Below are 53,084 nucleotides of genomic sequence, written 5' to 3'. Positions count from 1 at the left end.
GCGAGATGGTGCCCTCGGTGACCGATTCGCCCAGCGCAGGAAGGGTTACTTCGGTGCCAGCTGCGGCAGATCCACCGCTCGCAGGCTTCTCAGCCTTGGGCTCAGGCTCGGGCGCGGCTTCCGGCTCAGGCTGCGACTCCTGGGCGTCGTCTTGCGCAGGGGAGTCGTCAGCGGGGGCCGAGCTGCTCTCCGACTCATCTCCGACGATGGCGAGCACAGCGCCTACTTCGGCGACGTCGTCTTCTTCGAAACGGATCTCGAGCAGGGTACCGGAGACGGGGCTGGGGATTTCGGTGTCGACCTTGTCGGTGGAGACTTCCAGCAAGGGCTCGTCTGCCTCGACGGTTTCGCCGACGGACTTCAGCCAACGCGAGATGGTGCCCTCGGTGACCGATTCGCCCAGCGCAGGAAGGGTTACTTCGGTAGACATTGTGTGCTTGCTCCTTTGGTTTGCCGCTTCTTGGTACTCAGCCTATATCCGTTTGATCGCGCATGTGCAAGGAAGTGCCGTCGCACAATACGACAGTCAACCCCAGAGTATCGCCCACCTCAACCTCGTCCGACGAGGGGCGCACCGTCGTCGCACCCTGGGTATGGAGGTACGCCATAATGGCCCTTGTGGGTTGGTTCCGTAGACGCAAACAGCAGGCCCAGGAGCAACGGGTTGCCGAGGAGCTGCAAGTCGCTTCGTACGACCACCTCGTCGAGTTTTGTCGTACCCGACGGGGCGTCGAGGCGTGGGTAGAACGCCCAACCTCGTTCAACAAGGCCTCCCTGCTGCTCGTCGCCTACGACGGTGAATCCACCAGGCGGGCCGTGCCCAGCGAAGAATACGGATACGCATTCGCCGACGAACAAGACATCCCCTGCTACGACGCGGGAGTGGTGCCCTACCCTCAGCGAATGCGCGAATACGGACTACGAAAGAAACGGAGCTGACATGGGCAAGTACACGTGGGGGACGCCAGAGCACTTGGAGTGGTTGGACGATCACCGCAAGCGCCTCGTCGACTTCTACCAGCCCAATGTGGTCGACCCTGCAGGTGGCTACTTCTGGCTCGGCGACGACGCCTCCCCGAAGCCCGAGCAGGGCAAGGGCCTCTGGATTGCCGCGCGCATGGTGCACTGCTTCTCTCTGCTGCACCTGCTAGGCCGCGACGGCGCCCTCGACGTGGCCCGTCACGGCGTCGAATACTTGCTGGGCCAAGGCCGCGACGCGGAGTTCGGTGGCTGGTTCTCCCAAGTCAACTCCGATGGGTGCAACGACGCGAAGGAGCTCTACGGCATCGCGCACGTCATCCTCGCCTCCTCCAGCGCCATCACCGCCGGCATCGAGCCCGCTCAGGCGCTGCTCGACGAAGCTCTTCGCCTCATCGACGAGCATTACTGGATAGAGGCTGACGGCGCTGGCATCGACGAATTCGACCGCGCGTTCACCACCGCCGACCCGTACCGAGGGCTGAACGCCAACATGCACCTCACCGAAGCGTTCCTCGCTGCGTACGAGGCCACCGGCGACGAGCGCCTCTTCGATCGCGTGCTGCGCCTCGCGGAGCGTTTCGCCAAGGGGCAGCTCGAATCCGGGCGCCCCGCGGCACACCGCCTCGTCGAGCACTTCGACGAGCAGTGGCAGCCCGTGCCCGAGTACAACCGCGACGAGCCCGCCCACCCATTCCGTCCGTACGGCTCCACGCCTGGGCACTGGCTGGAATGGGCGAAACTCTGCGTACAGATCGCAGGCATCCGTCCCGACATCGAATGGCTCATTCCTGCGGCGGAGGAGCTATTCCAGGGCGCCGTCGCGGATGCATGGCTGCCCGGAGGTGGCTTCGCGTACACCGTCGACTGGGACGGCAAATCGGTGATCTCCAACCGCTTCTTCTGGGGCGTCGCGGAGGCCATCGGCGCAGCGCACGTGCTGCACCTGGCCACCTCCAAGCCCGAATACGCGACGTGGTACGAGCGGCTGTGGACCTTCGCCGACGAACACCTCGTCGACCACGAGCGCGGCTCCTGGTTCTCCGAACTCGACGACGATCTGCAGCCCACCAAACGCACCTGGGACGGCAAACCAGACCTCTACCACGTGCTGCAAGCCACCCTCTACGCACAGATGCCGCTCAACGAAGGGCTTGCCAAGCATCTTGCCCGTCGCTGAGCGGCATCTAGCCGCGTCGCCCCTGCCGGGTTACTCCGCGGCTTGCTGCGCGAGCGCCACGAGGGTGCGCACGGCCACGCCCGTGCCACCCTTCGGGGTGTAGCCAAAGGCCTCGTCAGTATCCGCGGGGCCCGCCACGTCGAGGTGCGCCCATGCGATGCCCTCGGGCACAAAGCGCTCCAGGAACGCACCTGCGACGAGTGCGCCCCCGTAGCGACTCTTGCCGCCCGAGCGGAAGTCTGCGATGTCGGAGGTGATCTGCTCTCGGATGTGGTCGGTGATGGGCAGCTCCCAGAACTCCTCACCGGCAGCCTCGGCGGCATCCAGCACGCGGTCCGTCGCGTCCTCGGAGTTCGACATCACACCGGCGATGCGCGAGCCGAGAGCCACCATGCAGGCGCCGGTGAGGGTGGCCACGTCGACGATCATGTCGGGCTTGTCGGTGCCCGCGCGGGCAATGGCGTCGGCCATGACGAGACGGCCCTCGGCGTCGGTGTTGTAGTTCTCAACCGTCTGGCCGTCGAACATGGTGAGCACGTCGTTCGGGCGGTAGGCGCTGCCCGACGGCATGTTCTCGGCCATCGCCGCGTAGGCGGTGACCTGCACTTTGACGCCCAGTTCCGCGATTGCGCGAATGGCGGCAATCACGATGGCGGCGCCCGACATGTCCATCTGCATGCCGAGCATGCTGGCGGGCGGCTTAATGTCGAGGCCGCCGGAGTCGAACGTGATGCCCTTGCCCACCAGCGCCAGGTGGAACTTCGCGCCGCGCGGTGCGTAGCTCAACCGCACCAGGCGAGGCGTGTGCTCCGAGCCGCCGCCGACGGCGAGGATGCCGCCATATCCGCCCTTGGCCAGGGCCTTCTCGTCGAGCACCTCGACGGTGATCCGCTCATCCTTGACGTACGCCTTCGCGGCCTCGGCGAAGGACTCGGGGTAGAGGAGATTGGGCGGGGTGTTCGACCAGTCGCGCGCCTGGTAGACGCCACGGATGTTCGCCTTGGCATCGACGAGCGCGTCACCGAGGCGTGAGGGGCCGACGACGGCGATCTTGGCGATCGGCTCAGGGGTTCCTTGCCCTGTGACCTTCTGCACACGGTAGGCGCCGAGCGCCGCGCCCTCCGCGGCGGCCTGCAGCAGCTCGGGGTCGGTGAGTTCCAGCGACACCGCGACGGTGAGCCCTTCCATGTCGGGCAGCCCGATGACCGCGCGTGCCGCCGCGCCGACGGCACGACGCAGCGTGGCGGGTGCCACGTCGGGTTCACCCAGCCCGACGACGACCGCGCGGACGCCGTCGGCCTCCGGCAACACCGTCACCTTTTCCAGTGCGCTCGACGCGTGCATGGCAGCGGCCAGCGTCGAGACATTGGCGTTGAACGCCTTCGTGTAGGCCTTGTCGAGTTCGGAAGTGCCGCCCACGAGTGAGGTTGCGTCGCCGGCGGTGGCGAGGCCGACGATGACCACGTCGGCGTCCTTGGGTACAGATTTCGAGAGTTCCAACGAGAGATCGTGCATTCTCCCACCCTATCTAGGACGGGGTAACTTTGCCTTCATGGGAAAACGAATCGCCTACTGGTTGTTCATCGCAGCGGCCTTGGCCATCACCTGCTGGGGTGTGGTGGCCTACGTGCATCCGACGACGCACTGCGGTGAAGTGGAAATGGGGCCAGGCGACGTATGCCATGGATCGACCTACACGGAGGTCAACACTGACGAGAAGCTGCAAACCTACGAGCAGCGCATCCGCACCGTGCGCGAGCAGACCCCGTTCGTCATTGGGATCGGTGCGATAGCGACGGTGTTCGGCGTCGTATTGCTGGTGCGATCAGGGAAGCAGCGACATGGGGCCGTAGACGACCCTGTCCTCCTCCATGAGGGTGGCCTCAGCGACCCCGAGGTTCACTAAGTCGTCGTAGAACAGCGACATCCACTCCTCGGCGGCTTCCTTGGAGTCGAAGCGTTTCAGGAGGTCGTTGCGCTCGAGCTCCTCGCGGTCGAACGAACCGGTGGCGGGTTCCCAGTGATAGCTCATCAGATCGGATCTCCTCGCTTGATTCGGGGCAGAGGGCGACGGAAGCGTCGGATCATGATCGCGCGGTTCATCATGTACATGAGCAGGCCCTTGGTGTGCGCGTTGGGCACACGCTCAGCGAGGAGCTTCTTGAAACTTCGCCACATGATCCAGATATTGATGAGGGTGGCGAAGAAGAATCCCCACAGCAGGAACGCGATGATCGTGGTGATCTCAACATTCGCCATGAACACGAACATGGCCGCCAGGATGATGAGCATGAACGGCATCATGAACTCGGCAAGCGTCCAGCGGGTGTCGACGAAGTCGCGCAGCAACGTGCGTTCGGGGCCCTTCTCGACGCGCTCCCAAGCCTCAGTTTGAGCCTTATACCGAGCCTCACGCTCTGCCTTCTTACGCTCTTTCTTGCTGAGGTTCGGATGCAGGCGCTCCATGCGCGCCGCTTCCGCTTCCTTGCGGGTGGGGGTGGGCCCGGTTTTCGCGCCCCGACGAACCACCTTCTTGCCGGCGGGGGCCGACGTCGGCTCCTGCGCATCCGTGGACGTTGCCGCGTTCGTGTCGGGGGCCTTCTTCACCTTTTCGGGCACGGTTGACGTGCGTGCCCGGGTGGACTTGTCAGAGCGTTCATAGGGGCGGAAGAGTCCCACGCGTACTACCTCACAGTGGTGAACGATATTGGCGAAGCTGCATTCTACCGGTTGCGCTCTGGTGCTCGAAGTCTGCGTCGGGTGCCCGGCAGAAAAAGATTTACTGGGTTCGCTCGAGCTTGTTGCTTGGCACCATGTACCTTTGATGTGGCAGACCCCTTCGGAAGGATAGTTTTCGTGGCCGGCATCTTTGAACGCATTGCGATGGTGTTTCGCTCCAAGGCCAACAAAGCCTTGGATCAGTATGAGGACCCCCGTGAAACGCTCGATTACTCGTACCAGAAACAGCTGGAGCTTTTGCAGAACGTGCGCCGCGGTGTCGCGGATGTGGCCACCAGCCGCAAGCGGGTGGAGCTCCAAGCCAGCAAGTTGAACCAGGAGATTGACCGCCTCACGTCGGCGGCGCAGCGTGCACTGGAATCGAACCGGGAAGATCTCGCCCGCGAGGCGCTTACCCGTAAGTCGGGCCTGCAGCAGCAGCTCGCAGAGCTGCAGGCGCAGCATGCTCAGTTGCAGCAGGAAGAGGAGAAGCTCGTTCGCGCGAGTTCTCGCCTGCAGGCGAAGGTCGACGCCTTCCGCACTCGCAAGGAGACCATTAAGGCTACCTACTCCGCCGCCGAGGCGCAGACCCGCATCAATGAGGCGTTCACCGGCATTGGCGAGGAGATGAACGATATCGGTCTCGCCATTCAGCGTGCAGAAGACAAGACGCTGGAGCTGCAGGCCCGCGCATCTGCCGTCGATGAGCTGGTTGCCTCGGGCGCGCTGGAGGATGGATTCGGCCAAGACGACATCACTCGGGAGCTTGACCAGCTGGCGTCGAGTTCGTCGGTGGAGGACGAGCTCGCCTCGATGAAGGCACAGCTCACGGGTGGTGCGCCTGCGCAGCCTGCCGCAATCGATGCGCCGAATGCAACGCCGAGCCAGGTCCAGGGGGCTACGCCGCAGCAGGCCCCCGCTCAGGAAGGCTCCGTCGCAGATCCGTACGGGGAGCCTCAGCAGTGATCATCCGAGTCATGGGCGAGGGGCAGTGGACCATCGACGTCGACTCCCTCACGAGTTTGAATGAAATCGATGAGCGTCTGGAGCGCACGGTCGAGGCCGGTGACGAAGCGGCGATGCGCGAGGTGCTGCAGGAGCTGTTCACCCGCATCCAAGAACTGGGCTCTCCGGTGCCCGACGATGTGCTGGCTGAGTCTGACGTCGTCTTGCCCGACCCGACGGCCAGCCTCGACGACGTCAAGCTCGTGCTCGACGCCACCCGCGACTACTACGGCGGTTTGCTGCCGGACGAAGTCCAGGAGTAGCAGGCAGGGTGCGGGTACTCGTCGCATCCGGCGCGGTCGGCGCGCTGGAGTCTCACGCGGCATCCGTCGTCGTCGCCCGGGCGTTTCAAGCTGAAGGTGCCGAGGTTGCCGTGGTAGACCTCGAGGCATCTTGGCCTGCGCCTTCCACACTCGATGAGCTTGCTGACGTGCTGGCACGAGGGGCCGACGTCGTCGACCTGAGGCAGCTGGAGTTTCGCTTGGCCGACGCGGAGCGCGCCACGCAAGCGATCGCGGGGCGTCGTTTCGTGGCCGTGGTGACCGATTCGGACGTCGAGGTGCCGTTGACGGGACTCGCAGGCACGGCCGTGCAACGATCCCGTGAGCGCGGCGACGATCTTGCCGCCGGCCTCGCCGCGGACGCCCAAACGCGCGCATGGCTCGCAGCGCTGGGCGTGGACGACGGTGCGGGCGTGGGAGCCGTCGACGGGTTCGGCGCACTGTTGCTGCGTGAGGGCGTGCGGTTGACCAGCGCGCTCGAACTCACCGTGGAACGCACCGGCTTCGCGGAGACGGCCACCCAGGCTGACCTCATCGTCACGGGATGCACTGACCTCGACTTCCACACCCGCGGCGGGCCGCTCGTCGAACGTGTTGTGCGGATCGCGGAGGAAGCGCTGCGCCCCGTGATCGTGGTCTGCGGTCGCAACTATGTGTCGTCGCGCGAACTGCGTCTGTCCGGTATCGAAGCCGCCCACGCGGTGCACACCGGCGACGATCCACGCACCGTCGAAGAGAGTGACCTCGCAGCACTGGCGGAGCGTGTGGCGCGCACCTGGCGGTTCGAATAAGGGAAGTGCTTGGAGTCGCGTCGACAGCCACGTACACTGGGGCGCGTTCAACACCCCTACTGATGGAGTCAGCGTGACTGAAACCCAGACTGATGCACCAACCGGCGTTACCCTCACGGAAGCGGCCGTCGATAAGGTGCGTGCTCTGCTCGAAGCAGAGGGTCGCGACGATCTGTCGTTGCGCATTGCTGTGCAGCCCGGCGGTTGCTCCGGCCTTCGTTACCAGCTGTATTTCGACGATCGTGAACTCGATGGCGACCAGGCCACCGATTATGAAGGCGTGAAGGTAGTCACCGACCGAATGAGCGCGCCCTACCTGGGAGGTGCATCGATCGACTTCGTCGACACCATCTCGCAGCAGGGATTCACCATCGACAACCCGAACGCGACGGGCTCCTGCGCATGTGGCGATTCGTTCCACTAATCGCCACGAAAGCGACGTCGCACGCAACGAAATTGTGAACAACTAGCACCCCCGGGCTGAATCACTTCACCCGGGGGTGCCTTTATGCGTTAAGGTGACCTTGCAGTGCTATACACATCTGAGCGATGTGTGACGAAAAGAACGTGGAAGGCAAACAGTGGTGAGAAGCAATCCTCCCCGGCCCCGAACCGGCCGCAGGATCATGGCGATCGCAGGGGTGCTCATGCTCCTCGGCCTGGCGGGTTGTAGCGGCCAGGGTGCGCGGTTCGGCCTGCCCGAACCGGCATCCGAGCAGGCCCCCGCGATGGGTAACCTTTGGGTGGGGTTCTGGGTCACCGCCTTGATGATTGGCGCCTTGGTGTGGGGCTTGATCCTCTGGTCTGTCATTCGCTACCGGCGCAAGGACGACGACGCCCCCGCGCCGCGGCAGACGAAGTACCACCTGCCTCTTGAGCTGCTGTACACGCTCGTCCCGTTCCTCATCATCGGCGTGCTCTTCCTCTACACCGTGCGGGTGTTCGACGAAGTGCTCGACCAAAGCGAAGACCCGGACCTCGTCGTCGATGTCATTGGGCAGAAGTGGTCGTGGACGTTCAACTACCACGGTGCTGATGATCCTCAGGTGGGTGTCGATGCTCATGAGGTCGGCACCGTCGAGAAGATCCCCGAGCTCTACCTTCCGGTGAACAAGCGGGTGCGCTTCAACCTTGACTCCGCTGACGTGATCCACTCGTTCTGGGTGCCAGCGTTCTACTTCAAGATGGACGTGATCCCCGGCCATCCCAACTCGTTCGATGTGACGCCCAACAAGGAGGGTGTCTACGACGGTAAGTGCGCCGAGCTGTGCGGCGAATTGCACGCGGCCATGATCTTCAAGGTGCACGTGGTTTCCGAAGAGGAATACGCGAAGCACGTGCAGGAGCTTGCTGCCAACCCCCAGAATGAGGGCTTGCTCCCGATGCCGCAGACCACCAAACATGTGCTGCCGGAGACGACGGCGGCACCCAAGGAGGGCAACTGATGAGCAGCGATAACATTGCCGCACGGACGGAGCTCGCGTCCCCTGCGACGACGAAGTCCACGCACTCGTTGGGTGCCACGGTGATGAAGTACCTGTCCACCACCGACCACAAGGTGTTGGGCAACATGTACTTCGTCACGTCCATGTTCTTCTTCTGCTTCGGTGGTGTGCTCGCTCTGGGCATTCGTGCCGAGCTCGCGAACCCCGGCATGCAGTTCGTGAACCATGAGACGTTCAACCAGTTCTTCACCATGCACGGCACCATCATGCTGCTCATGTTCGCGACGCCCATCTTTGCCGGCTTCGCCAACGCGATGCTGCCACTGCAGCTCGGAGCCCCCGATGTTGCCTTCCCGCGCCTGAATGCGTTCGCCTACTGGCTCTACCTGTTCGGTTCGATTTTGACCTGCGCCGGGTTCTTCACGAAGGAAGGCGCCGCGAGCTTCGGTTGGTTCGGCTACACGCCACTGTCGACGTCGCTGCATTCGCCTGGGCTCGGCTCGAACTTCTGGGTGTTCGGCCTCTACGTCCTGGGTCTGTCGTCGATTCTCGGCGCGGTGAACTTCATCACCACCATCATCTGCATGCGTGCACCGGGCATGACCATGTTCCGCATGCCCATCTTTTCGTGGAACATCCTCGTCACCTCCATGATGGTGATCATCACGTTCCCCGTGCTGGGTGCAGCGTTGCTTGTGCTCGGCTCCGACCGCGTGCTGGGGTCGCATATCTTCGACGCCGCATCCGGCGGTGCGATGCTCTACCAGCACCTGTTCTGGTTCTTTGGACACCCTGAGGTGTATGTGCTGGCGCTGCCATTCTTCGGCATCATCACCGAGGTGCTGTCGGTGTTCAGCCGCAAGCCAGTGTTCGGCTACTACGGTCTGGTCTTCGCCACCTTGACCATCGGCGCGCTGTCTGTGTCGGTGTGGGCGCACCACATGTTCGCCACGGGCGCGGTGAGCCTGCCGTTCTTCGCGTTCATGACCTTCATGATCGCCATTCCGACGGGTGTGAAATTCTTCAACTGGATCGGCACCATGTGGCGAGGGTCATTGACGTTGAACTCAGCCATGTTGTTCGCGATCGGCTTCCTGGTCACCTTCCTGTTCGGTGGCCTCACGGGTATCATCCTCGCGTCGCCCGCGCTCGACTTCCAGGTGACCGACTCCTACTTCGTGGTGGCGCACTTCCACTACGTGCTGTTCGGTACCGTCGTGTTCTCAACCTTCGCGGGCTTCTACTACTGGTGGCCCAAGTTCACTGGGCGCATGTTGAACGAGAAGCTTGGCCAGGCACACTTCTGGATGATTTTCATCGGCTTTCACATCACGTTCCTCGTGCAGCACTGGCTCGGCGTCGCAGGTATGCAGCGGCGCATTGCCGACTACGGTGCGTGGGAAGGCTTCACCGTGCTCAACCAGGTGTCCACCTTCGGTGCGTTCTTCCTGGGCGTCTCGATGCTTCCGTTCTTCTGGAACGTGTGGATCACGCGCAAGGCGCCTAAGGTCGAAGTCAACGACCCGTGGGGCTGGGGCCGCACCCTGGAGTGGGCCACCTCGTGCCCGCCGCCTAGGCACAACTTTGATTCGCTGCCTCGCGTTCGCTCCGTGAACCCGGCCTTCGACCTGGCTCACCCCGAACTGGCTGAGGAGCCACACGACGTCGATCCGGGCGAGCTGCTCGACGCGGACGACACCCCGGAGCTTGAGGAGGCCTCGAAGTGAAGACCGAATCCAGGATCTTTTGGTTCATCGCGGTCTTCTTCGCGGTGATGACACCGATCTACTGGTTCGCGAGCCAGGAGATCATCGGCACCATTGCGCTGGGCTTCACCTTCGCGCTGGGCACCATGATCGCTGCGTTCCTCAGCTATGAGGCCAAGCACTTCGACGCTCGGCCCGAAGACAGGGAAGACGCAACCATCGAGGAAGCCGCCGGTAACTACGGATTCTTCGCGCCCAAGAGCACCTGGCCCTTCTGGTGCGCGGTGGTAGTCACCATCATTCTGCTCGGCCTGAGCGTCGAACAGTGGTGGATCACCGTGCTCGGCTTCGGCGTCGGAATTTGGGCTGTTACAGGCTGGGTGCTGGAGTTCTACCGCGGCGACTACCAGCACTGACGCCCGCTCGCCCTCTCATCACCAGCTCTGGGCGAGAGGGCGACCTTCGTCGTAGCCAGAACCTGATTGCACGCCGACGACGGCGCGGTCAGCGAACTCGTCCAGGTTGCTGGCACCAGCGTACGTGCACGACGAACGCACACCTGAGGTGATCCAGTCCAGGAGATCTTCGACGCCAGGCCGAGCCGGGTCGAGGTACATCCTCGAGCTGGAGATGCCTTCTTCGAAGAGTGACGCGCGCGCCCTACTGAACGCCGACTGATCTTTCGTACGGTTGCGCACGGCTCGAGCAGAGGCCATGCCGAACGATTCTTTGTAGACCCGACCGTCGTGGTCGTGCTTCAGATAGCCGGTGGATTCGTAGGTGCCGGCGAACCAGGACCCGATCATCACCGACCCTGCTCCCGCAGCCAGCGCGAGGGCGACGTCGCGCGGGTGGCGGATGCCGCCGTCGGCCCACACAGCCTTGCCGAGCTCTCGGGCGGCGAGGCTGCAGTCGAGCACTGCGGAGAACTGGGGGCGCCCCACGCCGGTCTGCATGCGGGTGGTGCACATCGCGCCGGGCCCGACACCCACCTTGCAGATATCTGCGCCTGCCTCGACGAGGTCGCGCACGCCCTCAGGCGTGACGACGTTGCCTGCGACGATCAGCACGTGCCGTCCGGTCTGGGCGGCGTACTCGTCGCGTACATCACGGGCGACGCTGAGCGCCTGGATCATCTTCTCCTGGTGCCCGTGCGCGGTGTCCATCACGAGTATGTCAGCGCCCGCGTCGAGGGCGGCGCGCACCTTGGCTGAGATGTCGCCGTTGATGCCGACGGCGACGCCCGCGCGCAAGCGCCCGTCGGCGTCAACGGCGGGGGAGTAGATCGTGGCCCGCAGGGCGCCCTTGGCGGTGATGACGCCCACGAGTGCACCGTCTTCGTCGATGGCTACGGCCAGGCCTTGGTGTGTGGAGGAGAGGAGGTTGAATACCTCTTCCGGGGCCATCGAGGGGCTCACGGTAGTGATGTCGGTGGTCATCACGTCCTTGGCCTGTGCGAATCGGTCGGCATTCTCCGCTGGGCCAGGATGCACCAGACCGACGACGCGCCCGTCGTCGACGACGACAGCAACGCCGTGGGAGCGCTTTTGGATCAGGCTGAGCGTTTCAGCATTCGTAGTGGTGGGGGAGACGGTAACAGCGGTGTCGAAGATCGGATGCGCCCGCTTCACCTTGCCGATGGACTTGGCGACGACGTCGATGGGGATGTCCTGCGGGAACACCGCGAGGCCGCCGCGCCTCGCCATGGTTTCCGCCATTCGACGTCCGGACACTGCGGTCATGTTCGCGGCGACGAGGGGCGTCGGGGTGGCGAGTCCGTCGGTGGAGGTGAGGTCTACATCGAGACGTGATGAGACGCTGGAACGGCTGGGCACCATGAACACATCGGAATAGGTGAGGTCATGGATGGGCTGAGTCAAGAAACGCACGCTGCCCATTATGGCAGCGCAGACAAAGATAGATCAGGTTCGTGGCGGGTCTACCCGCCACGAACCTGATCTATCGTGCAGACGGAATGCCTCAGCGCTCTAGCGCCGGCGCATCTGAATCGTCATCGTCGTGATGCGCGTCCTCGATCTCGTTGCGCGTGGGCTTCGGAATGTCGTGACCGAGATACCACCTCGAGATGGCCGCACGGAACTTCGAGACTTTCGGCGGGCCCTCAACACCGAGCGGTGAGGTGCCGTCGTCGGCTTCCACTGGCTGGTACTGCGCGTGCTGGGTGAGCGCGTAGGCCTCACCCTGCGAGATCTCGACATGGTCCTCGTAGTAACGGCCCTCCGGTGTGCGGACGATCTGGCCCGACTCGGAGCCATGCAGGACACGCTCGCGGTCGCTGCGCTGCAGCGACAGACACACGCGCTTGGTCACGATGAACGCCACGATGGGGCCGATGAACAGCAGCCACTGCAGGGCAATCGTGATCGCATTCAGGTTGAGGTTGAAGCGGATAGCAATGATGTCGTTCGATCCACCCAGCCACATCACTGCGTACGCCGTCATGCCGGCCACGCCGAGCGCGGTGCGTGTCGGGGCATTGCGCGGGCGGTCGAGGATGTGGTGCTCGCGGTCGTCGCCCGTGATCCAGCGTTCCACGAATGGCCACAACGCCAGCAGCGTGAACAATACGGTGAGCCCGCCCACGCCAGGGATGAACACGTTCCAGCTCCACGTGGTGTGGCCGATGTGCCACTCCCAGTTGGGCATGATGCGCACGAAGCCCTCCGCGAAGCCCATGTACCAGTCTGGCTGGGAACCGGCGGTCACCTTGGCTGGGTCGTACGGACCGTAGAGCCACACGGGGTTGATCTGGAAGAGGCCGCCGAACAGCACCATCGTGCCGAAGACGATGAAGAAGAAACCGCCAGCTTTCGCCGCGTAGACGGGGAACATGGGGTAGCCGACGACATTGTTCTGCGTGCGGCCGGGGCCGGGGTACTGGGTGTGCTTGTGGTACACCAGCAGCGTCATGTGCGCGCCGATGAGCGCGAGCAGGAGGCCAGGGATCAGCAGAATGTGCGCCATGTACAGGCGCGAGATGATCATGTCGCCGGGGAACTCGCCGTTGAAGAGGAAGAACTCCACCCAGGTGCCCACGAGGGGAATCGACCGGATGAGGCCGTCGGCGAAGCGTAGGCCGGTGCCAGACAGCAGGTCGTCGGGCAGCGAGTAGCCGGAGAAGCCTGCGAGCAGCGACAGGCCCAGCAGACCGACGCCAATGAGCCAGTTGATCTCACGCGGCTTGCGGAACGCGCCGGTGAAGAACACGCGCAGCGCGTGCACCGTCGCAGCGGCGACGAACAGCAGTGCCGACCAGTGATGCACCTGGCGCAGCAGGAGGCCGCCTCGCACGTCGAAGCTGATGTTCAGCGTCGACTCGAAGGCCTGGGAGATGGCCACACCCTTCATCGGCTGGTAGGAGCCGTCGTAGATGACCTCGGCCATCGACGGCTTGAACCAGATGGTGAGGAACACGCCGGTCAGTAGGCAGATGATAAAGGTGTAGAGCGCGATCTCGCCCAGGAGGAAGCTCCAGTGGTCGGGGAAGACCTTGCGCAGGCCGAACTTGGCGATCTTGCCGAGGCCCATGCGCTGGTCAGCCCAGTCCGCCAGCCCGCCAGCGGGGTGCTTGGTCGAGTGCTCGGCAGGACGCGGCTCGAGGTTCGTGCTGGCCTCGTCCTCAACCGTCATGGTGGTGGGCTTGGCCATCACTGGTCACCATCCTTGTAGTCGTGGCGGGAGTCGCGCTCGAAGTAGCTCGGGCCGACGGGAACGGTGAAGTCACCACGGGCGACGAGGTAGCCGTCGTCGTTCACCGTGATGGGGAGCTGGGGTAGCGCGCGGGCCGCTGGTCCGAACACGACGACGCCGGAGTTGCCGAGGTCGAAGGTGGACTGGTGGCACGGGCACAGCAGATGGTGCGTCTGGCGTTCCCACAGCGAGATGGGGCAGCCGACGTGGGTGCAGATCTTCGAGTACGCCAGGATGCCGGAGACGTGCCAGTCCTTGCGGGATTCGGGGATCTTGATGTCGTTCGGATCCATCCGCACGATCACGATGGCGGCCTTGGCCTTCTCCTGATGGCCTTCGGTGCCGTGCAGGGCGTCCTCGTCGTGGTGCTTGCCGTCCTCGTCAACCCAGCCGTGCAGGTTCGACGGTTCAGCGTTGACCAGCTGCCCGATCTCGAGGTCGGAGGCTTTGATGGGGCGCCAGGTCTCGTCGTTGACGAGCATGACTTCCTTCTCCGGCGCGGCGGCGAACAGGGTCTTCTCGATGGTTTCCTTGCGGTGCTTGCTCGTCGGCCAGGGGCCCATGTCGGCAAGGGTCACGACGGCGGGGAGGGCCGCGAAGCCGATGGCGCCGCCGAGCGCACCGAGGATAAGCGGGCGGCGCTTAATGTTCGATTCCTCAACGCCCTGGTTGAACACCTCGATGGCGGCCTGTCGGGTGTCCTCATCCGACGAGGCCGAGTGGCGTTCTTCCTGGATCTCGTGGTCGCCCATGAGCGCACGCGCCCACTGCACGACAGCGAGCCCGATGAGCAGGATGCCCAGGCCGAGGGTGAGCCCCAATCCGACGTTGTGGGCGTTCGCGTGCAGGAAGCTCACTCCCGCAAATTCGATGTTGAGCTGGGTGCCGCGGGGGACAGCAAAGTAGATCACGAGGTTGCAGATGGCCAGCACTGGGACCGCTGCGAGCATCATCAAGATGGCACCGTACGCGCGGTTGCCGGCGCCCTTGTCGACGTCGGTGTAACGCTCGACGTGCTCCTCAATGCCCGGGTTGTCGACGACGTGGTCGGTCGTCGGGTCTACTACGGGGTGATTGTTGCTCATCGGGCGCGAGCTCCCTTCTTCGCAATCCAGCCGGCGGCAATGGATAGCCCGCCGATGCCGAGAATGAAGATCCACAGACCTTCGCTAACCGGGCCATTGTCGCCCATGCCGAGGCCGCCATAGCGAGGCTGCTCGTGTACCTCGTCCAAGTAGCCGATGATGGCGCGCACATCGTCGTCGTTGAGCACTTCCTTGCTGAACGTGGGCATCTGCTGCGGGCCAGAGCGCACAGCCTCCCAGATGTGCACGGAGCTGGTCTTCGACAGGTTTGGTGCCTTCTTACCCTCGGGCATAGCGCCGCCGCCGCCAATGATGCCGTGGCAGGCGGAGCAGTTGGCGCGGAACAGCGAGCCGCCGTGCGCGATTTCCTCTTCGGTGAGCCCTTCGGGGTCGTACTGGCTCTTCTCAGGGATCGCGGGGCCGGGGCCGAGCGAGGCGACGTAGGCCGCGACGGCGTCGATCTGCTCCTGAGTGTAGACCACCTGTTTTGATGGGATCTGTGCCTCTTCCTTGACAGCCGGCATACGTCCGGTGCCCATCTGGAAGTCGACGGATGCGGCGCCGACGCCGATCAGCGACGGGCCGCGGGAGAGCCCTTCACCGTTCAAGCCGTGGCAGGACGCACACGAGGTTTCAAAGATGGCCTTGCCCTCGGCGATTTGCTGGGTCATCTGCGTATCCGCAGAGCTCGGCGCGGGTGCTACCGACGCGTATGCGACGCCGACGACGAGCAGAGCCACGATCAGCAGCCAGGGGCGGGCGGAGGCCTTGCGGTTGCGCTTGCGTTGAGTGCTCAAGACGATGCTCCTGATTCCGTCAGCGGAGGAAGTAGATCACGCCGAACAAGACGATCCAGATGACGTCCACGAAGTGCCAGTAGTAGGACACGACGTGGGCGCCGACCGTTTGCTCGTGGGTGTGCGTGCGGGTCATGTACGAACGGGCGAGCACGTACCAGAAGGCGATGATGCCGCCCAGGACGTGGAGTCCGTGAAAGCCGGTGGCGAGGAAGAATGCAGACCAGTACTGGTTGGTTTGAATGGTGAAACCCTCAGAGAACAGGTTGAAGTACTCCCACACCTGCCCGGAGATGAATACCGTGCCCAGGAACGCAGTGATGATGAAGCCCTGGCGCATGCCCATCTTCATGGGGTTCACCCACGAACCATTCACGCGGCCTGCACTGGCCGCGTTGGCTGCGAACTGGCAGAAGAACGAGCTCAACACCAAGATGGCCGTGTTGATGGACGCGAACGTCACATCGTGGTGTGACGACTCGGTGTACCACATGGCTGTCTCGGGGGAGGCCGCAAGTTCATTCGTCGTGTTGCGAAGCATGAAGTACGCGGCGAACAACGCCGCGAAGAACATCAGCTCGCTGGACAACCACACCCACACGCCAACCGACACCATGTCGGGGCGCCCCTTGGGCGAGTTCAGCCTGGACGGGGAGACTTCGTGCAAGGCGCCAGACGGGATTGCCGTCGGTTCCTTGGATGCTGCATTCGTGACCACGTGGTCATTATTGCCGTAAAAGTGCGTCACGTCACGTCGTTAGGTGACCCCGGCTGAAAATGAGCGATAACCTTTTGCCACAATGACACGCACCTCACCCACGCGAGGCCTATAACTTTGCTTCCTCTTCACGCAACCCCAGACGACGCCATCACGCCTCTGAGAGGCTGGGCATACCTCACCCAATGGGACTTCCCGTGGTGGGTGGTGCTCTCGCTGACGATCATGGTGGCGAGTTACCTGTGGGGAGTGCGGATACTGCACAAACGCGGCGACCGATGGTCCGGGTGGAGGACCGCGTCGTTCCTCTTCGGACAAGGGCTCATCGCCTTCTCTATTTTCAGCTTCCTCGGCGTCTACGACACCGTGTTGTTCTGGACACACATGATCCAGCACATGGTGCTCAACATGATCGCGCCGGTGTTCCTCGTCGCGAGCGCACCTATCACGCTCGCACTGCGAACCCTGCCGCACGGCGCGCGCGACGTGCTGTTGAAGGTGCTGCACAGCAAAGTTGCGAAGGTGCTGCTCTTTCCTGGGCTCACGCTGGGGCTCATGATCTCGCTGCAGTTCATGCTGTACCTCACGGATTGGTACGACCTCACGCTGCGCAACTCGTTCCATCACGATTTCCTGCACATCTACATGGTGGTCATCGGCTGTTTGTTCTTCATGCCGCTGCTGAGCCCTGACCCGCACCCGTACCGCATTCCCTACCCACTGCGCATCGTGATGTTTATTCTTCCCATGCCGTTCCACGCGTGGATTGGGGTGATCATCCTCGGCTCGAAGAAGCTCATCGCGGAGGAGTGGTACCTCGCCTTCGAGCGTGACTGGGGGCTCAGCCCGCTCGACGACCAGACGTGGGCTGGAGCGCTCATGTGGGCTACCGGCGACCTCACGATGTTCGCAGGCATGATCGTGATCTTCGTGAAGTGGATTCAGGACTCGCGCAAGGAGGCCCGACGCATTGACCGGGCGCTCGATCGGGAAGAAGCGCGGGCTCGTGCGGCCAAGGCGGCAGCACAGGGGCTAGACTCGGCCGAGACGATCGAACGATCCACCAAGGACGGAACTGATGACTGACAACATCGCCAAGGTGCTGGTGTACTCCGACAACCGACTCACCCGTGAGCAGGTGCGCGTCACGCTGGGCAAGAAGCTGGCCAGCGACTTGCCGGAGATCGAGATCCACGAGGTTGCTACGCATGCTGCGCTGCTGCGTGCCCTCGATTCGGACACCGAGTACTCGCTGGTGATCCTCGACGGGGAAGCGCAGCCTTCCGGTGGCTTCGGGCTGTCCTACCAGCTTAAGGATGAGTACATCGATTGCCCGCCAGTCATGTTGCTCATCGTCCGCAGCAGCGACACCTGGCTCGCCACCTGGTCGCGAGCCGACGCGGTCACCCCGTACCCGCTCGACCCGTTCACGATGCCGACGCAGGCCGCGAACCTGCTGCGCTCTAGGCTGGGGGCCAACGCTTGATGTACTCGTGGCCCGACATTCTCACTGGCCTGGTACGTTCCGAGGGTCTTGAAACAGAGGCTGCCACGTGGGCGCTCGACGAGATCTTGGGTGGGCGCGCCTCCGAAGTGCAGATCGCTGCACTGCTCGTCGCGCTCCGAGCCAAAGGTGAGACGGAAGATGAGATCCGTGGTCTCGTCCAGGCGATGCTCGACAACGCTCAGCCCGTGGCGCTCGACTGCAACGCGGTAGACATCGTCGGCACGGGGGGAGACCGCGCCAACACCGTCAACATCTCGACGATGGCCGCCATCGTCGCGGCAGCCGCCGGCGCCAAGGTGGTGAAGCACGGATCGCGTGCGGCCTCGTCGCAGTCCGGCACCGCCGATACCCTCGAAGCACTCGGGGTCAATATCTCGATGGACCCGGCGAAGCAGCAGGGCGTGCTGGATCACACCAACATTGCGTTCTTGTTCGCTGCCCTCTACCACAGCGCATTGAAGAACGTTGCGGGTGTGCGCAAGCAGCTTGCCATCAAGACGACGTTCAACTTCCTCGGACCGTTAGCGAACCCGGCGCAGCCGCAGGCAATCGCCCTCGGCGTGGCCGATGACGAGATGGCTCCGCTCATGGCCCGGGTCTTAGCGGGGCGCGGATGCCGTGGCTTGGTGTTCCGTGGGTACGACGGCCTCGACGAGCTCACCACCACGTCGCCCTCAGACGTGTGGGCGGTCGCAGACGGGCGAGTGTGGTACACGTCGCTGGATCCGCTCGCGTTGGGGCTTGCCCCGGCAGCTCCACACGACTTGGTGGGTGGCCCTCCGGAACACAACGCTGCGGTGGTGCGCGAACTCGTCGACGGCAAGCCCGGCCCGGTACGCGACATCGTCTTGCTGAACGCAGCCGCTGCGATGCTCGCGTATGAGGGCGTCGACCTCGCCACTGACATCGGCGAGCAGGTGCGTCGCCACCTGGACGCTGCCCGTGAGGCCGTCGACTCCGGTAAGGCGAAGACGAACCTCGAGCAGTGGATTGAGCTCACGAACCAGTAGGTAACCAGGCAGCTCCTACGGGCCCCAACCAGAGCCACGGCCCGTAGGGAAACACGATACGTCCGCTGGCACGGGCGATGATTGCCGCGACGGCGCCGATCGCCGTCGCAATCACCAATGACGTGAGCCAGCCCGTCATACCCGTCAACCCTGCGACGGCGCCTGCCGCAGCGGCGAGACGCACATCGCCGAATCCGAACGTGGAGGACATGCGCCACACGCACCAAAACCACGCGTAGCCCGCGAGCGCTCCCACGACACCAGCAATCGCGATGCGCACATCCGTCATCGCGCTGGCCGCCACGCCGACGCCGACCGCCACCCACAGCGGATACATGAGTTGATTGGGCAGGTAGGTGGTGCGAAGGTCGACGACCACTAACGGCGCCCCGAGCGCGATGTATCCCAGCCACGGCCACGCCGGTACTGAGGTGTGCCATGCTGCGAGAGCGCCCAGCGCGGCAAAGGTGAGCACCAACAAGAGATTCGATATGCTCCCGAGCCTGGTGAAGTCAGGCGCCTCCTCGCCGTCGCTCACGTGAGGTTGCCGCAGCTTCGGCACGACGAGGCGCTGCACCCAGGCTGCGACAGCGACGGCGGTGGCGATAACGGCAACGTCCCACATGCCTTGCACAGTAGAGCCCTCTGGGCGCATTGGCGAGGGGTCAGCATCCAGCTGTGGAAAACTCGCGCACACGCAGCCGCCAGGGAACGAGAGAGGGGCGCCGCTCGAACAGCGACGCCCCTCGTCGGGAGTGAGTACAGCGGGTCAGCGCTGGGCCTTGGTGAAGCCCGCCGCCTGCGCGGCCTCCTCAGTAGTGAACCAGATTTCAGCGATGGTGCGCTCGTAGCCACCGGTGCCGGGAACGTGGTACTTCATAGAACGCTCGTTGCCCTTGATGATGAACCCTTCGGGAGGGTTGTCACCCTTGTAGGAGTCCGAGCCGACGGCGTCCTTCGCCTCATCATCGACAACGGGGCCACCCTCGTCGACCATCTGACCCTCCGGCTGCTCAACCTTGTCTTCAGGAGACGGGTCGGTAGCGGCGGGCTTCGGGGTTTCGCTCACCTTGGCGGCGGTTGCGAACGTGTCGTTGTTGTTCACGTATGCGCGTGAAGGTTCGTGGGCGGTCCAGCCGTCGTCCTTCGGTGCGAGGAAGTGTCGAACTGCGGCCACAACGCCAGCGACGACGGCGCCGATGGCCAGGAACTTCGCGATACTCTTGCCGACGCTCTTCTTCTTTTTCGGCTTGATGGTCTCAGCCACCTTGAGGGGATGCTCAGCGGCGTTGTGCAGCGACTCCGACACTCGGGGCAGGAACTCGTCGGCCACCTTGCTGCGGGCCGCGTCAACGGCTGGAGACACCTTGTCGAGCGCATTACGAACGTGCGGCTCGATGGCGTCGAATTTGCGTGCGGCAAAGTCAGCGGAACGAACTTTCGCGTCCTTCAACGCTGGACCGGCCTGCTTTTGGGCCTTCTTTAGCCAGCCCTGGGCCTGCTCCATGCCGTCCTTCAGTGCCTGCTGTCCGTACTCGGCGGCGGCAGAAGCTTGATCTGCAGCGGCCTTCCGGAAATCTTGTGACTTGGACACAAGTACCTCCAATGTAGATATGGCTCGTAATCGAGCGGCTCGTGGTCGAGCACTCTCAACGCTACCTGCTCATGGGGCCGCACAACAGGGTTCAGCACGATTGGATCCTCGCTATGACTTTCTGTTGCAAATGCAGGTACGCTCGCTGAAGGTAAGACACCACGCCTCCGCGAGCCTGTGCGCGAGGGGGCGTACGCAAAGTCAATGAAAGGAAGCCAGTGAGCACCGCCACTTTGCACACCAACCGCGGCGACATCGTCATCGCGCTGTTCGACGACCACGCGCCCAAGACGGTCGAGAACTTCGTCGGTTTGGCCGGCGGCACCAAGGAATACGTCGACGTCAAGACCGGCGAGACCACCACGGGTAAGTTCTACGACGGACTCACCTTCCACCGCGTCATCGATGGATTCATGATCCAGGGCGGCTGCCCCCGCGGCGACGGCCGTGGCGACCCGGGCTACCGCTTCGACGACGAGTTCCACCCGGAGCTCAGTTTCGACCGCCCGTATCTCTTGGCCATGGCGAACGCCGGCCCGGGCACCAACGGCTCGCAGTTCTTCATCACTGTGGCGCCCACGCCGCACCTTAACCGTCGCCACACCATCTTCGGTGAGGTCACCGATGAGGCCTCCCAGCAGGTTGTGGACGCCATCGCCACCACGCCGACCGGCATGATGGACCGTCCGGTGGATCCGGTTGTGATCGAGAGCGTCGAGCTGGCCTGATACTCATTTCACACTGTGGGTTTCACACTGTGGGGCTGCACTGCAGATTCGTCTGCGTACAGCCCCACAGTGTTATCTGCGTTGGGCAGCGCATCCTCGCCCAGCACCCGCTGGGCGAGCTGACGGGACGTGAGACCCGCACGGAGTGGCCAAGCCCACTCGCCGTCGATCTCGATCAATCGGATTCCGGGCAGCTCCAGCCACGCGGCCACACGTTCTGCTTCCTCGACGGTGCATGGTGGCAGGCCCGTCGCAGTGGGCAGCACCGTCTCGGCAGTGGCTCTGACGTCGTCGGCTACCGCTCTCGCTCTCGCCGACGAGGCATGCGCGGCGGCAGCGAGCCGGCCGTAGCGCACCACATGGATGTCCCAGCCGCCCCTCACGGGTAGCCCCGCCACGATCTCAGGGCACGCGGCGAGCGCGCGAAGACGTGCGAACCGCATGGATGCGTGCACGTAGCGCTCGAGCCTGCGGGTGAGTTCACCTGCCTCTTCGTAGCGAAGCCGCCCGACGAGTTTGCGCATGCGTCCGCTCTCCGCGTCGATGAGTGGCTCGACATTGCCAGCCCATGCGCGCCGAACGTTGCTGACGACCTCGCTGTACTGCTCCGCGCCTTGCCCGAGCAGGCATGGTGCCGGACATCGCCCCATGTCCGCCAGCGCACATGACGGGCTGGGAACCTGCATCTTCAGCCGCGTCGTGCAGCGCCGCACCTGAAACGCCCCCTGCAGTGCGAGCGCCACATCGTTTGCCGCATCCCTGCTGGTGAACGGGCCGAAATGCTGTTCACCTGCCCGCACCTTCCGGGTGATAGCGATGCGGGGGAATGCTTCGTCGGTGAGCTTCAGCCAGCTGACCTGCTCCTGGCGCTTGGAACGACGGTTGTAGCGCGGGGCAAGGCCGAGAATCATGCGGAGTTCGCGCACCTCGGCCTCGAGGCTGGTAGCGCACTCGACGTGCTCCAGCCCGGTGGCTACTCGTACCATCTCGTGGATGCGGCTGCGCTGCTCAGCGGCAGAAAAGTACGACCTGGTGCGCCGTCGAAGATTATTCGACTTGCCGACGTAGAGCACCTCGTCGGCCTTGCCTGGATCGGATCGAACAAACCAATACACACCCGGGCGTTCGGGCAGCGATGAAGCCCAGCCGCGCTTGGCCCGCCTGTCGGGGGAGACCTGCGCCAGAAACTCGACGAGATCTTCCACAGTGTTGACTCCCAGGTTGCCGACGCGCTCCAGCAGCGCGTGGAAGACATCGACGGTGGCGCGCGCATCGGATAGAGCCCTGTGGTTGGGCACCGTCTCGGCGCCGAAGTAGGCAGCCAGCGTGGCGAGTTTGCAGTTGCGCACCTCGTCGCGCAGCAGGCTGCAACGCGCGAGTGCCACGGTGTCGATCACAGTTGGGCGTTTCCATGCCATGCCGAGCTGCTCGAACCCGCGTTGGAGGAAACCGATGTCGAAGCGGGCGTTATGGGCGACGAGCACCGTGCCGCGTGCGAACTCGTCGAACAGTGGCAGGGCTTCGTCAATGGGTGGGGCGCTGACAACCATCTGATCGGTGATACCCGTGAGCACCTGCACCATGGCGGGTATGGGCGCATTGGGCCGCACCAGCGTTTGGAAGGTGCCGAGCACCTCGCCGCCCTTGACTTTGACCGCTCCGATTTCAGTGATTGACGCATCTGTGCCCGTGCCTGTTGTTTCGAGATCGACAACGACGAAGGTGGCCTCGGGCAGGAAGGTGCCGAGGTCGTCAAACGATGGTTGCACCGCGTCGCGTTGGCTGGACATGTTGGGAACCCTAATACGCCCCTCTGACAATTCTGTGAGGCCCGCGTACCGCTCATTTCGTCCGATATGCAGCATTTGGTTTGAGAACAGTCTGAACAGCGCTTAAGATTCTCTCAGCATTGCATCGTCGTTCCCAAGGAGCATCCGTGAAGCTCACACGCCTCGCACTGACCGGCCTGGTCGTTGGTTCTCTGCTCATCGCAGATTCTGCGTTCGCTGACCCCGACGCGGTACGTGAAGCCAAAGCGAAACTCGATGCACTGAACGAGCAAGTGTCCTCGATCGAGCAGGAAGGCATCGACGCCGAAGCCAAGGCCAAGGCTGCGAAGGTCAAACTCGAGCGAGCGCAAGCTGACGTGAAGGCGCAAGAGCAGCGCGTCGCGAAGCTAGCAGACGATATCGGCGCCAACGCCGTGTTCCAGATGCAGCACGGTGGACTCGATGTCTCTGTGCAGCTCATCGCCAACGCCACCGACGACAACTTCCTCAGCTCGCTGGCCACCATCCAGGCCGAGAACGATCGCGCGAACCAGGCCATCCAGCGCCTGCAGAACGATCAGGCCAGGCTCGACGTACTCCGCTCAGAGGCGGCCTCGGCCAAGCAGGAGATGGACGAGAACGTCAAGATCCACGACGCCAAGCTTGCGGAGTACAAGAAGAAGCAGTCGGAAGCCGAAGCGGTCTACGACCGGCTCAATAAGGAAGAGCAGGAGCGCCTCGAACAGCTCAGGCGTGAACAGGAGGCCGCTGCTGCCGCCGCAGCCGCGCGCTCCGTCGACGCAGTGCAGACTCCGTCACGATCCGAGGCGCGCGAGGATGCGCCCGCGAATCAGCCCGCTCCGGAAGAAACCACCAAGTCGACTGACACCGCTGAGGCGCCCGCTGCGCCCGCCGCGCCCGCGCCGAACGGCAATCGCGCCCAGACTGTGATTAACGCTGCCATGGCGCAGGTCGGTAAGCGCTACGTGCTCGGCGGCACCGGCCCCAGCTCCTTCGACTGCTCCGGCCTCACGTCCTACGCGTTCCGCCAGGTGGGCGTCGGCCTTCCCCGCACCTCCCGCGGGCAGTACGCCGGCGCTGGCCGGGCGGTGCCCACGTCGCAGATTCAGCCCGGCGACCTCGTGTTCTACTACGGCGGCCCGAGCCACGTCGCTATCTACATCGGCGGCGGCAAGATCGTCCATGCCGCGAACCCACGTAGCGGCATTCGCGTCGCGGGCTTGCACTCCATGCCGCTCAAGGGTGTGCGCCGCGTACTCTGATCCGGGCGCACGCACCACGGCGCTACAATCGTCGCGGACGAAGGAGCGACGTGCTGACCTACCAGTTCTTTAAGTACACGATCTTTCTCCCACTCGTGAAGTGGGGCTTCAAAGCGAAGATCGTCGGAAGGCAGAACGTTCCCCGATCAGGTGGAGCGATTCTGGCGAGCAACCACCTGTACACCATGGACTCGGTGGTCATCCCGGCCATGATGCCGCGTGTGGTGACGTTCCCCGCGAAGGCGGAGCTCTTCCGCGGCAAGGACCTTCCTAGCAAGATCGTCGCCTGGTTCTTGAAGACCATCAAGATGGTGCCTATGGAGCGAGGCGGGGGTAGGGCGAGCACCGAGTCGCTACAAGCCATCTCCGACGTGCTTGGCGAGGGGAACCTCGTCGCGATCTATCCAGAGGGCACCAGGTCGCCGGATGGGCGCATGTACAAGGGCCACACCGGAGTCGCACGCATGGCGCTGCACAACGATGTCCCGATTCTGCCGGTCGGTGTGGTGGGAACCGAGACGGTCAAAGGCCTATTCGGCATCCCGTGGGTCCGACGGCCCCTCGTCGTTGTGGGAGAACCCCTCCGATTTCCCCAGTACGCGCACAGCACAGATTTGAAGGTGCATCGCTACGTCACCGACGAAACGATGGCGGCGATCCAGCGCCTCACTGGGCAGGAGTATCTCGACGTGTATGGCACGCGGGTGAAGCACGGCGACCTCAAGGGGAAGGACACCAGCGAGTTCGTGCTGCCTTACCCCGGTGGAGGGGAACCGCCCGAGGAGAGCGCACCGGCTGAACAGGTAGCCCAGCAGTGACCTCTCGTGACGAGTTCGGGGACGAGCTCGAACGAGACATCAAGCTCATCCTGCACGCTCAGGAGCATGGCGACGAGGATGAGCCTCGTCCCGAGCCGCCCCGCTTGAGCGCTCCGTTGGCGTCGCTGAACGCCAGGGGTGTGTGGTTTCAGGCGCGCACAGATGTGCTCGGACGGGTGTACCAGGTTGCGGTAGTCGCGCGTTCGCTGCTTGGACTGCACGCGATCGGTGTCAATATCGTCCTGGTGATGCCGCGTGCCGAACGACCTTGGCTCGTCACGCTGGCATGCCTAGTCATCATCTGCTGGACGGCTTTCGCGTCGCTGTGTCTCATGAAGCCATCGTGGCGGCGGCCCGTGTCGTTTGTTGTCGATTGCCTCGTCACGCTCGCGTTGGTGCTGATGACCCCGCTCGCGGTGCCACCAGGTGGCGCGCCACTGACGCTGGCGGGCTACTGGGTGTGCGGTGCCTCAATTTATGCGGCTATTTTCTGGTCGACGGCGGCCGGCGTCGTAAGCTCCGTGACGCTGGGCGGCGGGCTCATAGTGGTTCCTTCACACTTCACGCTCGAACGGGCCGGGATGGCCTTTATCACCATCTTGACAGCCTCCTGTGTGGGCGTGCTCATCACGCAGTTCAGGGAGATCATCGTCGAGCAGGAACGAGAGCGCATCAAAGCCGCATCGCTAGCGGAACGCGAGCGGCTCTCACGGATCGTCCACGACGGCGCATTGCAGGTGCTGGCGCTCGTCGAGCGGGAGGGTCCCGCGCTGGGCCCCGTCGGCATGCGGCTCGCCACACTGGCACGGGAGTCAGAATCGCAGCTGCGCGTGCATCTTCAAGACCGTGACGTGGTGAATGTCGCACGCCAGGCCCAGGTGGACTTGGCTTCGGCGCTCGACAAATACTCGTCGGCGAGGGTGACAGTCTCCACGATGGCGGGGGAGGTGCTCGTCGCGCGCTACCTTGTCGAAGAGATTGAGAGCACCGTGCAGGAGATCTTGAAGAATGTGCGGCGCCACGCCGGCGACGACGCGCAGGCGTGGATTCTGCTCGATCAGGAAGTCGACGATGAGGTGATTATCTTCGTGCGCGACAACGGGGCAGGGATGAGCGCGGAGGCGGCGCAGCGAGCCGCCGAAAAGGGGCGATTCGGCATTCGTGACTCCATCATCGGTAGAATCTCAGCCATCGGTGGCTCCGCGGTGTTGAAATCCGCGCCTGGCGCGGGAACGGAGTGGGAGCTGCGCGTCCCAATCGATGTGGAGTGATGACAGTGACGCAGCCTGAGCGTAATCGGGTCATGTTGGTGGACGACCACCCCATGTGGATCGATGCCTTGAGCGAAGACCTCACCGAAGTGGGTTTCGAGATCGTCGCGGTGGCGAAGAACGGCACCGAGTGTCTGCAACGCGCCCGCGCGGTGAAACCCGACGTGCTCGTCATGGACCTGCAGATTCCCGAGCCCGATGGTGCCACCTGCATCGACATCCTCATCAAAGAGCTCCCCGACCTGCAGGTGCTCGTCATGTCTGCATCCGGTGAGCGGGACGACGTGCTGCGAGCGATGAAGGCCGGTGCCAAGGGCTACCTCGTGAAGTCCGCATCCAAGCAGGAACTTGTGGAAGGCGTACAGCGCACTGCCGTTGGCGATGCCGTGTTCACTCCTGGCCTCGCCGGCCTGGTGCTTGGCGAGTTCCGACGCATGGTGAACACCGCTCGGGCGAACAACGACGAAGGTCCGACGCTCACGTCGCGAGAAATCGAGGTGCTGCGCCTGGTGGCGAAGGGGCTGGCGTATCGCGAGATCGCCGATGCGCTCTTCGTCTCGCACCGTACCGTGCAAAATCACGTGCAGAATGTGCTGCGCAAGCTGCAGCTGCACAACCGCGTCGAGCTCACGCTCTACGCCATCGACCAGGGCATCCATGACCCGAACGCGTAACAGCACTCGCCCTAACATGGGGTAGCCTCGTGCGCATGTCCAGCTTGATGTCACGGGAAGCTTTGCGGGCGCTACCACAGGCTCAGCAGCCCACTTATCCCGACCAAGACGCGGTTGACCGCGTCGTCGACGCGCTCGAAATGCAGCCTCCGCTGGTGTTTGCGGGCGAGTGCGACGAACTGCGCGAACAGATCGCGGCCGTGGCTGATGGCAGTGCCTTCCTGCTGCAAGGCGGCGACTGCGCCGAAACGTTCGACGCGCTTTCGGCGGATTCCATTAAGCGCAAGCTCATGGTGCAGCTGTCGATGTCCGTGGTGATGACCTACGCCGCGCAGGTGCCCGTCGTGAAATTGGGCAGAATCGCTGGCCAGTACGCCAAGCCCCGCTCTAAGGACACCGAGAAACGCGGCGATATCGAACTCCCCAGCTACAGGGGCGACGCCGTGAACGGGCTCGACTTCACACCCGAGTCGCGTGCGCACGACCCCGAGCGCCTCATGAAGGTGTACCACTCATCGGCTGCGACGCTGAACCTCGTTCGAGCCTTTACGAAGGGCGGTTTGGCCGATCTTCGCGCGGTGCACCTGTGGAACGGGGAGTTTGTGCGAGACTCCCGCGTCGAGTCCGAGTACGAGGAACTCGCTGAGGAAATCGAGCGCGCGCTGGCGTTCATGGTGGCCTGTGGGGTGCGCGACGAGTCGCTGAACACCGTCGACTTCTACGCCAGCCATGAAGCCCTGCTATTGGAGTACGAACGCGCCCTCACTCGCATCGACTCCCGAACCGGCCAGCCCTACGACGTCTCCGGGCACTTCCTGTGGATCGGAGAGCGCACCCGCCAGATCGACGGTGCGCACGTCGAATTGCTGCGCCAGGTGCGCAATCCGCTGGGCATCAAGCTCGGCCCGACGACCACCCCGGAACAAGCGATCGCGCTCGCAGACGCCCTCGACCCAGACCGCGAGCCCGGGCGCATCACCTTCATCACCCGCTTGGGAGCGAAGAAGGTGCGTGATGTGCTGCCCGGCCTCATCCGCGGAGTCGAGGCCACGGGTAGGAACGTGGCCTGGGTATGTGACCCGATGCACGGCAACACCTTCGAGACTGCCAACGGTTTCAAGACGCGTTCGTTCGCCGATGTGGCGGAGGAGGTCAACGGGTTCTTCGACGTGCACTCGCAGCTGGGCACCTGGCCAGGCGGCCTCCACGTTGAGCTCACCGGCGACGACGTCACCGAGTGCGTCGGAGGGGCGTTCAGCCTCACAGAGGAAGACCTCGCGACGCGCTACCAGACCGCCTGCGATCCGCGCCTGAACCGCAACCAGTCGCTGGAGATGGCGTTCACCGTCGCCAAGCGCCTGCGCGAGCTGCGTGGCAGTCGCCACAACCCGGTGCAGGAGTTTGCGGTCAAGGAGTTCTGAGCCTGCCGGCTACACCCATTCGTGGCGGGCTACGGGCCGCGGCCAGACGCCGAGGTTCTTCCACACGACGTCGGGCACGCGTGCGAAGAAATCGTGTAGGAGCGCGTTGGCGGCTTCGAGATCCTCCAGCCGCCAGTCGTCGAAGCCGCGCACGGTGATGCTGCCTCGCGGATGAATTTCAAATTTGGGTGCGCCGACGTCGAGGAGCCAACGCATCATGCGTTGGTGCAGCACGTCGTAGGCGAAACGCTTGTCGGCAGCTGTGACCTTGTAGGCCTTGTTGAATTCGATCAGCTCGAATTGGATGCCGGCCTTGTCATTGCGGAATCCGAAGATGCCACTGCCCAGGTTGATTGGCCCGAATCGGAAGCGCGTCCAGAACTCGCACAGCATTTCCTCGTGATGCTCAACGGTTGTGTCGCCGTCGGAATCGCGGCTCTGCGTCTTCCAGTTGTGGGTGAGCCGAAGGAACGAGATGCCGTCGCGTTCCCCGAACACGATGTTGCTGGCCTCATGGTCGTAGCCGCCGGTGGTGTGGTTGATCCGGGAGAGATAGCTGTCGTCACGGGGGATATAGCTCCAGTGGGGGCGACGGTTGAAGGACAGGTGGTCCGGAGCCGGCGGGGCCGAGTAGGGCTCGCACGCGCTCGCCACGGCGGCCGCGATCTGCGAGCCTGCGTTGACGGCCACTTTGAGGTCGTCAACCTTCTCGGCCACGTCGAACACGACCAGGTTGGCATGATCGATGCTCAGCTCGAATGCGGCGAGGGGCCCAAGATTGTTCACAATGAGCTGGCCGATGGCGCGGCCGTACTCGTCGCCGCCTGCGATGATCTCATGCTGCCCAGCGTTGATGACCACGCCGCGGGGCTTGCCAGGAATGCGCGATTCGCGGGCCAAGGGGCGAACGTAGAGGAACGGCAGCGACTTGGGCAGCGGGAAGAACAGCACGTAGTGGGTGGAACCCCACTGGTCGTAGTCGTACTCGATGGCTTTGAACGGCACACCGTTGGGCGCGGTGCCATAGATGAGATCGTCGACCTTCCGGTCGAACCCTGCGCCGAATGGGGCGTGGTTGAGCCCGATCATGTGGTGGATGGCGGGCGAGGTGTCGAACTCCCAACCCAAATCCCGTAGCTGTTTGACATAGCGCCAGCGCAGGAACCCCCAAATGCCGAAGCCGATTACCGCCAGCGCCACGATGACGATGATGACCACCGCGATGGGATTGTCCATAAGCGTTCGACCTTCCTCTCCGTACCAACAGGGTAGTGGGCCAGGCGGTCGTCGTGGGCTACATCGGTCAGGTGATCTGCAGAATCACCTTGCTGCCCTCGGGCACCTTCGTGCCCGCTCCGGGGTTGGTGCCTGCCGCAATATTGAGCGGCAGCGGGAACTCATTGGCGCGCTCGATCTCGTAGGTAAGCCCCGCATCGCTCAGCGCCTTCTCGGCGTCCTTCGTCGACTTGTAGCGCACGTCCGGCACCGTCACCATGACCGGGCCCAGCGAGCTCACGAGCTGCACCTCGTCACCGCGCTTGCCGTGGCCGGATTTCGGCGATTGGGAGATCACCTTGCCCTTCTCCACGGTCTTGTCATGTTCCTCCGAGACTTTGACGGTGAACCCGGCCTCTTCGAGCTCCTTCTTCGCCCTGGTCGCGGACTGCCCTGTGTAGTCCTGAATTTCGATGGGCTCGGGCCCCTTGGACACGACCAGATCGACGCTGGTGCCGCGCTTCAGCTGCGCGTCAGGCTCCTGCGAGGCTTTGAGCACTTGCCCCGCCGGCGCTTCCTCGTTCCACACCTCTTCAACGTTCCCCACCTGCAGCTTTTCCGACTGCAGCGCCGTGCGGGCCTCGTCGAGGGTGAGCCCCACCACCTTCGGCATCGAGTACCGTTCCGGGCCGAGCGAGATGACGACGAGCACCGTCGACTTACGCAGCACCTTGTCGCCTGCTCGAGGGTCGGTGCTCACCACCTGCCCGGCGGGCACGTCCTCCGAATAGGCCGACGATGTGTCGAGCCGAAGCTCCGCTGCCTCGGCCGCATCCTGCGCAGCGGCCTCCGTCTGACCCTCTAACGCGGGCACGGCCGTGTATCGTCCCGAGGCGAACCACCACGAGCCTGTACCCGCACCCACCGTGAGCACGATGAGGGCGATGAGCGCGACGATGCCTCGTCGCCGCCGGTGCACAGCTGCGCGAGACACCTGGAACACCGGCGTGCGCTGGCTTTGAGGGGCGCGGTGTTGGCTGCGTCGCGTCGGGGCGGCTGCGGGGGAGCGGCTGTCCCTGGCGAGTGCTGCGGAGCTTGTGTGCGGTTCCGGCTGCCATTGGGGTTCGGGCGACGAACTGCTGGCGGGGGCGACGTCGTCGGGCGACGCGGCGTATGCCGAGGGAATCTGGGAACTCGCCGACGGGCGGGGCCGCTCCAGCTTCGGGGTGATGGGCTGCGTGATGTCGCCATCCGACGGCTCAGGCATGAGGCTTGAGGCCAGCGCCGGGTTGTCGGCGTAGCCGCTGGATTCGAGCTCATGGAGACAGCGGCGCACCACTCGCAGCAGTTCTCGCCCGTCTTCGATGCGCCGCTCGGGATCGCGTGCCGTGGCGGCCATGACGAGTGCGTCGAGGTAATCCGGCAACGGCCATGAATTTCGTCGCCCGCGCTCTCGCAGCCGCTCGCTGGGGCGGGGCACGTCGACATTCACATGTCGGTACGCGATTTGGTAGTTGTTTTCGCCGGTGTGGGGCTTCGTGCCGGTGAGGAGCTCGAACAGCAGGATGCCGGCGGAGTAGATGTCGCTACGTGCGTCGGGACGCGAGTGCGTCACCAGTTCCGGCGGCAGGTAGCTTGCCGTGCCGACGAGCACCCCCGTCGCGGTCATCTGCGGCGAGCCGATGCGTCGAGCAAGGCCGAAATCCACCACTTTGAGCTGCCCGCGGTGCGAGATGAGCACATTCTCGGGTTTGATGTCGCGGTGCACCACACCGGCCTCGTGCGCGGCGGCGAGCGCGGATGCGATGTCTTCCATGTAGGCGAGCGCCCGTTCAGGGCGCAACGGCGCCTCGCGGCTCACCACGCGGCGCAGGGTCTCACCGTTGACGAACTCCATCACGATGTAGGGCTGACCCTGCGCGGTGCCTTGATCGAAAATGCTCACCACGTTCTGGTGGGAGAGGACGGCGGCGGAGCGTGCCTCGCGGTCGAACTTTGCGACGAATTCGTCGTCCTCGCCGAGATCGGCGCGCATCACTTTGAGCGCGACGATGCGCGACAATCTCAAGTCGCGCGCTCGATACACCGTGGCCATGCCGCCACGTGCCACTTTCGCGACGATCTCGTAGCGACCGTCCAGCACCTGACCGACCAACGGGTCATAAGTGCTGCTCATTCACACTCCATCACGGTCGGGGAAGGAGGCCGTGTGGGCCCGTACCGTTGTTGATTCTATGGGTGAGTCATCAAGAAGCTGGTGCGCTGCCCCGGCGAGTCGCGGCTCAGCGAACGCATCAGTTGAAAAGTGTCACACGGTGGAGGGCATGGGATCGACGGCATCCTCGAGCTGCAGGTCCTCTATACGCATGGTTGATGTGCACGCCATAGAAGGAGCGGATCACGAACACTACCGCAGTGTCGAAATTGCGTGTCAGCGGCACCAGCGGAAGGCCAATATTGCTGCTCCGAGCACCACCAGCGCTGAGGCGATAAGCACTGCCACGCTCGCCGGAGACGAGAGGATTCCGACTTTAACGTGGACGACTACTGGTACGGCTAGTGCGAGCAATCCGGCGAGGGAAGCAATCACACTAGGTGGTGGGCCAGGCACCTCGGCATCCAAATTGGCTCGCACTCGCAGCCTCGTTGCTGACCTGAGGATGGCAGCGAGGCCGGCGAGTGCGAGCAGCGCCCCGACGGTCAGCCCGAGGAACCAAGGGCTGAGGGTGATGGCGAGTCCGGCGCTGAGTGTGAGCGTTGCTGCGCCAACGAGCGTCGTGGCTTCGAGGAGCGTGCGGTTGGTCAAGCTACCAACTCCAGGCCGCGTCTGTAGTTGGTTCGCCCCACGACACTGCTTTGAGGTCGCTCGCGAGGCTGGAGAATTTCTCTTGAGCAGCCGTCAATTCACCAGACATGTCGGGAAGCGTGAACCATCCAGCCAGCGTGATCAGTCCGCCGATGATTGACACCACCAGTCCCCAACCTCCAGACGGGATTGCCAGGAGGATGCCCACGACCGCGACAATGATGCCTGCGACTAAGAGGGTCGCGCCGAGGAAGTATGAATCAGTAGCAGAATCGAGATCGTCGAAAACACTGATCATGTCCTTGATCGTTGATGACGTGGTGCGGGCCTTTGACTGAGCAACAAGACGTCTCGTTGAATACATGTCCTTCGCCGGTGATTGCCAATCTGGACTGCTGGCGACGAGTGTATCGACGAGTTGGGCGATCTCGGACACCTTGAGCGTCCGGTAGACGTTAGCTGCATCAGTCATAGAATGAACGTCATAGATTTTGCCGCATTCGTCCGAGCAGAAATCGCGCGCCTTCTGCGCATGTTGCGGCAGGCTGGCCATCGCGTCGTTGACTTGGTTACGGGCCGGGTCCAGGACGAACCCAGGCACCCAGTGAGATAGTTCCTCGAACACTCGGTCGACAGCTGCAGGCAAGTCGCGCTCGAGGTTGGTAATCTCGGTGCTCAGTTCTTTGAGCGAGTTTTCATAGTCAACATCGTTACCCATCTCAGACACCTTTCAGAAGTTCTCGTTGTCCATCAGTTTGGTGATTCTGGTCGCATCCTCCTCATTCTCGGCTTCTTGCTTCAGGTATGTCCGTCCTGTACGGCGGATGGCCCCAGCGTAGTTGTCGGTCAGCGTCGATCCTTCGTCCAAAGAACCTTTGCCACCGGTCAGAGCCTCATGCAGACCGTTGTATTCGGTCTGAAGGCTGCTGAAGTATGCATTCGTCATATGGAGGTGTATGCCTTCGACATTCCTTCTCTCACAGTCGAGGCGTGCAGAGATTTCGTCGAGTCGGTCTGCCTCTTCCTTGAACCAGCCGAACCTGTGCTTGAGGGTGTCGTAATCCATGTGGTCAACCTTCCTGGTATTCAGTGAATTCCTGGGCAATCTGGTGCAACTGTGCTAGCCAACGGCGAGTAGGCGTAAACGACTCCGCCGCCTCGACCTGCGCAAAAGCTTCGACGAGTACTTCCTCGATGTCGGTCCAATCTTTCGCCCGCGCCCAAGTCGTATCTACCTCGCAGCTGACGACGGTATCCCCCACACAGGTGAGAATCACATGCCGATCAGAATCGTGCACTTCGATGCTTTCAGGTGATGATTCTTCTTTCTGGACGGGACTGTTCCTGCTTTCGGCAAGGGCGGCGAGGGCATCCTCGATCACAGAACGGGTCCGCGCGCTCAGTTCAGTAGTCACGTTCTTCGGCAGTCGGCGAATCGTAGCTGGTATGGCGGGAAGCGAGATGGAGGCGGCATCGGCTCGGCTCATTACATAATCGGCCAGAAGGGCCTCATTGAGGCTTCCTTTTGCCAATTGCTGGCTCCATCCGTCGCAGATTTCTGCAGCCGTCACCTTCCCCTCCGCATCGAAGGCGAATGTGCAGACTGTAGCCCTGTTCTCTGACATGCCGTTAGTATACGAATGTATGGGGTCATTGCAGTCCCGATAGTGTTGGGCCATAACGACGGGCCCGCTTGACATGATCGAAATGGGTCGTCCGCTATCAAACCGCCGGTGCGGCAGGGCTGGAGGGCCGCTAGAGTGCTCCGCTGCACCGGCCAACACGTCTGAGTGTGGCAGTAGCGGAGCTGGTCGCGTTCTGGTGTCGGAAGCATGGGTGGTTAGCACGTCGGATCGCCCGCGAGCTCACTGATCGACGCCATGCCCGGTGTAGTGTTCGGACGGTGGCAGGGTGGCTGGCCTGGCTCGGGTTGAACCGGATCCGAGACGGCACTCCATAAGGGGGAACACCTGCGTCGGCTTGGCGAGATCATCACCTACTATCCAAGTCACACGCTCCACCTGGATGTGAAGAAAGTCGGCAACATCTCTGGCGGCGCTGGCTGGTGGGCACATGGAGGGGCGTCAAATGGTCTGCGCAAGAGGTCAAGCTGATCTGACGGAGAATGACTATGAGCATGACCGAGAACAATGACAAGCCAGTCAGCCAAGCGCGTACCGAACCTCTCCGGACAGAAAAGCTCGGGGCCGTGCCTCACAGAACTACCCCCGAAAATCACGATGGCCGCGTTGATGAGGTATGCATGCCGAAGGGACGCTGTTGTCGATTGCAGGCTGACACGAGAGCAATGACGTTGCGCTTAGGCGGTCAGTGGTTGGCAGGCTGGGGCGTGGGCCGGTGGGCGCGGGTCTCGAAGCGGCGCAGGGCGCCGAATCCGAGCATGGCCAGGGCTGCGCCTGCGCCCACTCGCGCGAGGAGCCCGAGCAGGGCCGGTTCCGGCGTGTAGGGATCGTGCAGGGCCGTCCACAACCACAGTGCGAAGGCGGCGAGGCCCAGCAGGGGCGCGGCCAGTGCTGTTGCGGCCCACGCCTGACGTCGCGCCGGGTTGCCGCTGCCCAAGCGCCAGCCGAGTGCGATCACCGCCAGCGCCCAAGGCACGGGTATCACGAGCAGCTCCAGAGTACTTCCAGCGACCAGCGTGAGCGCGAGGGCCCCCGCAACCACAATCATCCGAGCCACCATGCGCACGCCTCCTTCGGGCTACGGCGTCGACGGGGTGGGATCGACCGCCTTCTCGATGTCGAGATCTTCCATGTTCTGGTTGATACGCATAGCGTAGAACGAGCGCACGACGAACGCGGCCGAGACGAGGAAGAACACCACCGCCAGCACCGGCGGCAGCCACGCGGCGCCCAGCGCGGGCAGCGCGACGGCCAGTTCGACGGCGAGCAAGCCGAACAACGTCGTGAACTTGATGACGGGGTTGAGCGCCACAGACGAGGTGTCCTTGAACGGATCGCCGACGGTGTCGCCGACGACGGTCGCGTCGTGCAGGGGAGTGGCTTTCGCATCGAGATCCACCTCGACGAGTTTCTTGGCGTTATCCCAGGCCCCGCCAGCATTCGCCATGAACACCGCCTGATAGAGCCCGAAGACGGCCATCGCGATGAGGTAACCGATGAAGAAGAACGGTTCCAAGAACGCACAGGCCAACGTGGCAAAAAAGACGCCCATGAAAATGTTGAACATGCCCTTTTGTGCGTATCTGGTGCAGATTTCCACCACGCGGGCCGAATCGCGTTCGGAGGCTTTCTCCATGCCTTCCAACTGGATGTTGTCCTTGATGAACTCGACGGCTCGGTGTGCGCCCGTGGTGACGGCCTGGATGGAGGCGCCAGTGAACCAGTAGATCATGGCGCCGCCGGCCACGATGCCGAGGAGGAACGGGGCATGCAGGAGCGAGAGCTTGTCCAGGTTGGTGGTGAGGTGTTCGGTGAGCCCAATCATGATGGAGAAAATCATGGTGGTGGCGCCTACGACCGCGGTGCCGATCAGCACGGGTTTGGCCGTGGCTTTGAAGGTGTTGCCGGCGCCGTCGTTGGCTTCGAGGAAGAACTTCGCGCGCTCAAAATCAACCTCGTGCCCGAAATCGTCGGCGAGTTCTGCGCGTGCCTGCGGATCGTCTTCGACGGTGGAGAGCTCAAACACGGACTGCGCATTGTCGGTGACGGGTCCGTAGGAGTCGACGGCGATCGTCACCGGCCCCATGCCCAGGAATCCGAACGCGACGAGGCCGAAGGCGAACACTGCTGGGGCGAGCATGAGGTCGCCCAGCCCCAGCATCGAGATGCCGTAGGCCATCCCCATGAGGCCCGCAATCGCCAGCCCGATCCAGTAGGCGGAGAAATTGCCGGCAACCAGGCCTGAGAGAATATTGAGCGACGGGCCTCCCTGGTGTGCGGAGACCACGACCTCGCGGGTGTGTTTGGCGCTCGTGGAGGTAAAGACCTTCACGAGCTCTGGAATCAGCGCGCCGGCAATGGTGCCGCACGACACGATGAGCGAGAGCTTCCACCACATGCCGTTTGGCATATGCGCGATGAGCAGCGCGGAAGTGAGGAACGTCGCGACGATGCAGCAGATGGACGTGATCCACACCAAGTTGGTGAGCGGCTGCTCGAAGTCCATATCGTCGGCGTCCGCGTACTTCGCTCTCGTCATGGCGCGGTTGATGTAGTAGGAAATGGCGGAAGCGATCACCATGACGGCGCGGATGACGAACAGCCACACCAACAACTGGATTTGCACCGCGGTGTCGCCGACGCCCACAAGGATAAAGGTGATGAGTGCAACACCAGTGACACCGTAGGTTTCAAACCCGTCGGCAGAAGGGCCGACGGAGTCGCCGGCATTGTCGCCGGTGCAGTCAGCGATCGTGCCTGGGTTGCGAGCGTCGTCTTCCTTGATCTTGAACACGATCTTCATGAGATCGGCGCCGATATCGGCGATCTTGGTAAAGATGCCGCCCGCAATGCGCAGAGCCGCAGCACCGAGCGATTCACCGATGGCGAAGCCGAGGAAGCAAGCACCAGCGATCTCGCCGGGGAGGAACACCAAGATCACCAGCATCATCGCGAGCTCTACGGAGATGAGCACCATGCCGATACTCATGCCCGAACGCAGCGGGATGTCGTGGCACGGGTAGGGCTTGCCGCGCAGCGACGCGTGCGCGGTGCGAGCGTTTGCCAGGGTGTTGACCCGGATTCCATACCACGCGACGCCGTACGAACCGGCCATGCCGATGAGGGAGAACGCGATGACGACGAGGGTCTTGCCGAAGCCGAAGTCCACCAGGAAGAGGTAGTAGGCGACGATGATCGTCGCGATGAATGCCCAGAGCAGCAGCAGGAATCGCCCCTGTTGTTTGAGGTAGGCCTTGCACGTTGCGTAGATGAGTTCTGCCACGTCGAGCATGGCGCGATGAGCGGGCATGTGACGTAGCTGCATGTACGTGATGAGCCCAAACCCGAGGCCGAATGCGCAGACGATCAGCCCAAGCGCAAGAAGGACATCGCCCGGAATGCCGACGAATTTCTCGCCGCCCAGGTCGGGCAACTGCAGCGTCGCCTCGCCTCCCAGATGTACGTCTCCTCGTTCACCCCCGCCACTACAGGAGGTGAGGGCAAGCGCAAGAATGACGGCAACGAAGCCGCGGACTCGGATTCTCAACTTGTGCAACATGGTGGTGACCACTTCTTCCTTGAATGAGGTCGTGGCAGATAGTCTGCCCTTGCTTGATACTACACCCGGTAGTTGAGAGGTGTGTTCGGCCCTTAGAGATAGTCGAACGCGTCGGTGCATCGTGGTCCCGATAGTGTGGGTGCATGTCGACGGAGCCGCTCGAAGTTCATATCATCGCTGATTCCACGGGGGAGACGGGCGCGCGCATCGCCCGTGCCGCACTGGCGCAGTTTCCCGATCAACACATCGACATCGTGCGCCACCGCCGAGTCAGCAAGAAGGAGCACGTGGAGACGGCGCTCGCGGAGCTGCCGCTCGAACGGCCCATCGTCGTCTTGTTCACACTCGTCAAACCCTCGATGGCCGACCTCGTCGAGCGCTTCTGCAACGACTACGACCTGCCGCACGCGGATCTGATGACCGACTCGATCGCCGCCATCGAGCGAGCCAGCGGCGAGCGCGCCGAAGAGGTGATGCGGCGCCCCGTCGGGGTCGAAGCGGACTACTTCACCCGCGTGAGCGCCATGGATTTTGCCGTCCGCAACGACGACGGGTCGGTTCCCGAGCAGCTCCGCGAAGCCGACATCGTGCTCATCGGCCCATCCCGAGCGGGCAAAACACCGCTGTCCATCTACCTCGGCTACCTCGGGTACAAAGCCGCCAACGTACCCCTGGTGCCAGGCATTGCGCCACCGTCCGAGCTGTTTAGCGTCGACCGATGGCGCATCATCGGCCTCACGATGGACGCCGACCGGCTCCAAATCATCCGCAATCAGCGGGTCCGCAGCATGGGCGGCTTCGGCAATCGAGACGGCTACGCCGATCTGGCGCACATCTACGACGAACTCGACGAGGTGGCGCAAACGATGCGCGACCTCGGCTGCCCGGTGCTCAACACCACCGGCGTTGCGTTGGAAGAAAACGCGAGCCGCATCGTCGACCTCGTCTCCTCACGCGCCCGACGCCTTGGCGGCGTACTCCGCCAGCCACCAGGTGTGCGCTGCGGGGCGCATGGCGCTGACGCGTGAGCTCTTCCAGCGCAGAAATACAAGCCCGAGTGCACGCACAGACAATGCACTGAGTACGCTGGAGCCGAACGGAGCAAAGAAACTTCAGGGCGAGTCAAAGGAGTCTTGACCAATGAGTGACGATCGCTACATCTACGATCTTGCGGACGGCAATGCCGAGATGAAGTCGCTGCTGGGCGGCAAAGGGGCCAACGTCGCGGAGATGAACCGCATCGGGATCACCGTCCCAGATCTGTTCACCGTCAGCACCACCGCGTGCGTGGAGACGATGAAACGCGGCGGTGAGTGGCCGGAGCGCCTCGCCGGAGACATCGACGCAGCGCTCGAGCGGCTCGAAGAGCGCACCGGCCGCAAACTCGGGTCTGGCGAGAAACCGTTGCTCGTGTCGGTCCGCTCCGGTGCGGTGTTCTCGATGCCCGGCATGATGGACACCATCTTGAACCTCGGTATCTCCGACGAGTCCGTCGACGCTATCGCTGCTGAAGCTGGAAACGAGCGGTTCGCTTGGGACTGCTACCGGCGCTTCATCCAGATGTACGGCGAGGTCGTCGAGGGTGTGCCCGCGCACGCCTACGAGGACGCACTGACGCAGCTCAAGATGCAGCGTGGCGTGTCACAAGACACGGATCTGACCGCCGACGATCTCAAGGGCTTGGTGCGCACGTTCAAGGAGATCTCCGTCGAGCATCTGGGCGGAGAGTGGGCGAGTGACCCCCGCGAGCAGCTCCACCGCGCGGTCAACGCCGTGTTTAAGTCGTGGCTCAACCCCAGGGCCGACGTGTACCGTCGCGCGAACGGTATCTCCGCCGAGCTCGGCACGGCGGTCAACGTGCAGCAGATGGTGTTTGGTAACCGCGGCGACACCTCCGCCACGGGCGTGTGCTTCACCAGGAACCCATCGACGGGTGAGAAGGCGTTGTATGGCGAATTCCTCGTGAATGCGCAGGGTGAGGACGTCGTCGCCGGCATCCGCACGCCCCGCCCGCTTGCGGAGATGAAGGACGTGCTGCCCGACGCCTATGAGCAGCTCGTCCAGACGATGCACAAGCTCGAACAGCACTACCGTGACATGCAGGACATCGAGTTCACCGTCGAAGACGGCAAGCTGTTTATGCTGCAGACCCGCAATGGGAAGCGCACGGCCGCCGCTGCGCTCAAGGTGGCCTCGGACCTCGTCGCCGAAGGCCTCATCACCAAGGAAGAGGCATTGCAGCGCATCGAGCCGCGACAGCTCGATCAGCTTCTGCACCCGGGTATCGATCCGGAGCACGGCAAGCAGCCCGTCGCCAAGGGGCTCCCTGCGTCTCCGGGCGCCGGCGTCGGTGAGGTCGTCTTCGACGCAGATGTCGCGGCCGAGCGTGGCGAGCGCGGTGAACCCGTCGTGTTGGTGCGCTACGAGACCACACCCGACGACATCCACGGCGTGATCGTGGCGCAGGGCGTACTCACGGCTCATGGCGGCATGACCTCGCACGCGGCCGTGGTGGCTCGCGGCATGGGCAAGCCTTGTGTGGCCGGTGCATCGGGCATCAAGATCGACGCGGCCGGGAAGAAGCTCACCATCGGTGAGCACGTCTTCTCCGAGGGCGACGTCATCACCATCGACGGGTCGACCGGCAATATCTATGGAGAAGCCATCGACTTGGTGCCGCCGCAGATCAACGAAGACTTCCAGAACGTCGTCGCTTGGGCCGACGAGATCCGTCGCCTCGGTGTGCGCGCCAATGCAGATAACTTCGAGGACGCCACGAAGGCGAGGGAGCTGGGTGCGGAGGGCATTGGCCTGTGCCGCACGGAGCACATGTTCATGGCAAGCGACCGGCTGCCTGCGGTGCGGCGCATGATCCTCGCGGAGACCCCGGAAGCGCGGGCCGACGCGCTGGCGGAGATCCTGCCGATGCAGCAGCAAGATTTCGAGGGTATTTTCACCGCGATGAAGGGCCTGCCCGTCACGGTGCGGTTGCTCGACCCGCCGCTGCACGAATTCCTGCCCAACCTCGTCGAGCAGTCGCTGCTGGTGCAGCGCCTCGAACTCACCGGTGAGGACGAAGATGCCCTGGATCAGGCGCGGCAGACGCTCGCGCAGGTGAAGCGCCTTCACGAACAGAACCCGATGCTCGGCACCCGAGGGTGCCGCCTCGCGATGCTGTACCCGGAGATCCCGGATATGCAGGCGAGAGCCATCATCCGCGCCGCGATTGCGGTGAAGGAACGAGAGGGCGACACCGTCGGGGTGGAGATCATGATCCCGCTCGTCGCGCTGCGGCAGGAGCTGAAGTTCCAGCGCGAGATCGTCGAGCGCGCCGTCGCCGAGGAAATCGGGGATTCCGGTATCGAGGTGAAGATCGGCACCATGATCGAGCTGCCGAGGGCGGCGCTGACTGCCGACGAGATCGCCGAGGAAGCCGACTTCTTTAGCTTCGGCACCAACGACCTCACGCAGACCGGCATCGGCATCTCCCGTGATGATGCCGAGAACGGGTTCCTCGCCCAGTACGTGATCGACCACGTGCTCGAGCAGAACCCGTTCGAGAGCATCGATATCGACGGCGTCGGCCAGCTCGTCGAGATTGGTGTGGAGAAGGGGCGCAGCACCAAGCCGAAGCTCAAGACGGGCGTGTGCGGCGAGCACGGCGGCGACCCCGCGTCGATTGAGTTCTTCAACCGAGTTGGGCTCGACTACGTCTCCTGCTCGCCATTCCGCGTGCCGATCGCTCGTTTCGCCGCCGCCAAGGCGGTGCTCGACCAGCGGTAAGGATCGACGTCGCTCACGGCGCAGGGCGCATCTGATGTGAGGTGTGCCCTGCGCTGTGAGTTGTGCTCATGGGGGAGAGCGGTTCTCGGCAGTGTGTACCGCTTCCTTCACCGGTGACGTATGGTGTTTACATGTCTACAAGCGTGGTTCCGGTGAAAGACCAGATGGACTACGCGGAAGCTCTGCGTGAAGAGGCAGAGGCGATTCGTCGTGGAGACATGGAAACGGTAAGCGCTGCTGACGTCGCGGCTGAACTGGGGCTGCAGGAACGACCGTAACTGGCCCTACGCTGACTTCCTCGGCAGGATACGGGACTCCTCGCCGAGTATCCGCGCCCGCACGTGCCACATCACCTCGACGGCGGCCATGCCGATGCCGCCAGTGAGATAGGCGAGCAGCATGGCTCGCATGTTTGAGGTGTCGAGCTCGAGAATGCGCTGGCTGAACGGAAGATGGATCAGCAACCCGTAGAACCCGTAGGCGAACGCGACGAGCCCGGCCCGCCACCAGTGATACGGCCGGGCCACCACCGACAGCACCCAGGTGGCCACCATGATCATCGTGATCAGCGCGGCCGTCGTCGCCTGAGTTTGCAGCGCTTCGGCCACCTGCCCGCGCCCGCGCACCAGCAGGTACGTCACGACGGTGCTGCAGGCGACGATAATCCCGGCTGGGATGGCGAGCGACAGCGTGCGGCGCACGAACCCCGGCTTGGCGAGGGCGTGGTTCGGCGCCAAGCTGAGTAAGAATGCGGGAATGCCGATGGTGAACCAGCCCACGACGGTCACGTGCAGCGGCTGGAACGGGTAGGGCACCGTGAGAAGGCCGAACACCAGGGCGAGAGTGAGTGAGTAAATCGTCTTGGTGAGGAACAGCTTGGCGACGCGTTCGATGTTGCCGATCACCCGTCGCCCTTCCGCGACGACGTGGGGGAGCTGGGCGAACTTGTCGTCGAGGAGCACCAGCTGGGCGACGCCACGCGTGGCGGAAGCGCCTGATCCCATCGCGATACCGAGGTCAGCGTCCTTGAGTGCCAGCACGTCGTTGACGCCGTCGCCGGTCATTGCCACCTGATGCCCGCCTCGTTGCAGCGCTTGCACCATCTGGCGCTTCTGCTCCGGCGTGACTCTTCCGAACACCCCGCCGCGTTCGACCGTCTTTTCGAACTCGGCGTCGTCAGCGTCGACGAGGGTGCGGGCGTCGACGACGTCGCCCAGGTCGACGCCCAGCGAGCGCGTGACGGCGCCGACGGAGTTCGCGTTGTCGCCGGAGATCACCTTGAGCTGCACGCGTTCATCGCGGAAGTAGCGCAGCGTGTCGGCGGCGTCGGGGCGTACCAGTTGGTCCAGCACGACGAGCGCGAGCGGCTCGACGTCGCCCGGCGCGGCCTCGTCGTCCACGGGGCGAGCGGCACGCCCAAGTAGTAGCACGCGGCGGCCCGTGGCCCCGATCTCTTCGGCTTGCTGCGCGACGGCTCCCGTCGCGAGCACGTCGGGAGCGCCGAGCACGATGTGCTTATCCTCGAAGCTCACTCCCGACCATTTCTTTGCCGACGTGAACGGCGCCCTCGCGGTCTGCCGCCACGGCGCCGCCGCTGCGGGCACCGCGTCGGCGATGGCCTGCATCGACGCGTTGGGTGTGTCGTCGGCGGCGACGAGCTGCGCGAGTACCTCGTCGATCTCTTCTTGTGGGGCGCCCAGCAGGATGACCTCGCCCAGCGTCATGGCGTTCTCGGTAAGCGTGCCCGTCTTGTCCGCGCACACCACGTCGACGCGCGCGAGCCCCTCGATGGCGGGCAACTCCTGCACGAGCACGTTGCGCTTCCCGAGCCGGATCACACCCAGCGCGAAGGCCATCGCCGTCAGCAACACGAGGCCCTCGGGAATCATGGGCACCAGCGACGCGGTCATCGCGAGCACCGCATCGCGCCACTCGACACCGGGGTGGGTGAACTGGACGACGATCGACAGCGCGCCGATGGGGATGAGCATCCACGACACGTATTTCAGAATCTGGTCGATGCCCTGCCGAAGCTCGGACCGCACCAGCGTGAAGCGCGACGCCTGCGCGGTGATCTGGGCTGCGTACGCGTCGGCGCCGATCTGCGTCGCCCGATATGCGCCGCTGCCAGAGACGACGAAGGAGCCCGAATACACCTTTTCGCCGGGCGTCTTGGGGATGGGGTCGGCCTCGCCGGTGAGCATCGACTCGTCCACCTCGAGGTAGCTGGCGGCCACGACCTCACCGTCGACGACGATCTGGTCGCCGGGCGACATGCTGATGACGTCGTCCAACACCACCTCATCTCGCACGATTTCGCGACGGGCCCCGTCGCGGATCACCGTGGGCTTGGCCTCGCCCACGACCGCCAGCTTGTCGAGCGTGCGCTTGGCGCGAAGCTCCTGGACGATGCCGATGATGGAGTTCGCGACGATGAGGCCCGCGAACAAGCCCTGTTCGATGCGGCCCGTCAGCAGTACGCAGCAAAACAGGATGAACAGGATGCAGTTGACGCGCGTGAGGACGTTGGCGCGGATGATGTCGGAGGTGGAGCGCCCCGACCGCGACGGCAGCGTGTTGACCTGCCCCTTCGCAACCCGCTCTTCTACCTCACGGGTGCTCAGTCCTCGCAGTCCCTCAGTAAGCACGGCGCGTGCTCAGCTGTGCCAGCTGGGTGAGACCCTCGCGGCCCACCTCCTGAAAGTCCGTGGCAGCGAGCGCAGCCAAACCCTGTTCGAGGTGCTCGTCGATGAGCGATTCGACGTGTGCCCGCGCCCCCGTCGCCTCGATCACGCTCGCGGCGAGCTCGACGTCGTCATCGCTGCAGTCCTTCGCGCCCAACACCGACGTCAGCGTGGCCGCCTGCTGCTCGTCGGCGCGGCGCATCGCGGTGAGCACGAGCACCGTCGCCTTGCCCTCGCGCAGGTCGCCGCCGGTTGGTTTGCCGGTGAGCGTCTCGTCGCCCCACACGCCCAGCACGTCGTCGCGCAGCTGGAAGGCGTGACCGATGTGCGAGCCGAAGCTGGCGAGGGCGTCGTACTGCGCATCGCTCGCACCGCCGAGCCGCGCACCGATGAGCGCGGGGCGGCGCATTGAATAGCTCGCCGACTTGTATTCGAGCACCTTCGACGCGACGGCGAGCGCGTCGTCATCGTCGGCCACCCCGTAGGCTGCGGAGATGTCCAGGAACTGGCCGGCGGTCACCTCGGCGCGCATCCGTGAGAGTTCGGTGCGCGCGGCTTCCAGGTTGGGGGCGGCAGACTCGTCGAAGAGTTGCGCGCTCCACATCAGCAGCATGTCGCCGAGCAAGATCGCGGCCGCCTGGCCGAAATCATGCGCGTTGCCACGGCCGCCTCGGCGCTCATGCAAGAGCGCGAACTGCTTGTGGGCGGCGGGTTTGCCGCGACGGGTGTCGGCGTCGTCGATGATGTCGTCGTGGGCGAGCGCAGAGGCGTGGAGGAGGTCGAGTGATGCCGCGACGCGGAACACCTCGTCGAGATGGTGTTCGTCGCCGCCAGCTGCCAGGTACCCCCACACGCAAAATGCGGGACGTAGGCGTTTGCCGCCTGTCGAGTAGTCGCGTGCGTTGGCGAGGAGCTCGGAGGTGCCAACTTCTGCGACGAGCGGCGCCTGCTCGTCGAGGAATCGAGTGATGTCCTGGTCGACGCGTGCCAGGAACGCGTCATTCAATGGATTCTCGGGCGCCAAGTCTCGAAGCATGGACCAAGTCTAGTCGGAACACAGTATGGCTTGCCTAAGCTTTCCCCCATGCCCGAACGCTCTGCGAATACCGTTGCGGACCTGCTCGCTCACCGAACCCGCCCGCTGCGCTCCTTCGAGTTTTTCCCCCCTCGCGACGACGCCGAGATTCCCGCGCTGTTGAAGACCGTCGAGCGGCTTGCGCCGCTGGGGCCGGACTTCGTGTCCGTCACGTACGGGGCCGACGGGTCGCGCAGGGATCGCTCTATGCTCGCCGCCCAGGAGATCGCGAAGATTGGCAATCCGCTGACGGTCGGGCACCTCACCTGCGTCGATCAATCGAAGGCCGAGGTGGCTCACACGCTGCAGCTGTATCGCGAAGCCGGCGTGCACGACATCCTCGCCATTCGCGGCGACATGCCCGGGGGAGGGCAGTGGAAGGCCCACCCCGACGGGCTGCGCAACGCCACGGAGCTCGTGCGATTCATCAAAAGCGAGGGCGACTTCTGCGTCGGTGTGGCGGCGTTCGTCAGCCCTCACCCGGAGACCAATGACGCCGAACTCGACGCGCAGATCCTCCTGGAGAAGGAGGAAGCCGGCGCGGAGTACGCCATCACGCAGCTGTTCTTCGACACCGACGACTACTTCGCGATGGTGGAGCGCACGCGTGCGATGGGCGGCACCATCCCGATCATCGCCGGGCTGATGCCACTCACCCGCATCACGCAGATTGAGCGCTTCGAGCACCTCTCGGGCCAACCGCTGCCGCCCGCGTTCGTGCAACGCCTCCGTCAGGCAGACCCGGACGACGTGCGCAGTCTCGGGCTGGGGCACGCCGTCGACATGTGCCACACGCTCATCGACGGTGGGGCAGCCGGGCTACAGTTCTTCACCCAGAACCGGGCGATGGCCACCAGCGAAGTGTGGAACCAGGTGCTGCATCGCACAACCGGTCACGATGGATACACGACCCCAGTGCGGCGCGGTGCTATCGGATAGCGCCGATACCCGTTATGAACTGGGATTTCCTGTTGGTGCCGTCGTTTGGAGTTTGCCTGCTGAACCGCTGAGTGTCCGGCACGTCGCTACTCCGGCTATCCCGACCTGCTGACCAGCCGATACGGCGACTACCTCATCGGCTTCAACACCACCCGGCCGGAGTACGGGAACGCGGCGACGCACCGGATAGAACTGCCGGCGCACCTCGATGTCTCCAGCGTGGAGGACCTGGTCTCGGGGACATCGCTGCCGGTGGTGGACGGTTCGGTCTCGGTTGCGCCGCACACGGTGGTCGTGCTGTCCGACGCCGAGAGCCTGCGTCTGGGTGTGGCCGACGGCCGGGTTCTCCTGGGTGACGCGGCCGTCGCAGGGGACCGGGTGGAGTCGTTCACTCCCGCCGCCGCCGACGGCACCCTCGTCATCGGCTGGCCGACGACGCCCCCGTGCTGGTGTGCGCGGGCCGCCCCGCCGGTTGTGGGGTCACGGCCGCCCGTGTGGAGACCCCGGGTGCGGTCCCGCTCCGCTGACGTCCAGTTGCCGTGAGGTGCGAGGTGCGAGCCTCGAACGGCCTCCCCTCACGGCAGCTCCGGCAGGTCCGCCGTCGCGGCGTGGAAGTCGTCGGCCAACCTGCCCAGGTCCACCCGGTACTGGCTGATGCGCGCACCCCGACCATTGGGTTTGAGTGTGATCCCCTCCGCAGCCCAGTGCCTGGCTGCGTCGGCCATCAGGTGCGGGGGCAGGTCGCCGGAGGCGTTGGTGACGCGCCACCACTGTACGCCGTGCCCCTCACGCGCCATCACCGCGCCCACCTGCCGGGGACCGGTCCCGAGCAGAGCCGCGACGTCGCCGTAGGAGACCAGTCGCCCGGGCGGCACCAGCTCCACTGCGCGCAGCACCAACTCGGTGAGGGTCTCGTCCATGGGTCGACGCTACCGCTGTTGCCAGACGCTACCCCTGTCTGCAGGCGCTGCCGCTGTGTGTAAAGCCCGCGGTATGCGGGCGGGGTCTGAAGCGGACGGTAGCTTCTGGAGCCAACGGCAGCGTCAGCGAGTCGGAGCATCAGGAGTACCCGCAGCGAGGATCTTCACCAAGGCGTGAGTGCCGACCGAGATGGCCAGGCCCAGCAGGACGGCGGTGAGCATCGTGGTTCCCAGCCTCGCGAGCTTCTCGGAGGCTTCGGCCTGCACCCCCGTCGCCCAGGTCCAGACGAGCACCGCGGCCACGACTGCTGCCAGCAGAGCGATCCAGCGCCAGGGTGAGGGCGACACCCTGCGCAGCTCGCGCAGCGCCTTCGTCTGCCGCCAACTGGCAATCGCCACCAGCACCAGACACAGCACCAGCACCGTGCCGAACCCGACCCGGACCAGGAGGACCACGCCGCCCGGCACCGGCATGGTCAGCCCGGCGAGCGCCAGCCCCAGTCCCAGGCTGCCCAGGTACAGGATTATCCAGAGGAACGGAACCTGCTTCTCAGATGTCCATCGAGGGGCTGCGTCGTTGGTCATTGGCCCATTATGTCGCGCCCTGAGTCCAGGGTCCTGAACCTGTCGGGTGTTACCGTTTCGGGCATGGAGGAAGCACGTGAACCTGCCGAGGCGTTCGCCTTCGAATTTGATCAGGCCGGCGCGGTTGCCGCTGTGAAGCTTGCGGATGACTGGGCCGAATTCGTCGAGGTGGAGGAGTTCGGCTTTGCGCTGCTTTACGCCTACGCGGAGCAGCATGCGCAGGCCGCAGCCGTCGACGTGGCCGCTTTCGCGCCCCAGAAGCAAGGGGTGAGATACCCGACCGAACTGCGCGACGACGTCCTGCAACTCTCCCGGGACGTGAGTTCGCTGTTCCAGGCGCTGGGTTCGTGGAACCCGACGCCCCAGGAACCGGTGGAGGTCGGGGACAGGTACCGGCACATCACGATTGAGACCGTGGGTGGCATGCCGAACGAGATCAAGGTGAACGAATCGTGGTTGCGGACGGCAGATTTCGCCGACGTCGAGAACGACATCGTCGCGGCCTTCCGGGCCATGTCCCAAGAGGCTCCCAAGGACGAGGTGCTCGGGCAGTTGGCAGATCTCCGTTCACGGCTCGCTGACGTCGTGGCAAGCCGCAACGACCACAACAAGGGATAGGGAACATGGGATTCGAGGAACTCAAGACCAGATTGGAATGGTTCGTGGAGGAGAAGGGCAACCTTGAGGACGCCGAGACTGCAGTGCGGGGCGTCCACTCATCGACGAGTGCCATCCAGTTCAATGTTGCGGCCGACACCAATCTTACTGCCGTGAAAGCTGCCTATGACGACGCCCGTAATGCGGTCCTTGATGAGATGGACGTCTCCCTGGACGCGGGTGGGGACCTGCTTGACTCGCTGGCCGACGCGATCTCGGAGACCGGCCGGAACTACTTGGAGATGGAGTCGGCGAACACAGAGTATGCCGCGCAGATCTCCATTCTCATCGCAACATCAGGACTGTGAGGACATGAGCGACACCGTTGAAGAGATCCGGACCAAGATTGAAGAGATCAACCGTAACCTGGCAGAGGCCGACAGGAAGATCGGCCCCGCCTGCCAAGACGCGCTGAACAAAATCTTCGGCCAGCCGTTGGTGCCGGACTGGATGAAGCAGAAGGCTGAGAACAAGGCGCAGGAGGCGGTGCGTGAGTTCAGCAACATCCTGCCCAAGATTGTCGAGATGGTGGAGGCGATCCTCCGGGAGATCAACGACTACACAGCGGTCAAGAACACCGGCCCCCAGTACTGCGGGGTGGACTTCGCGACGGCAGAATCCGCCGTGGGACAGGGCTCACTGGGCCCACGTGGCGACGACTGGGACTCCGAGAACACCCAGTACTATCGCGACAAAATCCAGTCCCTGCCCACCAAGCTGCAGAACCTGCGCGACGCCATCGAGGACTTCTGCGAGATCCTCGGAGACCTCAAGGGTGACTACGACAGCTATTTCGTGGGACTACTGGTGGCCGTGATCAGCCTCGAGATCGCCATCGCCGGGGTGGTGCTTGCGGTCGTCGGCCTTGTATTTGCAGCCCCATCCGGAGGAGCGGGCCTCGTTGTCGCCATCGTGAGCCTGTTGGTCGCCGTCCTCGGCTTCGTCGCTGCGGGTATTGCATGCCTCACCCTGCCAAAGATGGACGCCGCCCGCGCCACAGCCGCCGATCGGCTCCGCGGCATCGCGACGTCTGTTCGTAACTCCCCGTGGCCTGCCAAGCTTGCCATGGACAGTGGCGGCTGGCGCTGACCCCGCCTCAGTCACCGCGGCCCTGAAACGCGGGAGGATGGGGTCATGACCGAACTGCCCACCAACCTGGCCACCGAGGGCGTCGACCCGCGCTTCACGGATCTGGACACCCGCGACGTCGCCGAGCTCGTCCGGGTCATGAACGCCGCCGACGCCGAGGTGACCGACGCCGTCGCGCACCGTGATCTTCTCCATGCCGGGCACCTCGCGCAGGATGCGCACCAAGCCGAGCGCGGCGCGTCGCAGACCGAACGGATCCGACGAGCCGGTCGGCTTCGCGCCCAGGGCGAACATCGAAGCCAGCAGGTCGAAGCGGTCACCCAGGGCCAGCAGCGCACACTCGGGCTTCGTTGGCACCGCGTCAGCCGAGGTGCGCGGCTGCTCCATCTCGTACAGCGCATCGGCGACGGCGTGCGTCTCCCCCTTGCGTTGGGTGTACTCGCGCGCGTTTGTATCCGGCGTGGCATGAAAGTTTCGCGACGCGTGACCGCGCCACACCATGGTCGAAGCATCACAATGTGAGATCTATTGCGGAAACCCGCAATAGATCTCACACATTGAGTAGTTAGGCGAGGAGCTCGCGCCAGTTCGACGAGTTGACGTCGATGGTCACCAGACGCTGCGTGGCGCGGGTGAGCGCGACGTAGAGCACCCGCTCAGCCCCTGGCGCTTCGGCGATGATCTCGTCGGGAGCGACGACGCACACCCCGTCGTACTCCAGGCCCTTCGCTTGCAGTGCAGTGACGATGAGGAGGCGTTCCTCGAATGCTGCCAGCCGTGGGTCGCCCAGCACGAGCTTCGTCACGGCTTCCAACCTCGATGGCGGCACGACCACGCCGATGGTGCCCACCACTTGCCCGGCCAGCTCCAGCAGTTCTGCGCGCAGGGTGTCGTCGAGTGCGTCTGATGCAGTGTGCAGCATCTTCGGTTCGACGCCAGTGCTGCGCACAGCTCGGGGCAGGAGCGCGTCGGGATGCACCTTCGTGATGACCTTCGCCGCAAGGTCGAATACCTCGCTGGGGGAGCGGTAGTTGGTGGACAGCACAAAGCGCCGGTACTGCCCACGCCCGACGATCTCGTCGAGCGCCTTCTGCGTTTCCTCCGGGCGGGGGAACGACGACTGGGCCGGGTCGCCGACGATAGTCCAGGAAGCCTGGGGGCCGCGCCTGCGAAGCATCCGCCACTGCATGGGCGTCACGTCCTGAGACTCGTCGACGAGGATGTGGGCGTAGGTGTGCTGGGGGTCGTCGTCGAGGTCGTCCGCATCCCGCTTCGCCATGCGGTCGGCGATGCTGACGAGCTCGTTCACATCACCGTCGAGCAGCGTGAGCGGGTCGAACTCCTCTTCTTCCGGCTCCGGGCCAAGGATGCTGACGAGCTCGTCGAGCAGCGCGATATCAGCGACGGACCAGTGCCGCGGGGTCTCCTGCACCGGGTCGACGCCATCGAGCCATGCGAACGACTCGACGAGCGCCCGCTGCTCCTCCTTGTTCAGCCCTCGCGCGACCTTTGCGACGACGCCCGGATCAGCCAGGCGCGCCAACACCCTGGGAGCGCTCAGCACCGGCCACCAGGCGTGCATGAACATCGTGAGCGACGGGTGCTCGCGGATGTAGTCGGGCACATTGGTGTCTTCCACATCCACGTCGTCGGGGAGCTTCGCGGCGAGAGCTTCGACGATGAGCTCACGCGCCTGCTCGCGTCCTTGGTTGAAGCGCGTGGAGGCAAGCACTTGATCGCGAATGAGTTCGAGCTCTCTGCCCTCGCAGGTGAGCACCTCGCCCTTGATGGTGACCCGCACGCGGGGAGTGTCCTCGTCGTTGATGGGCAGGCGCACGAGCCGACGGAGCACCTTGAGCATCGCCCACGAGCCCTTGACTGTGGCGGCGAGGGCTTCGTCGGTGCGTTCGCTCGCCATCCCGACGGTATCCGTTGCCACCTGCCCGATGGCCTTCAGCGTGACGGAGTCTTCACCGAGGCTGGGCAGCACGCGCTCGATGTAGTTCATGAACACCGCGCTCGGGCCGACGACCAGCACGCCGCCGCGCTCGAGCTTCGCGCGGTTGGTGTAGAGCAGGAATGCGGCGCGGTGCAGCGCCACGACGGTCTTTCCGGTGCCCGGGCCGCCCGCGATGACGGTGACCCCGCGGTACGGCGCACGGATTGCCTCGTCCTGTTCGGCCTGGATGGTGGCCACGATGTCGCGCATCTGACGGCCTCGCGAGCGGGTGACGGCGGCCATGAGCGCGCCCTCGCCGAAGATGGGGAGGTCGGTCTCGACGGAGGTGTCGAGCAGGTCGTCTTCGAGGCCCAGCACGCGCTCTTCGCGGCAGCGCAACACCCGTCGACGGATGACCTCCATCGGGTTGGCCTGAGTGGCGCGGTAGAACGGTTCGGCGGCGGGAGCGCGCCAGTCGATCACGAGCGGCTCGTAGTCGTCGTCGCGTACTCCGAGGCGTCCGACGTAGCGGGTTTCGCCGTCGGTGAGATCGAGTCGCCCGAATACTAGGCCCTCGTGTTCGGCGTCGAGCACCGCCATCCGGCGAGCGGCCTGGTAAGCGAACGCGTCGCGCTCGAACAGCGCGGTGCCGTCTTCCTCGCGCACGAAGTCAGCACGATCGCTGACGAAAATTTCCCGCCCCTGCCGCGCCAATTCCTTCGCGCTCGCCGCGGCGATGTCCAGGTTGGCGTACACCGTATCGACGTGCGCCTGCTCGACCGCGATCTCGTGCTCTAGTGCATCCCGCGATATGGTCAATGTGATCCTCACTCGAGAATAGGCTGACTGTTCAGTTTAGCCCTTTCTCTACCCGGAAACAGTAAAGGTGCGTACGTGGAGCACAAGGTTAAGCCGCTGTACATCGTGGTTGGCGTTGTCATTGCCGTATTGATGATCGGTGGTGCCGCGCTACTCACGTCTCGCGGCGGGGCAGCATCGTCGCCATCTTCGAGCCCGACGAGCTCCGCGCCATCAGCTTCCCCCTCGCCTGACGATGCGACCGACGACGGCGCTGCGCAGCAGGAACCCAGTGGCGAGGAGCAGGGCCAAGAAGGCCAGGAGCAGTCGCAAGAGGAACTGCTGCTCTCCATTCCTAAGCGCAATCCCGACGACGCTGCGGCGATCGGCGATGTCGACGCGCCCGTCGTGATCACGGAGTGGTTCGACTACCGGTGCCCATTCTGTTCCGCGTTCAACGAGGAGACGCTCCCTCAGCTGCAGTCTTACGTCGATGAGGGCAAGGTGCGCATCGAATTCCGTGACTTTGCCGTGTTCGGGCCTGACTCGGAGTACGCTGCCATCGCGGCGCGCGCCGCGGGCAAGCAGGGTAAGCAGATCGAGTTCATGGACGCGCTGTTTGTGAAGCTGCCTAACAAGGGCCACCCGCCCGTCGACGAGGCAGTCGTCACGGAGGTTGCGCAGAGTGTGGGCGTAGCTGACATGGCGAAGTTCAAGGAAGATCTAGGCTCGGAGGATCTGCGCAACGCGGTGCTGGCCGAGTCGTACGAAGCGCAGCAGTTCGGGCTGAGCTCCGTGCCATCATTCCTCGTGCACACGCAGTTCATTGCTGGCGCGCAGCCCGCGGAGGTATTCAAGCAGACCATCGATGCGGAGCTGGCGAAGGCAGGATCGTGACGCTC

General features: G+C 64.0%; 51 protein-coding genes and 1 pseudogene. 26 read left to right on the top strand and 26 right to left on the bottom strand.

Features of this window, described 5'->3' with window-relative positions:
• Nucleotides 1–430: biotin/lipoyl-containing protein (locus Q0X68_RS06120; RefSeq protein ID WP_297749013.1), on the bottom strand; the 430-nt coding region annotated here is incomplete at its 3' end.
• 179 nt (nucleotides 431–609) lie between these two features.
• On the opposite strand from Q0X68_RS06120, the gene Q0X68_RS06115 reads away from it, so the two are divergent.
• Nucleotides 610–939 carry a hypothetical protein gene (locus tag Q0X68_RS06115; protein ID WP_297749010.1) on the top strand — a complete coding sequence of 110 codons (330 nt, stop codon included), beginning with the start codon at nucleotides 610–612 and terminating at the stop codon, nucleotides 937–939.
• A gap of 1 nt (nucleotide 940) precedes the next feature.
• Nucleotides 941–2,158, top strand: coding sequence for an AGE family epimerase/isomerase (locus tag Q0X68_RS06110; protein ID WP_297749007.1), 1,218 nt, complete (start codon nucleotides 941–943; stop codon nucleotides 2,156–2,158).
• A gap of 30 nt (nucleotides 2,159–2,188) precedes the next feature.
• On the opposite strand, the gene Q0X68_RS06105 is transcribed toward Q0X68_RS06110, so the two are convergent.
• The 3 genes from Q0X68_RS06105 to Q0X68_RS06095 form a co-directional block, all read right to left on the bottom strand.
• On the bottom strand, nucleotides 2,189–3,673 hold the full coding sequence (locus tag Q0X68_RS06105) for a leucyl aminopeptidase (protein ID WP_297749005.1): 1,485 nt from the start codon (nucleotides 3,671–3,673) through the stop codon (nucleotides 2,189–2,191).
• A 310-nt stretch (nucleotides 3,674–3,983) separates the two neighbouring features.
• The gene (locus tag Q0X68_RS06100; RefSeq protein ID WP_297749003.1) at nucleotides 3,984–4,190 is read right to left on the bottom strand and encodes a hypothetical protein; all 207 of its coding nucleotides are present in this window, start codon (nucleotides 4,188–4,190) and stop codon (nucleotides 3,984–3,986) included.
• Nucleotides 4,190–4,837, bottom strand: a complete 648-nt coding sequence (locus Q0X68_RS06095; protein WP_297749000.1) for a DUF3043 domain-containing protein — start codon at nucleotides 4,835–4,837, stop codon at nucleotides 4,190–4,192. The genes Q0X68_RS06100 and Q0X68_RS06095 overlap by 1 nt, the downstream gene beginning before the upstream one ends.
• A 177-nt stretch (nucleotides 4,838–5,014) precedes the next feature.
• Between Q0X68_RS06095 and Q0X68_RS06090 the strand changes: the two genes are divergently transcribed.
• The 7 genes from Q0X68_RS06090 to Q0X68_RS06060 all read left to right on the top strand — a co-directional run bounded on the left by Q0X68_RS06090 (nucleotide 5,015) and on the right by Q0X68_RS06060 (nucleotide 10,520).
• Complete coding sequence (locus Q0X68_RS06090) at nucleotides 5,015–5,842, top strand: PspA/IM30 family protein (protein ID WP_297748997.1); 828 nt, start codon at nucleotides 5,015–5,017, stop codon at nucleotides 5,840–5,842.
• Complete coding sequence (locus Q0X68_RS06085) at nucleotides 5,839–6,144, top strand: PspA-associated protein PspAA (RefSeq protein ID WP_297748994.1); 306 nt, start codon at nucleotides 5,839–5,841, stop codon at nucleotides 6,142–6,144. The genes Q0X68_RS06090 and Q0X68_RS06085 overlap by 4 nt, the downstream gene beginning before the upstream one ends.
• Nucleotides 6,145–6,152: 8 nt before the next feature.
• The gene (locus tag Q0X68_RS06080) at nucleotides 6,153–6,953 is read left to right on the top strand and encodes a glycerate kinase (protein ID WP_297748991.1); all 801 of its coding nucleotides are present in this window, start codon (nucleotides 6,153–6,155) and stop codon (nucleotides 6,951–6,953) included.
• A 73-nt stretch (nucleotides 6,954–7,026) separates the two neighbouring features.
• Nucleotides 7,027–7,377, top strand: coding sequence for an iron-sulfur cluster assembly accessory protein (locus tag Q0X68_RS06075; RefSeq protein ID WP_108869820.1), 351 nt, complete (start codon nucleotides 7,027–7,029; stop codon nucleotides 7,375–7,377).
• Nucleotides 7,378–7,681: 304 nt separating this feature from the next.
• Complete coding sequence (coxB, locus tag Q0X68_RS06070; protein WP_366127851.1) at nucleotides 7,682–8,398, top strand: cytochrome c oxidase subunit II; 717 nt, start codon at nucleotides 7,682–7,684, stop codon at nucleotides 8,396–8,398.
• On the top strand, nucleotides 8,398–10,125 hold the full coding sequence (gene ctaD, locus Q0X68_RS06065) for a cytochrome c oxidase subunit I (RefSeq protein WP_297748983.1): 1,728 nt from the start codon (nucleotides 8,398–8,400) through the stop codon (nucleotides 10,123–10,125). Before coxB ends, ctaD begins: the two co-directional genes overlap by 1 nt.
• Nucleotides 10,122–10,520, top strand: a complete 399-nt coding sequence (locus Q0X68_RS06060; protein WP_297748980.1) for a cytochrome c oxidase subunit 4 — start codon at nucleotides 10,122–10,124, stop codon at nucleotides 10,518–10,520. The genes ctaD and Q0X68_RS06060 overlap by 4 nt, the downstream gene beginning before the upstream one ends.
• An 18-nt stretch (nucleotides 10,521–10,538) precedes the next feature.
• Here the strand turns inward: Q0X68_RS06060 and Q0X68_RS06055 are convergent, their stop codons facing one another.
• The 5 genes from Q0X68_RS06055 to Q0X68_RS06035 all read right to left on the bottom strand — a co-directional run bounded on the left by Q0X68_RS06055 (nucleotide 10,539) and on the right by Q0X68_RS06035 (nucleotide 16,313).
• Nucleotides 10,539–12,002, bottom strand: coding sequence for a GuaB1 family IMP dehydrogenase-related protein (locus Q0X68_RS06055; protein ID WP_297748978.1), 1,464 nt, complete (start codon nucleotides 12,000–12,002; stop codon nucleotides 10,539–10,541).
• 82 nt (nucleotides 12,003–12,084) lie between these two features.
• Nucleotides 12,085–13,653, bottom strand: coding sequence for a cytochrome bc complex cytochrome b subunit (locus Q0X68_RS06050; protein ID WP_297749020.1), 1,569 nt, complete (start codon nucleotides 13,651–13,653; stop codon nucleotides 12,085–12,087).
• A 119-nt stretch (nucleotides 13,654–13,772) separates the two neighbouring features.
• On the bottom strand, nucleotides 13,773–14,900 hold the full coding sequence (locus tag Q0X68_RS06045) for a ubiquinol-cytochrome c reductase iron-sulfur subunit (protein ID WP_297748976.1): 1,128 nt from the start codon (nucleotides 14,898–14,900) through the stop codon (nucleotides 13,773–13,775).
• Nucleotides 14,897–15,697, bottom strand: a complete 801-nt coding sequence (locus Q0X68_RS06040) for a c-type cytochrome (RefSeq protein WP_297748973.1) — start codon at nucleotides 15,695–15,697, stop codon at nucleotides 14,897–14,899. Before Q0X68_RS06040 ends, Q0X68_RS06045 begins: the two co-directional genes overlap by 4 nt.
• A 19-nt stretch (nucleotides 15,698–15,716) precedes the next feature.
• Nucleotides 15,717–16,313: a heme-copper oxidase subunit III gene (locus tag Q0X68_RS06035; protein ID WP_108872259.1), complete on the bottom strand. Its 597-nt coding sequence runs from the start codon at nucleotides 16,311–16,313 to the stop codon at nucleotides 15,717–15,719.
• Between the two features lie 219 nt (nucleotides 16,314–16,532).
• Here Q0X68_RS06035 and Q0X68_RS06030 point away from each other — a divergent pair, with 219 nt between their 5' ends.
• From Q0X68_RS06030 to trpD, 3 genes are read left to right on the top strand one after another with little or no spacing between them, the layout of a single operon-like run.
• Nucleotides 16,533–17,501 carry a cytochrome c oxidase assembly protein gene (locus Q0X68_RS06030; RefSeq protein WP_297748971.1) on the top strand — a complete coding sequence of 323 codons (969 nt, stop codon included), beginning with the start codon at nucleotides 16,533–16,535 and terminating at the stop codon, nucleotides 17,499–17,501.
• Nucleotides 17,494–17,901 carry a response regulator gene (locus Q0X68_RS06025; protein ID WP_297748968.1) on the top strand — a complete coding sequence of 136 codons (408 nt, stop codon included), beginning with the start codon at nucleotides 17,494–17,496 and terminating at the stop codon, nucleotides 17,899–17,901. The genes Q0X68_RS06030 and Q0X68_RS06025 overlap by 8 nt, the downstream gene beginning before the upstream one ends.
• Nucleotides 17,901–18,932: an anthranilate phosphoribosyltransferase gene (gene trpD / locus Q0X68_RS06020; protein WP_297749016.1), complete on the top strand. Its 1,032-nt coding sequence runs from the start codon at nucleotides 17,901–17,903 to the stop codon at nucleotides 18,930–18,932. Before Q0X68_RS06025 ends, trpD begins: the two co-directional genes overlap by 1 nt.
• Here trpD and Q0X68_RS06015 read toward each other — a convergent pair.
• Nucleotides 18,919–19,557: a prepilin peptidase gene (locus Q0X68_RS06015; RefSeq protein ID WP_297748965.1), complete on the bottom strand. Its 639-nt coding sequence runs from the start codon at nucleotides 19,555–19,557 to the stop codon at nucleotides 18,919–18,921. The two genes, trpD and Q0X68_RS06015, sit on opposite strands and share 14 nt — an antisense overlap.
• 144 nt (nucleotides 19,558–19,701) lie before the next feature.
• Nucleotides 19,702–20,526: a hypothetical protein gene (locus Q0X68_RS06010; RefSeq protein ID WP_297749026.1), complete on the bottom strand. Its 825-nt coding sequence runs from the start codon at nucleotides 20,524–20,526 to the stop codon at nucleotides 19,702–19,704.
• Nucleotides 20,527–20,744: 218 nt separating this feature from the next.
• On the opposite strand from Q0X68_RS06010, the gene Q0X68_RS06005 reads away from it, so the two are divergent.
• Entirely contained in the window at nucleotides 20,745–21,254 is a 510-nt protein-coding gene (locus tag Q0X68_RS06005; protein ID WP_297748961.1) for a peptidylprolyl isomerase, read from the top strand.
• Nucleotides 21,255–21,262: 8 nt separating this feature from the next.
• On the opposite strand, the gene Q0X68_RS06000 is transcribed toward Q0X68_RS06005, so the two are convergent.
• Nucleotides 21,263–23,044: a DEDD exonuclease domain-containing protein gene (locus Q0X68_RS06000; protein WP_297748958.1), complete on the bottom strand. Its 1,782-nt coding sequence runs from the start codon at nucleotides 23,042–23,044 to the stop codon at nucleotides 21,263–21,265.
• A gap of 146 nt (nucleotides 23,045–23,190) precedes the next feature.
• Between Q0X68_RS06000 and Q0X68_RS05995 the strand changes: the two genes are divergently transcribed.
• From Q0X68_RS05995 to Q0X68_RS05975, 5 genes are read left to right on the top strand one after another with little or no spacing between them, the layout of a single operon-like run.
• Entirely contained in the window at nucleotides 23,191–24,306 is a 1,116-nt protein-coding gene (locus Q0X68_RS05995) for a C40 family peptidase (RefSeq protein WP_297748955.1), read from the top strand.
• 50 nt (nucleotides 24,307–24,356) lie between these two features.
• Nucleotides 24,357–25,124, top strand: a complete 768-nt coding sequence (locus tag Q0X68_RS05990) for a 1-acyl-sn-glycerol-3-phosphate acyltransferase (RefSeq protein ID WP_297748953.1) — start codon at nucleotides 24,357–24,359, stop codon at nucleotides 25,122–25,124.
• The gene (locus Q0X68_RS05985) at nucleotides 25,121–26,395 is read left to right on the top strand and encodes a sensor histidine kinase (protein ID WP_297748950.1); all 1,275 of its coding nucleotides are present in this window, start codon (nucleotides 25,121–25,123) and stop codon (nucleotides 26,393–26,395) included. The genes Q0X68_RS05990 and Q0X68_RS05985 overlap by 4 nt, the downstream gene beginning before the upstream one ends.
• Before the next feature lie 5 nt (nucleotides 26,396–26,400).
• Entirely contained in the window at nucleotides 26,401–27,069 is a 669-nt protein-coding gene (locus tag Q0X68_RS05980; protein ID WP_297748947.1) for a response regulator transcription factor, read from the top strand.
• A gap of 35 nt (nucleotides 27,070–27,104) precedes the next feature.
• Nucleotides 27,105–28,490: a class II 3-deoxy-7-phosphoheptulonate synthase gene (locus Q0X68_RS05975; protein ID WP_297748944.1), complete on the top strand. Its 1,386-nt coding sequence runs from the start codon at nucleotides 27,105–27,107 to the stop codon at nucleotides 28,488–28,490.
• 9 nt (nucleotides 28,491–28,499) lie between these two features.
• Here the strand turns inward: Q0X68_RS05975 and Q0X68_RS05970 are convergent, their stop codons facing one another.
• From Q0X68_RS05970 to Q0X68_RS05935, 8 genes are all read right to left on the bottom strand, one after another.
• The gene (locus Q0X68_RS05970) at nucleotides 28,500–29,726 is read right to left on the bottom strand and encodes a hypothetical protein (protein ID WP_297748941.1); all 1,227 of its coding nucleotides are present in this window, start codon (nucleotides 29,724–29,726) and stop codon (nucleotides 28,500–28,502) included.
• Nucleotides 29,727–29,793: 67 nt separating this feature from the next.
• Nucleotides 29,794–31,881, bottom strand: coding sequence for a Stk1 family PASTA domain-containing Ser/Thr kinase (pknB, locus tag Q0X68_RS05965; RefSeq protein WP_297748937.1), 2,088 nt, complete (start codon nucleotides 31,879–31,881; stop codon nucleotides 29,794–29,796).
• A 255-nt stretch (nucleotides 31,882–32,136) separates the two neighbouring features.
• On the bottom strand, nucleotides 32,137–32,511 hold the full coding sequence (locus Q0X68_RS05960) for a hypothetical protein (RefSeq protein WP_297748934.1): 375 nt from the start codon (nucleotides 32,509–32,511) through the stop codon (nucleotides 32,137–32,139).
• Between the two features lies 1 nt (nucleotide 32,512).
• Nucleotides 32,513–33,229: a hypothetical protein gene (locus Q0X68_RS05955; protein WP_297748931.1), complete on the bottom strand. Its 717-nt coding sequence runs from the start codon at nucleotides 33,227–33,229 to the stop codon at nucleotides 32,513–32,515.
• Between the two features lie 12 nt (nucleotides 33,230–33,241).
• A complete protein-coding gene (locus Q0X68_RS05950; RefSeq protein ID WP_297748928.1) occupies nucleotides 33,242–33,577 on the bottom strand; it encodes a hypothetical protein in 336 nt (111 codons plus the stop codon).
• Nucleotides 33,578–33,581: 4 nt separating this feature from the next.
• Nucleotides 33,582–34,136 carry a hypothetical protein gene (locus Q0X68_RS05945; RefSeq protein ID WP_297748925.1) on the bottom strand — a complete coding sequence of 185 codons (555 nt, stop codon included), beginning with the start codon at nucleotides 34,134–34,136 and terminating at the stop codon, nucleotides 33,582–33,584.
• Nucleotides 34,137–34,839: 703 nt separating this feature from the next.
• Complete coding sequence (locus Q0X68_RS05940) at nucleotides 34,840–35,214, bottom strand: hypothetical protein (protein ID WP_297748923.1); 375 nt, start codon at nucleotides 35,212–35,214, stop codon at nucleotides 34,840–34,842.
• Nucleotides 35,215–35,232: 18 nt separating this feature from the next.
• Nucleotides 35,233–37,713, bottom strand: a complete 2,481-nt coding sequence (locus Q0X68_RS05935; protein WP_297748920.1) for a sodium-translocating pyrophosphatase — start codon at nucleotides 37,711–37,713, stop codon at nucleotides 35,233–35,235.
• A 143-nt stretch (nucleotides 37,714–37,856) separates the two neighbouring features.
• On the opposite strand from Q0X68_RS05935, the gene Q0X68_RS05930 reads away from it, so the two are divergent.
• The 3 genes from Q0X68_RS05930 (at nucleotide 37,857) to Q0X68_RS05920 (ending at nucleotide 41,774) form a co-directional block, all read left to right on the top strand.
• A complete protein-coding gene (locus Q0X68_RS05930) occupies nucleotides 37,857–38,741 on the top strand; it encodes a pyruvate, water dikinase regulatory protein (protein WP_297748918.1) in 885 nt (294 codons plus the stop codon).
• Between the two features lie 112 nt (nucleotides 38,742–38,853).
• The gene (gene ppdK, locus Q0X68_RS05925; protein ID WP_297748916.1) at nucleotides 38,854–41,496 is read left to right on the top strand and encodes a pyruvate, phosphate dikinase; all 2,643 of its coding nucleotides are present in this window, start codon (nucleotides 38,854–38,856) and stop codon (nucleotides 41,494–41,496) included.
• A gap of 131 nt (nucleotides 41,497–41,627) precedes the next feature.
• Nucleotides 41,628–41,774, top strand: coding sequence for a hypothetical protein (locus Q0X68_RS05920; RefSeq protein ID WP_297748914.1), 147 nt, complete (start codon nucleotides 41,628–41,630; stop codon nucleotides 41,772–41,774).
• Between the two features lie 6 nt (nucleotides 41,775–41,780).
• Here the strand turns inward: Q0X68_RS05920 and Q0X68_RS05915 are convergent, their stop codons facing one another.
• Both Q0X68_RS05915 and Q0X68_RS05910 read right to left on the bottom strand, forming a co-directional pair.
• Nucleotides 41,781–44,144, bottom strand: a complete 2,364-nt coding sequence (locus tag Q0X68_RS05915; protein ID WP_297748912.1) for an HAD-IC family P-type ATPase — start codon at nucleotides 44,142–44,144, stop codon at nucleotides 41,781–41,783.
• Nucleotides 44,134–45,216 (bottom strand): polyprenyl synthetase family protein, encoded by a 1,083-nt coding sequence (locus tag Q0X68_RS05910; protein ID WP_297748910.1) that lies wholly within the window; start codon nucleotides 45,214–45,216, stop codon nucleotides 44,134–44,136. The genes Q0X68_RS05915 and Q0X68_RS05910 overlap by 11 nt, the downstream gene beginning before the upstream one ends.
• A 48-nt stretch (nucleotides 45,217–45,264) precedes the next feature.
• Between Q0X68_RS05910 and Q0X68_RS05905 the strand changes: the two genes are divergently transcribed.
• Complete coding sequence (locus tag Q0X68_RS05905; protein ID WP_297748908.1) at nucleotides 45,265–46,194, top strand: methylenetetrahydrofolate reductase; 930 nt, start codon at nucleotides 45,265–45,267, stop codon at nucleotides 46,192–46,194.
• 575 nt (nucleotides 46,195–46,769) lie between these two features.
• Here the strand turns inward: Q0X68_RS05905 and Q0X68_RS05900 are convergent.
• On the bottom strand, nucleotides 46,770–47,114 hold the full coding sequence (locus Q0X68_RS05900; protein ID WP_297742626.1) for an MGMT family protein: 345 nt from the start codon (nucleotides 47,112–47,114) through the stop codon (nucleotides 46,770–46,772).
• Between the two features lie 123 nt (nucleotides 47,115–47,237).
• Entirely contained in the window at nucleotides 47,238–47,699 is a 462-nt protein-coding gene (locus Q0X68_RS05895) for a hypothetical protein (RefSeq protein ID WP_297748906.1), read from the bottom strand.
• 63 nt (nucleotides 47,700–47,762) lie between these two features.
• Between Q0X68_RS05895 and Q0X68_RS05890 the strand changes: the two genes are divergently transcribed.
• From Q0X68_RS05890 to Q0X68_RS05880, 3 genes are read left to right on the top strand one after another with little or no spacing between them, the layout of a single operon-like run.
• Nucleotides 47,763–48,317, top strand: coding sequence for a hypothetical protein (locus tag Q0X68_RS05890; protein ID WP_297748904.1), 555 nt, complete (start codon nucleotides 47,763–47,765; stop codon nucleotides 48,315–48,317).
• A 5-nt stretch (nucleotides 48,318–48,322) separates the two neighbouring features.
• The gene (locus Q0X68_RS05885; protein ID WP_297748902.1) at nucleotides 48,323–48,664 is read left to right on the top strand and encodes a hypothetical protein; all 342 of its coding nucleotides are present in this window, start codon (nucleotides 48,323–48,325) and stop codon (nucleotides 48,662–48,664) included.
• A 4-nt stretch (nucleotides 48,665–48,668) separates the two neighbouring features.
• Nucleotides 48,669–49,445, top strand: coding sequence for a hypothetical protein (locus Q0X68_RS05880; protein WP_297749023.1), 777 nt, complete (start codon nucleotides 48,669–48,671; stop codon nucleotides 49,443–49,445).
• A gap of 264 nt (nucleotides 49,446–49,709) precedes the next feature.
• On the opposite strand, the pseudogene Q0X68_RS05875 reads toward Q0X68_RS05880, so the two are convergent.
• Nucleotides 49,710–49,832, bottom strand: a pseudogene (locus Q0X68_RS05875) (glycine--tRNA ligase subunit beta); the annotation flags it as partial.
• Nucleotides 49,833–50,010: 178 nt separating this feature from the next.
• Complete coding sequence (locus Q0X68_RS05870; protein WP_297748900.1) at nucleotides 50,011–52,203, bottom strand: UvrD-helicase domain-containing protein; 2,193 nt, start codon at nucleotides 52,201–52,203, stop codon at nucleotides 50,011–50,013.
• Nucleotides 52,204–52,278: 75 nt separating this feature from the next.
• On the opposite strand from Q0X68_RS05870, the gene Q0X68_RS05865 reads away from it, so the two are divergent.
• Complete coding sequence (locus Q0X68_RS05865; protein WP_297748898.1) at nucleotides 52,279–53,079, top strand: thioredoxin domain-containing protein; 801 nt, start codon at nucleotides 52,279–52,281, stop codon at nucleotides 53,077–53,079.
• Nucleotides 53,080–53,084 lie beyond the last annotated feature (5 nt).

Origin of the sequence: uncultured Tessaracoccus sp. (genome assembly GCF_947286155.1) — a bacterium.
GTDB lineage: Bacteria > Actinomycetota > Actinomycetes > Propionibacteriales > Propionibacteriaceae > Arachnia.
Note: the sequence above shows the minus strand (reverse complement) of the source record. Positions and strands in the feature narration are given on the sequence as shown.

What these genes read in the sequence shown, in the direction of transcription:
- Q0X68_RS05930 (WP_297748918.1), top strand. Translation starts at nt 37,857, where the DNA reads ATGTCGACGGAGCCGCTCGAAGTTCATATCATCGCTGATTCCACGGGG.
- Q0X68_RS05895 (WP_297748906.1), bottom strand. Translation starts at nt 47,699, where the DNA reads ATGACCAACGACGCAGCCCCTCGATGGACATCTGAGAAGCAGGTTCCG.
- Q0X68_RS05920 (WP_297748914.1), top strand. Translation starts at nt 41,628, where the DNA reads ATGTCTACAAGCGTGGTTCCGGTGAAAGACCAGATGGACTACGCGGAA.
- Q0X68_RS05970 (WP_297748941.1), bottom strand. Translation starts at nt 29,726, where the DNA reads ATGGACAATCCCATCGCGGTGGTCATCATCGTCATCGTGGCGCTGGCG.
- Q0X68_RS06105 (WP_297749005.1), bottom strand. Translation starts at nt 3,673, where the DNA reads ATGCACGATCTCTCGTTGGAACTCTCGAAATCTGTACCCAAGGACGCC.
- Q0X68_RS06110 (WP_297749007.1), top strand. Translation starts at nt 941, where the DNA reads ATGGGCAAGTACACGTGGGGGACGCCAGAGCACTTGGAGTGGTTGGAC.
- coxB (WP_366127851.1), top strand. Translation starts at nt 7,682, where the DNA reads ATGGGTAACCTTTGGGTGGGGTTCTGGGTCACCGCCTTGATGATTGGC.
- Q0X68_RS06115 (WP_297749010.1), top strand. Translation starts at nt 610, where the DNA reads ATGGCCCTTGTGGGTTGGTTCCGTAGACGCAAACAGCAGGCCCAGGAG.
- Q0X68_RS05880 (WP_297749023.1), top strand. Translation starts at nt 48,669, where the DNA reads ATGAGCGACACCGTTGAAGAGATCCGGACCAAGATTGAAGAGATCAAC.
- Q0X68_RS06045 (WP_297748976.1), bottom strand. Translation starts at nt 14,900, where the DNA reads ATGAGCAACAATCACCCCGTAGTAGACCCGACGACCGACCACGTCGTC.
- Q0X68_RS05900 (WP_297742626.1), bottom strand. Translation starts at nt 47,114, where the DNA reads ATGGACGAGACCCTCACCGAGTTGGTGCTGCGCGCAGTGGAGCTGGTG.
- Q0X68_RS06100 (WP_297749003.1), bottom strand. Translation starts at nt 4,190, where the DNA reads ATGAGCTATCACTGGGAACCCGCCACCGGTTCGTTCGACCGCGAGGAG.
- pknB (WP_297748937.1), bottom strand. Translation starts at nt 31,881, where the DNA reads ATGAGCAGCACTTATGACCCGTTGGTCGGTCAGGTGCTGGACGGTCGC.
- Q0X68_RS06055 (WP_297748978.1), bottom strand. Translation starts at nt 12,002, where the DNA reads ATGGGCAGCGTGCGTTTCTTGACTCAGCCCATCCATGACCTCACCTAT.
- Q0X68_RS06050 (WP_297749020.1), bottom strand. Translation starts at nt 13,653, where the DNA reads ATGGGCCTCGGCAAGATCGCCAAGTTCGGCCTGCGCAAGGTCTTCCCC.
- Q0X68_RS06035 (WP_108872259.1), bottom strand. Translation starts at nt 16,313, where the DNA reads ATGGTGTCGGTTGGCGTGTGGGTGTGGTTGTCCAGCGAGCTGATGTTC.
- Q0X68_RS06015 (WP_297748965.1), bottom strand. Translation starts at nt 19,557, where the DNA reads ATGTGGGACGTTGCCGTTATCGCCACCGCCGTCGCTGTCGCAGCCTGG.
- Q0X68_RS05955 (WP_297748931.1), bottom strand. Translation starts at nt 33,229, where the DNA reads ATGGGTAACGATGTTGACTATGAAAACTCGCTCAAAGAACTGAGCACC.
- Q0X68_RS06025 (WP_297748968.1), top strand. Translation starts at nt 17,494, where the DNA reads ATGACTGACAACATCGCCAAGGTGCTGGTGTACTCCGACAACCGACTC.
- Q0X68_RS05940 (WP_297748923.1), bottom strand. Translation starts at nt 35,214, where the DNA reads ATGGTGGCTCGGATGATTGTGGTTGCGGGGGCCCTCGCGCTCACGCTG.
- Q0X68_RS05950 (WP_297748928.1), bottom strand. Translation starts at nt 33,577, where the DNA reads ATGGATTACGACACCCTCAAGCACAGGTTCGGCTGGTTCAAGGAAGAG.
- Q0X68_RS05935 (WP_297748920.1), bottom strand. Translation starts at nt 37,713, where the DNA reads ATGTTGCACAAGTTGAGAATCCGAGTCCGCGGCTTCGTTGCCGTCATT.
- ctaD (WP_297748983.1), top strand. Translation starts at nt 8,398, where the DNA reads ATGAGCAGCGATAACATTGCCGCACGGACGGAGCTCGCGTCCCCTGCG.
- Q0X68_RS06000 (WP_297748958.1), bottom strand. Translation starts at nt 23,044, where the DNA reads ATGTCCAGCCAACGCGACGCGGTGCAACCATCGTTTGACGACCTCGGC.
- Q0X68_RS05945 (WP_297748925.1), bottom strand. Translation starts at nt 34,136, where the DNA reads ATGTCAGAGAACAGGGCTACAGTCTGCACATTCGCCTTCGATGCGGAG.
- Q0X68_RS05890 (WP_297748904.1), top strand. Translation starts at nt 47,763, where the DNA reads ATGGAGGAAGCACGTGAACCTGCCGAGGCGTTCGCCTTCGAATTTGAT.
- Q0X68_RS05975 (WP_297748944.1), top strand. Translation starts at nt 27,105, where the DNA reads ATGTCCAGCTTGATGTCACGGGAAGCTTTGCGGGCGCTACCACAGGCT.
- trpD (WP_297749016.1), top strand. Translation starts at nt 17,901, where the DNA reads ATGTACTCGTGGCCCGACATTCTCACTGGCCTGGTACGTTCCGAGGGT.
- Q0X68_RS05910 (WP_297748910.1), bottom strand. Translation starts at nt 45,216, where the DNA reads ATGCTTCGAGACTTGGCGCCCGAGAATCCATTGAATGACGCGTTCCTG.
- Q0X68_RS05905 (WP_297748908.1), top strand. Translation starts at nt 45,265, where the DNA reads ATGCCCGAACGCTCTGCGAATACCGTTGCGGACCTGCTCGCTCACCGA.
- ppdK (WP_297748916.1), top strand. Translation starts at nt 38,854, where the DNA reads ATGAGTGACGATCGCTACATCTACGATCTTGCGGACGGCAATGCCGAG.
- Q0X68_RS05885 (WP_297748902.1), top strand. Translation starts at nt 48,323, where the DNA reads ATGGGATTCGAGGAACTCAAGACCAGATTGGAATGGTTCGTGGAGGAG.